Origin of the sequence: Enterobacter sp. JMULE2 (assembly GCF_013337145.1) — a bacterium.
Classification (GTDB): domain Bacteria; phylum Pseudomonadota; class Gammaproteobacteria; order Enterobacterales; family Enterobacteriaceae; genus Enterobacter; species Enterobacter mori.
Genome location: NZ_SGWD01000016.1, coordinates 339,926 through 396,597 on the forward strand (window position 1 = coordinate 339,926; position 56,672 = coordinate 396,597).

The 56,672-nt window shown below is 57.0% G+C and carries 56 protein-coding genes, 5 tRNA genes and 1 pseudogene (2 of these 62 running past the window's edge); 29 read left to right on the top strand and 33 right to left on the bottom strand.

From position 1 onward, the window contains the following. The 6 genes from EXW94_RS21640 to EXW94_RS21665 form a co-directional block, all read right to left on the bottom strand. On the bottom strand, positions 1-30 hold the beginning of the coding sequence (locus tag EXW94_RS21640; protein WP_174340979.1) for an amidohydrolase family protein. The gene continues 1,350 nt to the left of window position 1, outside the view; 30 of the gene's 1,380 nt are visible here — the first part of the coding sequence; the start codon lies at positions 28-30; its stop codon lies beyond the left edge, outside the window. 1 nt (position 31) lies between these two features. Further along, the gene (locus EXW94_RS21645) at positions 32-988 is read right to left on the bottom strand and encodes a carbamate kinase family protein (protein WP_174340980.1); all 957 of its coding nucleotides are present in this window, start codon (positions 986-988) and stop codon (positions 32-34) included. Beyond that, complete coding sequence (locus tag EXW94_RS21650; RefSeq protein ID WP_174340981.1) at positions 985-2,565, bottom strand: xanthine permease; 1,581 nt, start codon at positions 2,563-2,565, stop codon at positions 985-987. The genes EXW94_RS21645 and EXW94_RS21650 overlap by 4 nt, the downstream gene beginning before the upstream one ends. A gap of 11 nt (positions 2,566-2,576) precedes the next feature. After that, positions 2,577-3,992, bottom strand: coding sequence for a DUF1116 domain-containing protein (locus tag EXW94_RS21655; RefSeq protein ID WP_174340982.1), 1,416 nt, complete (start codon positions 3,990-3,992; stop codon positions 2,577-2,579). Beyond that, entirely contained in the window at positions 3,992-5,533 is a 1,542-nt protein-coding gene (gene fdrA, locus EXW94_RS21660; protein ID WP_174340983.1) for an acyl-CoA synthetase FdrA, read from the bottom strand. Before fdrA ends, EXW94_RS21655 begins: the two co-directional genes overlap by 1 nt. 107 nt (positions 5,534-5,640) lie before the next feature. Continuing rightward, positions 5,641-6,246: an ankyrin repeat domain-containing protein gene (locus tag EXW94_RS21665; protein WP_089598173.1), complete on the bottom strand. Its 606-nt coding sequence runs from the start codon at positions 6,244-6,246 to the stop codon at positions 5,641-5,643. A 320-nt stretch (positions 6,247-6,566) separates the two neighbouring features. On the opposite strand from EXW94_RS21665, the gene EXW94_RS21670 reads away from it, so the two are divergent. Further along, positions 6,567-7,496 (top strand): LysR substrate-binding domain-containing protein, encoded by a 930-nt coding sequence (locus tag EXW94_RS21670; RefSeq protein ID WP_100166249.1) that lies wholly within the window; start codon positions 6,567-6,569, stop codon positions 7,494-7,496. On the opposite strand, the gene EXW94_RS21675 is transcribed toward EXW94_RS21670, so the two are convergent. Further along, complete coding sequence (locus EXW94_RS21675) at positions 7,493-7,651, bottom strand: YqaE/Pmp3 family membrane protein (RefSeq protein ID WP_010434321.1); 159 nt, start codon at positions 7,649-7,651, stop codon at positions 7,493-7,495. The genes EXW94_RS21670 and EXW94_RS21675 overlap by 4 nt on opposite strands. 176 nt (positions 7,652-7,827) lie before the next feature. Between EXW94_RS21675 and EXW94_RS21680 the strand changes: the two genes are divergently transcribed. The 3 genes from EXW94_RS21680 to EXW94_RS21690 all read left to right on the top strand — a co-directional run bounded on the left by EXW94_RS21680 (position 7,828) and on the right by EXW94_RS21690 (position 8,916). Continuing rightward, positions 7,828-8,127, top strand: a complete 300-nt coding sequence (locus EXW94_RS21680; protein ID WP_089598175.1) for a helix-turn-helix transcriptional regulator — start codon at positions 7,828-7,830, stop codon at positions 8,125-8,127. A 9-nt stretch (positions 8,128-8,136) separates the two neighbouring features. Continuing rightward, entirely contained in the window at positions 8,137-8,658 is a 522-nt protein-coding gene (locus tag EXW94_RS21685; protein ID WP_174340984.1) for a rhodanese family protein, read from the top strand. Between the two features lie 78 nt (positions 8,659-8,736). Next, positions 8,737-8,916 carry a hypothetical protein gene (locus EXW94_RS21690; protein WP_010434327.1) on the top strand — a complete coding sequence of 60 codons (180 nt, stop codon included), beginning with the start codon at positions 8,737-8,739 and terminating at the stop codon, positions 8,914-8,916. 38 nt (positions 8,917-8,954) lie between these two features. Here the strand turns inward: EXW94_RS21690 and stpA are convergent, their stop codons facing one another. Then, positions 8,955-9,359, bottom strand: coding sequence for a DNA-binding protein StpA (gene stpA / locus EXW94_RS21695; protein ID WP_148400990.1), 405 nt, complete (start codon positions 9,357-9,359; stop codon positions 8,955-8,957). Positions 9,360-9,851: 492 nt separating this feature from the next. Here stpA and alaE point away from each other — a divergent pair, with 492 nt between their 5' ends. Continuing rightward, positions 9,852-10,301: an L-alanine exporter AlaE gene (gene alaE, locus EXW94_RS21700; RefSeq protein WP_148400992.1), complete on the top strand. Its 450-nt coding sequence runs from the start codon at positions 9,852-9,854 to the stop codon at positions 10,299-10,301. 32 nt (positions 10,302-10,333) lie between these two features. On the opposite strand, the gene EXW94_RS21705 is transcribed toward alaE, so the two are convergent. Beyond that, a complete protein-coding gene (locus EXW94_RS21705; protein ID WP_010434335.1) occupies positions 10,334-10,678 on the bottom strand; it encodes a DUF2002 family protein in 345 nt (114 codons plus the stop codon). Positions 10,679-10,905: 227 nt separating this feature from the next. Here EXW94_RS21705 and EXW94_RS21710 point away from each other — a divergent pair, with 227 nt between their 5' ends. The 14 genes from EXW94_RS21710 to leuA all read left to right on the top strand — a co-directional run bounded on the left by EXW94_RS21710 (position 10,906) and on the right by leuA (position 26,822). Beyond that, on the top strand, positions 10,906-11,937 hold the full coding sequence (locus tag EXW94_RS21710) for an IS630 family transposase (RefSeq protein WP_174339222.1): 1,032 nt from the start codon (positions 10,906-10,908) through the stop codon (positions 11,935-11,937). Between the two features lie 56 nt (positions 11,938-11,993). After that, a complete protein-coding gene (locus EXW94_RS21715; RefSeq protein ID WP_010434339.1) occupies positions 11,994-12,320 on the top strand; it encodes a DUF883 domain-containing protein in 327 nt (108 codons plus the stop codon). Positions 12,321-12,562: 242 nt separating this feature from the next. Continuing rightward, a complete protein-coding gene (nrdH, locus tag EXW94_RS21720) occupies positions 12,563-12,802 on the top strand; it encodes a glutaredoxin-like protein NrdH (protein ID WP_010434342.1) in 240 nt (79 codons plus the stop codon). Next, a complete protein-coding gene (gene nrdI / locus EXW94_RS21725; RefSeq protein ID WP_108416425.1) occupies positions 12,799-13,209 on the top strand; it encodes a class Ib ribonucleoside-diphosphate reductase assembly flavoprotein NrdI in 411 nt (136 codons plus the stop codon). The genes nrdH and nrdI overlap by 4 nt, the downstream gene beginning before the upstream one ends. Continuing rightward, complete coding sequence (gene nrdE, locus EXW94_RS21730) at positions 13,182-15,326, top strand: class 1b ribonucleoside-diphosphate reductase subunit alpha (protein ID WP_108416424.1); 2,145 nt, start codon at positions 13,182-13,184, stop codon at positions 15,324-15,326. The genes nrdI and nrdE overlap by 28 nt, the downstream gene beginning before the upstream one ends. Positions 15,327-15,335: 9 nt before the next feature. Continuing rightward, positions 15,336-16,295 (top strand): class 1b ribonucleoside-diphosphate reductase subunit beta, encoded by a 960-nt coding sequence (gene nrdF, locus EXW94_RS21735; RefSeq protein WP_174340985.1) that lies wholly within the window; start codon positions 15,336-15,338, stop codon positions 16,293-16,295. Positions 16,296-16,628: 333 nt separating this feature from the next. Next, complete coding sequence (gene proV, locus EXW94_RS21740; RefSeq protein ID WP_042715648.1) at positions 16,629-17,831, top strand: glycine betaine/L-proline ABC transporter ATP-binding protein ProV; 1,203 nt, start codon at positions 16,629-16,631, stop codon at positions 17,829-17,831. Further along, the gene (gene proW / locus EXW94_RS21745) at positions 17,824-18,894 is read left to right on the top strand and encodes a glycine betaine/L-proline ABC transporter permease ProW (RefSeq protein WP_108416422.1); all 1,071 of its coding nucleotides are present in this window, start codon (positions 17,824-17,826) and stop codon (positions 18,892-18,894) included. Before proV ends, proW begins: the two co-directional genes overlap by 8 nt. Before the next feature lie 9 nt (positions 18,895-18,903). Beyond that, positions 18,904-19,899, top strand: a complete 996-nt coding sequence (proX, locus tag EXW94_RS21750; RefSeq protein WP_174340986.1) for a glycine betaine/L-proline ABC transporter substrate-binding protein ProX — start codon at positions 18,904-18,906, stop codon at positions 19,897-19,899. A 191-nt stretch (positions 19,900-20,090) separates the two neighbouring features. Beyond that, positions 20,091-21,275: an MFS transporter gene (locus EXW94_RS21755; RefSeq protein WP_089601290.1), complete on the top strand. Its 1,185-nt coding sequence runs from the start codon at positions 20,091-20,093 to the stop codon at positions 21,273-21,275. A gap of 314 nt (positions 21,276-21,589) precedes the next feature. Beyond that, the gene (gene mprA / locus EXW94_RS21760) at positions 21,590-22,120 is read left to right on the top strand and encodes a transcriptional repressor MprA (protein ID WP_089601288.1); all 531 of its coding nucleotides are present in this window, start codon (positions 21,590-21,592) and stop codon (positions 22,118-22,120) included. 128 nt (positions 22,121-22,248) lie between these two features. Beyond that, entirely contained in the window at positions 22,249-23,421 is a 1,173-nt protein-coding gene (emrA, locus tag EXW94_RS21765; RefSeq protein WP_042714077.1) for a multidrug efflux MFS transporter periplasmic adaptor subunit EmrA, read from the top strand. A 16-nt stretch (positions 23,422-23,437) separates the two neighbouring features. After that, positions 23,438-24,982 carry a multidrug efflux MFS transporter permease subunit EmrB gene (gene emrB, locus EXW94_RS21770; protein ID WP_174340987.1) on the top strand — a complete coding sequence of 515 codons (1,545 nt, stop codon included), beginning with the start codon at positions 23,438-23,440 and terminating at the stop codon, positions 24,980-24,982. A 184-nt stretch (positions 24,983-25,166) separates the two neighbouring features. After that, a complete protein-coding gene (gene leuA, locus EXW94_RS21775; RefSeq protein ID WP_174340988.1) occupies positions 25,167-26,822 on the top strand; it encodes a 2-isopropylmalate synthase in 1,656 nt (551 codons plus the stop codon). Here leuA and EXW94_RS21780 read toward each other — a convergent pair. The 19 genes and pseudogenes from EXW94_RS21780 to mltB all read right to left on the bottom strand — a co-directional run bounded on the left by EXW94_RS21780 (position 26,809) and on the right by mltB (position 41,262). Then, on the bottom strand, positions 26,809-27,573 hold the full coding sequence (locus EXW94_RS21780; protein ID WP_174340989.1) for a helix-turn-helix domain-containing protein: 765 nt from the start codon (positions 27,571-27,573) through the stop codon (positions 26,809-26,811). The genes leuA and EXW94_RS21780 overlap by 14 nt on opposite strands. A gap of 54 nt (positions 27,574-27,627) precedes the next feature. Next, positions 27,628-28,143 (bottom strand): S-ribosylhomocysteine lyase, encoded by a 516-nt coding sequence (gene luxS, locus EXW94_RS21785; protein ID WP_010434381.1) that lies wholly within the window; start codon positions 28,141-28,143, stop codon positions 27,628-27,630. A 154-nt stretch (positions 28,144-28,297) separates the two neighbouring features. After that, a complete protein-coding gene (gene gshA, locus EXW94_RS21790) occupies positions 28,298-29,842 on the bottom strand; it encodes a glutamate--cysteine ligase (RefSeq protein ID WP_042716438.1) in 1,545 nt (514 codons plus the stop codon). 83 nt (positions 29,843-29,925) lie between these two features. Then, the gene (locus EXW94_RS21795; RefSeq protein WP_008499541.1) at positions 29,926-30,354 is read right to left on the bottom strand and encodes a YqaA family protein; all 429 of its coding nucleotides are present in this window, start codon (positions 30,352-30,354) and stop codon (positions 29,926-29,928) included. Then, positions 30,351-30,917, bottom strand: a complete 567-nt coding sequence (gene yqaB, locus EXW94_RS21800) for a fructose-1-phosphate/6-phosphogluconate phosphatase (protein ID WP_120159325.1) — start codon at positions 30,915-30,917, stop codon at positions 30,351-30,353. Before yqaB ends, EXW94_RS21795 begins: the two co-directional genes overlap by 4 nt. A gap of 126 nt (positions 30,918-31,043) precedes the next feature. Beyond that, positions 31,044-31,120: transfer RNA gene (locus tag EXW94_RS21805), tRNA-Arg, on the bottom strand. Positions 31,121-31,148: 28 nt separating this feature from the next. Continuing rightward, positions 31,149-31,225, bottom strand: a tRNA-Arg gene (locus tag EXW94_RS21810). Positions 31,226-31,254: 29 nt separating this feature from the next. Further along, a tRNA-Arg gene (locus tag EXW94_RS21815) sits at positions 31,255-31,331 on the bottom strand. A 64-nt stretch (positions 31,332-31,395) separates the two neighbouring features. Continuing rightward, positions 31,396-31,472: transfer RNA gene (locus tag EXW94_RS21820), tRNA-Arg, on the bottom strand. A 4-nt stretch (positions 31,473-31,476) separates the two neighbouring features. Then, positions 31,477-31,569, bottom strand: a tRNA-Ser gene (locus tag EXW94_RS21825). A 342-nt stretch (positions 31,570-31,911) separates the two neighbouring features. Next, a complete protein-coding gene (gene csrA / locus EXW94_RS21830; protein WP_000906486.1) occupies positions 31,912-32,097 on the bottom strand; it encodes a carbon storage regulator CsrA in 186 nt (61 codons plus the stop codon). Between the two features lie 241 nt (positions 32,098-32,338). Then, a pseudogene (gene alaS / locus EXW94_RS21835) lies at positions 32,339-34,967 on the bottom strand (alanine--tRNA ligase). 131 nt (positions 34,968-35,098) lie between these two features. Then, complete coding sequence (gene recX / locus EXW94_RS21840) at positions 35,099-35,599, bottom strand: recombination regulator RecX (protein WP_174340990.1); 501 nt, start codon at positions 35,597-35,599, stop codon at positions 35,099-35,101. 70 nt (positions 35,600-35,669) lie between these two features. Beyond that, positions 35,670-36,728, bottom strand: a complete 1,059-nt coding sequence (recA, locus tag EXW94_RS21845) for a recombinase RecA (protein ID WP_028014189.1) — start codon at positions 36,726-36,728, stop codon at positions 35,670-35,672. 89 nt (positions 36,729-36,817) lie between these two features. Continuing rightward, a complete protein-coding gene (pncC, locus tag EXW94_RS21850) occupies positions 36,818-37,315 on the bottom strand; it encodes a nicotinamide-nucleotide amidase (RefSeq protein WP_042713547.1) in 498 nt (165 codons plus the stop codon). A 129-nt stretch (positions 37,316-37,444) separates the two neighbouring features. After that, complete coding sequence (locus EXW94_RS21855; RefSeq protein ID WP_108416416.1) at positions 37,445-38,323, bottom strand: metal ABC transporter substrate-binding protein; 879 nt, start codon at positions 38,321-38,323, stop codon at positions 37,445-37,447. 14 nt (positions 38,324-38,337) lie between these two features. Further along, positions 38,338-39,198 carry a metal ABC transporter permease gene (locus EXW94_RS21860; protein ID WP_108416415.1) on the bottom strand — a complete coding sequence of 287 codons (861 nt, stop codon included), beginning with the start codon at positions 39,196-39,198 and terminating at the stop codon, positions 38,338-38,340. Continuing rightward, positions 39,195-39,848, bottom strand: a complete 654-nt coding sequence (locus EXW94_RS21865) for a metal ABC transporter ATP-binding protein (protein ID WP_174340991.1) — start codon at positions 39,846-39,848, stop codon at positions 39,195-39,197. Before EXW94_RS21865 ends, EXW94_RS21860 begins: the two co-directional genes overlap by 4 nt. A gap of 313 nt (positions 39,849-40,161) precedes the next feature. Continuing rightward, positions 40,162-41,262 (bottom strand): lytic murein transglycosylase B, encoded by a 1,101-nt coding sequence (gene mltB / locus EXW94_RS21870; RefSeq protein WP_174340992.1) that lies wholly within the window; start codon positions 41,260-41,262, stop codon positions 40,162-40,164. A 251-nt stretch (positions 41,263-41,513) separates the two neighbouring features. On the opposite strand from mltB, the gene srlA reads away from it, so the two are divergent. The 7 genes from srlA to gutQ all read left to right on the top strand — a co-directional run bounded on the left by srlA (position 41,514) and on the right by gutQ (position 46,449). Next, positions 41,514-42,077 carry a PTS glucitol/sorbitol transporter subunit IIC gene (srlA, locus tag EXW94_RS21875; protein ID WP_010434421.1) on the top strand — a complete coding sequence of 188 codons (564 nt, stop codon included), beginning with the start codon at positions 41,514-41,516 and terminating at the stop codon, positions 42,075-42,077. After that, positions 42,074-43,033: a PTS glucitol/sorbitol transporter subunit IIB gene (locus EXW94_RS21880; RefSeq protein ID WP_047348068.1), complete on the top strand. Its 960-nt coding sequence runs from the start codon at positions 42,074-42,076 to the stop codon at positions 43,031-43,033. Before srlA ends, EXW94_RS21880 begins: the two co-directional genes overlap by 4 nt. Positions 43,034-43,045: 12 nt before the next feature. After that, positions 43,046-43,408 (top strand): PTS glucitol/sorbitol transporter subunit IIA, encoded by a 363-nt coding sequence (gene srlB, locus EXW94_RS21885; RefSeq protein ID WP_089601265.1) that lies wholly within the window; start codon positions 43,046-43,048, stop codon positions 43,406-43,408. 14 nt (positions 43,409-43,422) lie between these two features. After that, complete coding sequence (gene srlD / locus EXW94_RS21890) at positions 43,423-44,202, top strand: sorbitol-6-phosphate dehydrogenase (protein ID WP_108416411.1); 780 nt, start codon at positions 43,423-43,425, stop codon at positions 44,200-44,202. Between the two features lie 92 nt (positions 44,203-44,294). Then, on the top strand, positions 44,295-44,654 hold the full coding sequence (gene gutM, locus EXW94_RS21895) for a transcriptional regulator GutM (RefSeq protein ID WP_010434428.1): 360 nt from the start codon (positions 44,295-44,297) through the stop codon (positions 44,652-44,654). 63 nt (positions 44,655-44,717) lie between these two features. Next, positions 44,718-45,491 carry a DNA-binding transcriptional repressor gene (locus tag EXW94_RS21900; RefSeq protein ID WP_010434430.1) on the top strand — a complete coding sequence of 258 codons (774 nt, stop codon included), beginning with the start codon at positions 44,718-44,720 and terminating at the stop codon, positions 45,489-45,491. Next, entirely contained in the window at positions 45,484-46,449 is a 966-nt protein-coding gene (gene gutQ, locus EXW94_RS21905) for an arabinose-5-phosphate isomerase GutQ (RefSeq protein WP_029742068.1), read from the top strand. The genes EXW94_RS21900 and gutQ overlap by 8 nt, the downstream gene beginning before the upstream one ends. On the opposite strand, the gene norR is transcribed toward gutQ, so the two are convergent. Then, on the bottom strand, positions 46,446-47,960 hold the full coding sequence (gene norR / locus EXW94_RS21910) for a nitric oxide reductase transcriptional regulator NorR (protein WP_174340993.1): 1,515 nt from the start codon (positions 47,958-47,960) through the stop codon (positions 46,446-46,448). The genes gutQ and norR overlap by 4 nt on opposite strands. 186 nt (positions 47,961-48,146) lie before the next feature. Between norR and norV the strand changes: the two genes are divergently transcribed. Continuing rightward, entirely contained in the window at positions 48,147-49,595 is a 1,449-nt protein-coding gene (gene norV / locus EXW94_RS21915) for an anaerobic nitric oxide reductase flavorubredoxin (RefSeq protein WP_174340994.1), read from the top strand. Further along, complete coding sequence (gene norW / locus EXW94_RS21920) at positions 49,592-50,725, top strand: NADH:flavorubredoxin reductase NorW (protein ID WP_174340995.1); 1,134 nt, start codon at positions 49,592-49,594, stop codon at positions 50,723-50,725. The genes norV and norW overlap by 4 nt, the downstream gene beginning before the upstream one ends. 376 nt (positions 50,726-51,101) lie before the next feature. Here the strand turns inward: norW and EXW94_RS21925 are convergent, their stop codons facing one another. The 4 genes from EXW94_RS21925 to EXW94_RS21940 all read right to left on the bottom strand — a co-directional run bounded on the left by EXW94_RS21925 (position 51,102) and on the right by EXW94_RS21940 (position 56,042). Next, on the bottom strand, positions 51,102-52,124 hold the full coding sequence (locus EXW94_RS21925) for a HoxN/HupN/NixA family nickel/cobalt transporter (protein WP_010434446.1): 1,023 nt from the start codon (positions 52,122-52,124) through the stop codon (positions 51,102-51,104). Position 52,125: 1 nt separating this feature from the next. Beyond that, on the bottom strand, positions 52,126-54,342 hold the full coding sequence (gene hypF, locus EXW94_RS21930) for a carbamoyltransferase HypF (protein ID WP_174340996.1): 2,217 nt from the start codon (positions 54,340-54,342) through the stop codon (positions 52,126-52,128). Between the two features lie 6 nt (positions 54,343-54,348). Continuing rightward, positions 54,349-54,894, bottom strand: coding sequence for an electron transport protein HydN (hydN, locus tag EXW94_RS21935; protein ID WP_174340997.1), 546 nt, complete (start codon positions 54,892-54,894; stop codon positions 54,349-54,351). Between the two features lie 134 nt (positions 54,895-55,028). Next, complete coding sequence (locus EXW94_RS21940; protein WP_174340998.1) at positions 55,029-56,042, bottom strand: LacI family DNA-binding transcriptional regulator; 1,014 nt, start codon at positions 56,040-56,042, stop codon at positions 55,029-55,031. Positions 56,043-56,255: 213 nt separating this feature from the next. Between EXW94_RS21940 and ascF the strand changes: the two genes are divergently transcribed. After that, positions 56,256-56,672, top strand: the 5' portion of a protein-coding gene (gene ascF / locus EXW94_RS21945; protein ID WP_120159338.1) for a PTS cellobiose/arbutin/salicin transporter subunit IIBC. The gene runs 1,035 nt beyond the window's last position; 417 of the gene's 1,452 nt are visible here — the first part of the coding sequence; the start codon lies at positions 56,256-56,258; its stop codon lies beyond the right edge, outside the window.

The following is a 56,672-nucleotide window of genomic DNA, read 5'->3' on the forward strand; positions in this document are numbered from 1 at the left end:
GAATTCGCGGCGGCTTTTATTTTCACTCATCTTATCTTCCTTCATTAACAATATGGGTACCGGTTTCCCCGCGCAGCGCCGCGGGCAGGCAGTCCGGCGAGGTGATAATCACGCGCTTGCCGCCGTGGTGTAAAAACTCCAGCGAGGCGACGATTTTGGGGAGCATGCTGCCCGCCGGGAAGTGGCCCTCTTCCATGTAGCGCGCCATCTGCGCCACGTTTACAGCGTCCAGCGCCTGCTGGTTTGGCTTGCCGAAGTTGACGCACACCTTTTCCACGCCGGTGGTGATCACCAGCACGTCGGCGCGGATCTCGCGCGCCAGTAGCGCGGTGGAAAGATCTTTATCAATCACCGCGTCGACGCTCTGATACTCCCCCTGCTCACTGCGAACAACGGGGATCCCCCCGCCGCCCGCGCCGATCACCACAAAGCCTTTTTGCGTCAGCGTTTTGATGGCGTCGGCCTCAACGATGCGCAGCGGCTGGGGTGAAGCCACCACTCGACGGTAGCCCCGACCGGAGTCCTCAACAAAATGCCAGTCCGGGTGCGCGCGCTGCAGCTCGTCGCGCTGTGCCTCGCTGAAAAACGCACCGATCGGTTTCGTCGGGTGCGTAAAGCCGGGATCGTTTTTATCGACTTCGACCTGCGTGACGACCGTGACCGCTTTTTGCTCGCCGCGCGCGGCAAGCCGGTTGTTTAGCGCCTGCTGGATCAGGTAACCGATGCCACCCTGCGTATCCGCCACGCAGTTTGCCAGCGGGGTCAGCGGCAGCCCTTCCCGCTCGTGGGCGATTTCGGCACGGCGCAGATCCAGCCCCACCTGGGGGCCGTTGCCGTGGGTGAGCACGATGTCATAGTCAGAGGCCAGCATTTCCAGCACCGACTCGGCCACCGCTTTCACCGCCTGCGCCTGATGTTCAACCGACTGGCTGGCGTTGTCTTTGATAATGCTGTTGCCGCCGATGGCGACGACCATAAGCTCTTTCATTTTGTTTCCTTTAGAAGGTGCGTTCTGGTGCCCTCACCCCTGCCCTCTCCCACAGGGAGAGGGGGATTAACAGAGATATCCAGCACATGCTTCACCACAAACATGCCGCCCATCATCAGATACGCGGTGACGAACATCAGCGAACTGCCTTCGGCAAATCCCACCACCGGGGCATGGATCACCCCAAACAGCGCCAGCAGCGCCCCGCCCGCAGCGGCGACAGCCCCGCGCAGCGGTTTGTTGATGATGGCGAAGATGGCGATACAGCCCCACAGCATGCTGGCGAGCGGTGCGCCGTTACCGAGATGCATCAGCCCTTCGTAGTAGATCCCTTTGCTGTGCAGCACGTCGGTGCCGATTTTCCCCGCGCTGGTGCCTGCGGCGCTCATCACGCTGTTCATCATGGTCAGCGCCCAGTTGGCGATCCACGGGAACAGGCAGATGAAGATGACGGGCACCTCCACTTTGGGCGTTTCCCTCACCACCTGGTTGGCCGTCACGACGCCGATAAACACCAGAATCGGCACGATGGCGGTCATCGGTATGATGGCGAGCATAAACGCTCCCAGCCCGAACAGCGGCACGATGAACATGGTCACGCCCGAGGCCAGCGTGTAGCCGATGCTGGCTCCCATCGCTTTCCAGCCGGGATGGCCGACGTAGACCGTGACCGGGAACGGGTTCCCCATCAGGCAGCCGAGCATCGACGCCAGACCGTTCGCCAGCATCACCTTGCGGGTCGGGTATTCATCCCCTGCCGCGTGGGCGCTTTCGATGTTTTCCAGGTCAAAGATGTAGTTCGCCAGCCCCAGCGGAACGGCCGATGCCAGGTACGGCAGCGCGTGCGGCAGCCCCTGCATAAAGCTGTCCACATGCACTTCCGGCGGGTTAAAGCCGAAGGATGACATGGACGCTTTAATCGCTTCCGGGCTTTGCAGACCCGAGAGCCACGCTAGCGCCGTTCCGGCAACCAGCAACAGCAGACCGGTCGGGATTTTGGCGAAAATGGGCTTTTTACCGAACCAGTTAATAAAGATGAGCAGCAGCACGATAAACGACACGGTCGGCGCTTCGAACGCCTGCAGCATCGGGTTCATCGCCAGCAGCAGCAGGCCCAAACCGGAGAGGCACGACAGCAGCACGGTGCGCGGGATCATCTTGCGGATGGTCTCACCCAGGAACGAACCGCCCGCCAGGATCATCGCTTCCACAAAGCACCACACCAGGCCAATCTGAATGGCGAACTCCGCATCGCCCGTTTGCTGATACACCGGCATCAGCACCAGGAAGGTCACGGTAAAAATTGACGGCGCGCTGGGGCCGGACGGCAGCGCGGTGACATCCGTTCGCCCGGTGGCACGCGCCATTTGCATGCCGAACCAGGCGTAGCAAATACTCGCGACCAGCACCGCCAGCCCGAAGGCCGGCGCGATGCGTCCATAAACAATCTCCTTCGGGATGCCGACGACAAAAATGAGCAGCCCCATCATGGTCAGCAAATTGGTCAGGTTGTTGGTCATCAACCCGAAATACGCCGCCCAGTCACCTCTTTTCCACTCCAGTTTCATGTTTTTCATGGATGCTTGCCTTATAAAAAGTAGCGATCGCGGAAGGTCAACAGCGCCTTTTCAAAACAGCTAAACGGCGGGTGAACGATGCCCGCCCCAATCATGCCGATGCCCGCATCTTTATGGGCAATGGCGGTGTTAATCACCGGCAGAATGCCGCTGCCCGCGACTTTAGTGATGTCGATGGCGGTTGGGATGCCCATAAACGAGAGCAGCGGAATGGTGACGTTCGGGTTTTCGCCGAGGGTGATTTCGCGCATCTGGCGGGAGAAGTCGATGGCTTCGTCCACCGTCCCGCCCACCAGCGCGACAATCGCCGGGGCCGTCGCCATCGCAAAGCCGCCAATGCCGTAGGTTTCGGTGATGGCGCTGTCGCCGATGTCCAGCCCGGAGTCTTCCGGCTTATAGCCCGCGAACATCGGACCGATCACCTGCTGCGCCGGGCCGGTGAACCACTGCCCCGGCAGGCCGGAAACGCGCAGGCCGAACTCGTAGCCGTTGCGCGCCATGGTGGTGACGACGGTGCTGTACTCAATGCCGTGAGCGGCGTCCAGCGCGGCCTTACACATCGCCATCCACGTCGGGCCGGAGAAGTAGTCGCTGCTGGCGACAAACTCAAATACCTCGCGCTGCTGCTCCACCGGATAGCCCGCCTGAATCAGCCCCGGCGTCAGCGCCTGGATCAGCAGCGTGGTGCCCGCGTTGTTGCGGTTGTGGCACTCGTCGCCCATGTGCAGCGCCTGCGCCAGCATCAGGCGCAGGTCGATTTCGCCGATAATCTTCATCGCGTCGCGCAGCATCGGGCCGAGCACGTCGCGCATCCAGATCAGGCGGTCGATGACGCTCTGGTCGTTGGCCCCCATGCGCAGGATCTTCGCCATCTGCTCGCTGAGGTTGGTGAACGCGCGGTTGCCGTAGGTTTTGTTTTCAACGATGTGCATAAACATCGACGCGGAGGTGACGCCCGCCATCGAGCCCACGCAGTCGTGCTCGTGGCACGGCGAGAACGTAATATCTCCGGAGGCGGCGAGCCTTGCCGCATCGTCCAGATCTTTCGCCAGCCCTTCAAACACCAGCGCCCCGGTGACCGCACCCTTCATCGCCCCGCACATGTTTTCCCAGGCGACGGGCGGACCGGCGTGCAGAATGGTGGTGCGGGTCATGCCCGGCACAACGTTAATGGCCTGGTCATAGCCCACCAGCACCGGATGGGACTGAATAATGCGCTCAAGCGCAAGCTTGTTGGCGGCGGCGATTTTCTCCGCCAGCGGTTTTTCGGCCAGCTGGTCGAGCGCCTCAACGACCTGCATATTGCCCTGCCCCGGCGGCGTCCAGTCGAGCTGGGTGACGGGAACGTGTTGTTTTTTGAGGTCATCGCTGAACATCGCAATGCCGACGTTAATGACGTTCAGCGGCTGGTTGAATAAGGTCGTCATTATGCTTTCTCCCCTTTGCAGACAAATTCGCGTGCCAGTAATCCGGTGTTGGTACTGCTGCTGGCCCATATAACGCCAGCGTCGGTCAGCAGCTGGCACTGCTGCGCCAGCGACTGCGGATCCTGGTCGGTACCGAGCACGTAGCCGAGAATTTCCAGTGGACGGTTATCCGCCTTCGCGATGGCCTGCGCCTCCTTAATGGCATCAAGCATCACCCCCACCGGATCCTCATGTGCGCCGAAGCCCAGCACGAAGTCCATCACGATGACGCCCACCTCTGGATCGCGCGCCTCCTGCAGCAGGCGGCTGATGCGGTTGGTCGGGTCGATCATCGGGTGCGGCTTGCCGTTGGTGAAGTCGTCGTCGCCAAAGTCGAGGAAGGTGTGGGCTTTACTGACGCTGATGTCACTCAGGCGCCTGGCCGGATCCGGCTGGATGTTGCTGTAGACGTCGTCGAATTTCGCAAGCGCCGCAAACATCGCCTCGTCGCACAGGGTGCCGCCGCAGAACAGGCCGCGAATGTACTTCTGCTGCGGGGTCAGGCGGGCGCGCACCTCTTCAATCAAAGGCCAGTTGAGCGGATGCAGGTCCAGGGACTCTTTTTTGATGCCGGTAAGCAGGACTGCCTTCAGAGCCGCCTCTTTGGTGCCGCGCGCAAACTGCAGGCCATCTTCATCGGCGGGCGGTTCGCTGCGGCCGAGGAAGCAAACAACCACAGGCTTGCGGCAGGCGCGGGCGCGAGCCAGCACTTTCTCCGCCACCGCAGGGGCCGGTGGCTTGGAGATGAGTGCAATTACCTGAGTGCCCTCGTCGGCTTCCAGCATGTCGATGGCGTCGAGCATCATCAGGCCGCCAATTTTCTCGCTGAGATCGCGCCCGCCGGTGCCAATCAACTGCGACACACCGCCGCCGAATTCGTGAATGCGCACGCTCAGCTCCTGGCTGCCGGTGCCGGAAGCGCCGACGATGCCAATCGAGCCGCGGCGCACCGCGTTAGCAAAGCACAGTCCCGCGCCGTTGATGATGGCGGTGCCGCAGTCCGGCCCCATCATCAGCAGCCCTTTCTGGTGCGCGAGCTGCTTCAGCGCCAGCTCGTCGTCGAGCGACACGTTATCGGAAAAGAGCATCACGTTAAGATCGTTTTCCAGCGCCTGGCGCGCTTCGCGGGCGGCGAAGGTACCGTTGACGGAAATCACCGCAAGGTTTGCGTCAGGACGATGGGTTTTGGCGCTGGCAATCGTGGCGTAGCGCGCTTCATGGGAGCCTGCGCTCTCTTTACGGGTGAACAGCGCTTCGATGGCCGCCAGCGTTTCATCATTCGCCGCGTCGCCTTTAATCACGATCATCAGGTCGCCGTTTTTGGCTTCGGCTAATTCTGGCGTTAATAGCCCGAGGTTTTTTAATACGCCTTTGTTCATTTCCGTTGCCATAGCCACAAACGCCTGCTCGACGCCCGGCAATTTATTGGCTTTGGTGGAAACGGACATTAATGATACGGAGTCAAAATAGGTATTCTTTTTAATCACGATTTTCGTTGGCATTATTTTCTCCTGAAAGCGGATAAAAGGGGGCCGCCGTCGTGCAAAATGCACGTCGGTTAAAAATACTTTTGAATTAACGGCCAGCCGGAAAAGGCTGGCCGAATGCGTTATGCGCCTGCCGCCAGCAGCAGCTCGGCTATCGCATCGAAGCCTTTTTCCCGCGCCAGCTCGAGCGGGGTTTTGCCATATTTGTCGGTCATGTGCGGGTTCGCGCCGTGATCCAGCAGCAGCTTGACGATCTCCTGCTGCTTCGCGCCGCCGTCGTTAAGCACGATCGCTTCCAGCAGCGGCGTCCAGCCGACAAAATTGGTGTGGTTGACGTTGATATCCGTTTTTTCCAGCAGCTCGCGCACGATCTCCACGTGCCCTTTTTCACTGGCAGGGGTAATGCCCACGCCGCCAAAGCGCGTCAGGCGGTCAAGATCCGGGTTTGCCGGAAGCACAAGGCGCAGCAAGGTAATATCGTTGGTCAGGCAGCTAATCAGGAAGGGGTTAAAGCAGGTCTGGTCCTGTTTATCAATATCCGCACCGGCGGCAATTAATAGCTCCACGCAGGAATAATGCTTTTTCAGGCTGGCAATAATAACCGCGGTTCTTTTCTGACGGTTGGTGGCGTTAATATCCACGCCTTTCTCCAGACAGGCTTTTAGCGCATCGCTATTGCCCTCTTCTGCCGCCAGCAGAAATTCAGTAACGAGTTCAGTTTCAGACATATTCAGACTCCGATGTTTTTTATTTCTGTTGACCTGAGAATAGCAACAGCCTGGTCATAAAAGAATCCGCTTAAAAATGATTCATCGACAGTCAATTCATTGTTGAGTTAAATTCAATAAACCGGTTAAAACGTGCGTCTGTGCAACCTTTTTCTTATGTTTAACCGCGTTTTAGCGCGCGAAGCTGCATTATGCTTATGCCTGACGAAGCCTTACCGAGTGCGGCCTGCAGCAAATAGTCAGAACTGTGACCGGCTTCAAATGCGTTGTAACATCGTTGTTAAAATATGTTCAAAACTGATGGCTGACGGGAGTGAGATATGAATTCCATCTTTACCGAAGAGAACCTGCTGGCCTTCACCACCGCGGCGCGCTTTGGCAGCTTCAGCAAAGCCGCCGCCGAACTGGGCGTGACGACCTCCGCCATCAGTTACACCATTAAGCGCATGGAGACCGGGCTGGACGTAGTGCTGTTTGTGCGCAACACGCGCAGCATCGAACTGACCGAGTCCGGCTTTTACTTTTACCGCAAGGCCACCGACCTGCTAAACGACTTCCATGCCATCAAGCGCGGGATTGATACCATTTCGCAGGGCATTGAGGCGAGGGTGCGCATCTGTATTAATCAGCTGTTGTATACGCCGCGCCACACCGCCAGGCTGCTGCAGGTGCTGAAAAAACAGTTTCCGACCTGTCAGATCACCGTCACTACCGAGGTCTACAACGGTGTCTGGGATTCTATTATCAACAACCAGGCCAATATCGCGATTGGCGCACCGGACACGCTGCTCGACGGCGGCGGGATCGATTACACCGAAATTGGCGCTATTCGCTGGGTCTTTGCCATCGCGCCGGAACATCCGCTCGCCTTTGTTCCCGAACCGATAGCGGAGAGCCAGCTGCGCCTGTATCCGAACATCATGGTGGAAGATACCGCGCATACCATTAACAAAAAGGTTGGCTGGCTGCTGCACGGTCAGGAGGCGATTCTGGTGCCGGATTTCAACACCAAATGCCAGTGTCAGATCCTGGGGGAAGGGATTGGCTTTTTGCCGGAATACATGGCGAGAGAGGCGGTGGAGGATGGACTCCTGGCGACGCGACGCATTAACAACCCGCGCCAGGATTCGCGCATGCTGCTCGCCACGCAGCATGCCGCGACCGGTCAGGTGACGCGCTGGATCAAACAGCAGTTTGGTCCAGAAGGTGTACTGACCGGGATCTACAGCGATTTACTCTGGCGTGCTTAGCTTTTGGTTTGCACCCAGAACGCGTGGATAAGGCCGGGGAAGTAGCCCAGAATGGTCAGCAGGATATTCAGAATAAATGCCCAGCCAAATCCTTTACCAAGCAGCACCCCCAACGGCGGGAGAATAATCGTAAAAACAACGCGCCAAAAACCCATAATGACTCCGTGCAAGCTAACTAATTGAATAAAAAGAGAACACTCTCTAAGCGTAGCCAGTTTACCCGGCTGTGCCATTACCCCGCCGTTCTTTTACCCTCTTTTACGATTTTGACACTGGCTTAACGCTCACCTTTACTTTAGTATTTACTTAATTAAGTAAACCCTAAAATACCATGACTGAACTTGAACAGCTTCAGGCCAGCGCTGAGCAGGCCGCAGCACTGATGAAAGCGATGAGCAACCCGCACAGGCTACTGATCCTCTGCACACTTTGCGGCTCACCGAATACCAGCGCGGGCGATCTGGCGCGCGCGACGGGGCTGAGCGCGTCCGCCACGTCCCAACATCTTGCACGCATGCGCGAGGAAGGCCTGATCGGCAGTACGCGGGATGCCCAGCGCATTCTCTACGCCATTAAGAATGACGCTGTATACCAGATTATCAGCACCCTCAAACACCTCTATTGCCCGTAAGGAGCCGCCATGCCTCTTCCTCTGATTACGCCACAGCAGGCAACTGCGCTTATTGCTGAGGGCGCTAAACTGATTGATATTCGCGATACCGATGAATATGCCCGCGAGCATATTGCCCTCGCCCACTCCGTCCCGCTGGATTCCTTACCCGGCGCACTTCAGGCTCATGCAGGGGAAACGGTGATTTTCCACTGTCAGTCCGGTGCGAGAACGTCGAACAACGCCGCGCGTCTGGTACAGGCGGCCTCTCCCGCGCGGGCATACGTCATTGAAGGTGGCATTCAGGGCTGGAAACAGGCAGGGCTGCTGACCGTCGAAGATAAATCACAGCCTCTGCCCCTGATGCGGCAGGTACAAATTGCAGCGGGGCTGCTGATCCTGCTCGGCGTGGTGCTGGGCTACACGCTCTCAGGCGGCTTTTTCCTGCTGAGTGGTTTTGTGGGGGCGGGCCTGCTGTTTGCCGGTCTGACCGGTTTTTGCGGCATGGCGCGGCTGCTGAAGATCATGCCGTGGAACCGTCGTACCTCGTAAGCAGTACCAGACCGTTTAATGCTGTACCCTTTGCACGACGTGGGCTAAGGTGAAGATCGCTAAATGAGAGGAGGTACTATGTTTTCTGTTGGTGATTATGTGCAGCCGCGTCAGGGCGGTCCAAAACTGAAAGTGCTCGACGTGAAGGACGACAGCATTGTGGTCGTGCAGGCCAGCAATGAACAGGGCGAGACATTTACCCTGAAAGCCGCAGAGGTGACGTTATATACCGAAGCCGGTGATTTTGGCGTCTGCTGATTGTAAAACCGGGCGGATACGTCCGCCCGGCTCAAAACTTAAATCAGAAAATCATCCAGTGTTTTACCGTTTGCCAGCGCATTGGCAATCGCCTTTGGCGTGCGGCCCTGGCCGGTCCACGTTTTCTCTTCGCCATTCACATCGATAAAGCGATATTTCGCTTCACGCACTTTGCGTTTTTTCGCCGGTTTGCCCGCCTGCACGCGTTCAGTACCGAGCAGATCGGAAGGTGAAATACCGTCGGCTTTCATCCGTTCCAGCAACGCATTAATTTTATCCTGCTGCTCTGCACGTTGCTGCTCGAATTCCGACTGCTCGTGTTGTTTTTCTTCAACAACGATCCTGACCTTCTCCAGCATTTCTTCAAGAATGTCGACGGATAATTCACGTGCCATTGCACGCAGCGTACGGATATTATTAAGATTCTGTAACGTCAAAGACATAATAATTAAAAACCTTTTCTTTGGAGTAAACCGGAAATCAGCCGACAGAATAATTCATTTTAAACGCAATATCTACCCATCAGCGCGACAGAACAATTTTGTAAATATTTTAAAATAAATAATTTATATATCTGCCGAGAAAACCGGATGCGTCTCGGGAATTAATTGCCGCATCAATATATACGGTTACCTTTAAGCCAAATCGCAGAATATCACGCTGCTTTCAAAGACGCGGTAACGACCCCTGAAAGGATTCCATATAACCAATTGATTTATAACAACAAATCTACATCAAGGAGAGAAAATAACGAAGCGAGCAAAAAACAGACAAATTTAGAGCATTTTGTGGAAAAAACGCCAACAAATAAAAATTTATCACTAGTTGTTAGTTTAAAGCCAGAGAGATACGCTATACACGTCAAACAAACCAATCTAAATCACTAAGATTTACCGTTAAAACATCACCTTTTGTGCTTCTCAAGGAGTTCAGACATGTTCTCACCGCAATCACGCCTGCGCCATGCGGTAGCGGATACCTTCGCGATGGTCGTTTACTGTTCCGTCGTCAACATGCTGATTGAAATTTTCCTCTCTGGAATGACCTTTGAGCAGTCACTTTCATCTCGTCTGGTGGCCATCCCGGTCAACATCGTTATTGCCTGGCCTTACGGATTATATCGCGATGCGATTATGCGCTTTGCCCGTCGCATGAGCCCGGCAGGTTGGATTAAAAATCTGGCCGATGTGCTGGCGTATGTCACATTCCAGTCACCGGTTTATGTGGCTATTCTGCTGACCGTGGGCGCAGACTGGCATCAAATCGCGGCGGCGGTCAGCTCAAATATCGTGGTTTCGATGTTAATGGGTGCGGTCTACGGCTACTTTCTCGACTACTGCCGCCGTCTGTTTAAAGTCAGCCAGTACAGCCAGGCAAAAGCATGAGGTGGGGCGACTGGCTCATGCCAGTCGCAGACTTACTGAATGTCGCCAAACAGTCCCTTCAGAAAACGCTCCAGCGCCATCCGTGAACTGAAACCGTGCGGAATACCATAATGCTCATGCGTCTCACCGCCTAAATAGAGCGGAAATTGCTGATAATGATCGCAGGTTTTAATATCCGAGGCAGGCTCAGCAAAGGACAAACTTCTGTCTTTCAGGGTCGGGTGAATAATGAGAGCGGTGCGCCCCATTCTCGCTTCACGGTTTACGTAAACATAATTCTCGCCACGGCGATATCCATACGCTTTAGATGTCACCTCATCCATGGTGAATCCCTCTTTTTCAAGAACGCGCGCCACCTCATCGGGTCGTAAATACATATCTCTTCCTCGTTATCTTTTCCTGCCCGGCAACCTTACAGTATTCAGCATTAGCAGGGCTTTCAGAATATTCCATAAACTGTTCAATAAGCCGTGACTCGCTTCAGATATTAAATTTCTGAACTAAATAGCTGCGCCGAATAGTAGATCACTTAAAGGGAACTCAGCCCGAATTGTGCGATCTGATCAATCGCCAAATCAAAACAAATCACCAACCGGACTGAGCGATGCCGATCATAGCACCAATACCCCGCGACGAACGCCGCCTGATGCAAAAAGCTATCCATAAAACACGCGATAAAAATTATGCCCGCAGACTCACCGCTATGCTGATGCTGCACCGGGGTAACAGTGTTAGTTGCGTTGCCAGAACGCTCTGTTGCGCCCGTTCATCTGTTGGGCGCTGGATTAACTGGTTCACGTTATCGGGTGTGGAAGGCCTCAAATCCTTACCGGCAGGACGCTCCCGACGCTGGCCTTTTGAGCATATTTGCACCTTGTTACGTGAACTGATAAAGCACTCTCCCGGCGATTTTGGTTATCAACGTTCACGCTGGAGCACCGAATTACTGACAATAAAAATCAATGAGATAACCGGGTGTCAGTTGCATGCAGGCACTGTGCGTCGCTGGTTGCCCTCTGCCGGACTGGTATGGCGCAGGGCTGCGCCAACGTTGCGTATCCGCGATCCGCATAAGGACGAAAAGATGGCGGCAATCCATAAAGCACTGGACGAATGCAGCGCAGAACACCCGGTCTTTTATGAGGATGAAGTGGATATCCACCTTAATCCCAAAATCGGTGCAGACTGGCAGTTGCGTGGACAACAGAAACGCGTGATAACGCCGGGGCAGAATGAAAAATACTATCTGGCCGGAGCGCTGCACAGCGGCACGGGCAAAGTCAGCTATGTGGGTGGAAACAGCAAGAGTTCGGCACTCTTCATCAGCCTGCTGAAGCACCTGAAAGGCACATATCGACGGGCAAAAACCATCACGCTCATCGTGGATAACTACATTATCCATAAAAGCCATGAAACACAGCGGTGGCTGAAAGGGAACCCGAAGTTCAGAGTGATTTATCAGCCAGTTTACTCACCGTGGGTAAACCATGTTGAGCGGTTATGGCAGGCGCTGCATGACACGATAACGCGTAATCATCAGTGCCGTTCAATGTGGCAGCTACTGAAAAAGGTTCGTCATTTTATGGAAACCGTCAGTCCCTTCCCGGGAGGACAGCATGGACTGGAAAAAGTGTAGCGGTATTAGGCGCAGCTATTTAGACTAAACGGGAACGCAAAATTATGGAGGATCCTATGTTTAACAGACCGAACCGAAACGATATTAATGATGATGCGCAAGATATTCGTAATGATGTCAGCCAATTAGCGGACACGCTAGAGGAAGTGCTGAAGTCCTGGGGAAGTGACGCGAAGGATGAAGCAGATGCCGCAAAACGTAAGGCTCAGTCTCTGTTGCGTGAAACCCGTGCCCGGATGCATGGTCGTTCTCGCGCTACGCAGGCGGCCTGCGACGCGGTGAGCTGTGCTAATACCTTCGTCCGTGAAAAACCGCTTTGTGCACTGGGTACGGTTGCCGCCGTCGGTATTTTTGTTGGTGCCCTGCTCAGCCTGCGTAAGTAAACACGACTTATCAGCCCCGGTTGCCTCAGGCGCCGGGGCTTTTCTTTGTCCGAACGCCTGTAAAACCCGTACAGCACGCCCTGCCCCGTTGTGCTCATCACCCGGGCATTATCAATCTAAAATTCCCATATCTTGTATGGTTGATAATTATCATAACTACATCTAGTATTCCTTTAGCAGCAGAGACACAACCCGACGCGTTCAATCGCGCCGTTTTCTAATTCTAAATGGAAATACGAATCATGAGCATTATTATTTACACTCGTAACGATTGTGTTCAGTGCCACGCAACTAAACGTGCAATGGAGAGCCGCGGCGTCGCGTTTGAGATGGTGAATATCGACCTGGTGCCCGATGCCGCCGATACCCTGCGCGCGCAAGGTTTCCGGCAGCTTCCGGTGGTCGTTGCCGGAGAGACCAGCTGGTCTGGCTTTCGCCCGGACATGATCAACCGCCTCGCCGCTCAGGCCGCCCGTGCATGAGTGGGCTGGTTTTCTTCTCCAGCAGCTCGGAAAACACGCTCCGCTTTATCGAGCGCCTCGGGCTGCCTGCGACCCGCATCCCGCTTAACGAGCGGGAGCGAATTCAGGTAGACGAACCTTACATTCTGGTGGTGCCCAGCTATGGCGGCGGGGGTACGGCGGGGGCGGTTCCCCGTCAGGTGATCCGCTTTCTCAACGATCCCCATAACCGCGGGCTAATCCGAGGCGTGATCGCGGCGGGGAATCGTAATTTCGGCGATGCCTTTGGCCGCGCCGGGGATGTCATCTCTCAAAAATGCGGCGTGCCGTATCTCTATCGCTTCGAACTGATGGGGACACAGCAGGACGTAGAAAACGTGCGTAAAGGAGTGAACGAATTTTGGCAACGACAACCGCAGAACGCGTAATGCAGGCAACGCCTGATTACCACGCATTAAATGCGATGCTCAACCTCTATGACCGCGAGGGGCGCATCCAGTTTGGTAAAGACCATGAAGCGGTGGACGCCTTTTTTGCCGCCCACGTTCGGCCTAACACGGTGACGTTTGGCAGCCAGCATGAGCGTCTCGACTATCTGGTTAAAGAAGGCTACTACGAAGAACGCGTGCTGACCCGCTACGACCGTACCTTTGTGGTGAAGCTGTTTGAACGCGCGCATGCCAGCGGTTTTCGTTTCCAGACGTTTCTTGGCGCGTGGAAGTACTACACCAGCTATACCCTGAAGACCTTTGACGGCAAACGCTACTTAGAGAGCTTTGAAGATCGCACCGTGATGGTGGCGTTAACCCTGGCGCAAGGGGATGAAGCGCAGGCTGAACGCTTGATGGAGGAGATCCTCTCCGGCCGCTTCCAGCCCGCCACGCCGACCTTCCTCAACTGCGGCAAGGCCCAGCGCGGCGAGCTGGTCTCCTGTTTCCTGCTGCGCATCGAAGACAATATGGAGTCGATTGGCCGAGCGGTGAACTCGGCGCTGCAGCTCTCTAAACGCGGCGGCGGCGTGGCGTTTCTGCTCTCGAACCTGCGCGAAGCGGGCGCGCCGATCAAGCGCATCGAAAACCAGTCCTCCGGGGTTATCCCGGTAATGAAGATGCTGGAAGATGCCTTCTCCTATGCCAACCAGCTCGGCGCGCGTCAGGGCGCGGGCGCGGTTTACCTGCATGCGCACCACCCTGATATTCTGCGCTTTCTGGATACCAAGCGCGAAAACGCCGATGAAAAAATCCGCATCAAAACCCTGTCGCTCGGCGTGACGATCCCGGATATCACTTTCCGGCTCGCCAAAGAGAATGCCGAGATGGCGCTCTTCTCGCCGTATGACATTGAGCGTATTTACGGCAAAGCCTTTGGCGACGTGGCAATAAACGACCTCTACGACGAGCTGGTGGCCGACGATCGCATCCGTAAAAAGTACATCAACGCCCGTGATTTCTTCCAGCGGCTTGCGGAAATCCAGTTTGAGTCCGGCTATCCCTACATCATGTACGAGGACACGGTGAACCGCGCGAACCCGATTGCCGGGCGCATCAACATGAGCAACCTGTGCTCGGAGATTTTGCAGGTCAACAGCGCCTCCACCTACGACGAAAATCTGGACTACGCGGACATCGGGAAAGATATCTCCTGCAACCTCGGCTCGCTGAATATTGCCCACACCATGGATTCCCCAGACTTTGGCCGCACGGTGGAGACCGCCATTCGCGGGCTGACGGCGGTGTCCGACATGAGCCACATCCGTAGCGTGCCGTCTATTGAAGCGGGCAACGCCGCGTCCCACGCCATCGGCCTGGGGCAGATGAACCTGCACGGGTATCTGGCGCGGGAAGGCATCGCCTACGGCAGTCCGGAGGGGCTGGATTTCACCAACCTCTATTTCTACACCGTCACCTGGCACGCGCTGCACACCTCGATGATGCTGGCGCGCGAGCGCGACCAGCGCTTCGCGGGCTTTGAGCAGTCGCGCTACGCGAGCGGAGAGTATTTCAGCCAATACCTTGAAGGCGACTGGCAGCCGAAAACCGAAAAAGTGCGCGAATTGTTTGCCCGTGCGGGGATCGTTCTGCCGACGCGCGAGATGTGGCAGCAGCTGCGTGACGAGGTGATGCGCTACGGCATTTATAACCAGAACCTGCAGGCGGTGCCGCCGACCGGATCGATTTCCTACATCAACCACGCCACGTCGAGCATTCATCCCATCGTGTCGAAAATTGAAATTCGTAAAGAAGGCAAAACCGGGCGCGTTTACTACCCTGCCCCGTTTATGACCAACGAGAACCTGGCGCTCTATCAGGACGCGTATGAGATCGGCCCGGAAAAAATCATCGATACCTACGCCGAGGCGACGAAGCACGTGGATCAGGGGCTGTCGCTGACGCTGTTCTTCCCGGACACCGCCACCACGCGGGATATCAACAGGGCGCAGATCTATGCCTGGAAGAAAGGCATCAAAACGCTCTACTACATTCGCCTGCGCCAGCTTGCGCTGGAAGGCACCGAAATCGAAGGCTGCGTGTCCTGCGCGCTGTAAGGAGAAAGGATGAAACTGTCACGCGTGAGTGCCGTTAACTGGAACAAAATCCAGGACGATAAAGACCTGGAGGTATGGAACCGCCTGACCAGCAACTTCTGGCTGCCGGAAAAGGTGCCGCTTTCGAACGATATTCCGGCCTGGCAAACGCTGAGCCACGCCGAGCAGCAGCTGACGATCCGCGTCTTTACCGGCCTGACGCTGCTGGACACCATTCAGAATACCGTCGGTGCGCCAGCGCTGATGAGCGACGCGCTGACGCCGCACGAGGAGGCGGTGATGTCGAACATCAGCTTTATGGAAGCGGTACATGCCCGCTCCTACAGCTCGATTTTCTCCACCCTGTGCCAGACCAAAGACGTGGACGCGGCCTATACCTGGAGCGAAGAGAGCGCGTCATTGCAGCGCAAGGCGGAGCTGGTGCTGGAGTATTACCGCGCCGACGAGCCGCTGAAGAAGAAGATCGCCAGCGTGTTCCTGGAATCTTTCCTCTTCTATTCCGGCTTCTGGCTGCCGATGTACTGGTCGAGCCGGGGCAAGCTCACCAACACCGCCGACCTGATCCGCCTCATCATTCGTGATGAAGCGGTGCACGGGTATTACATCGGCTATAAGTATCAGAAAGGGCTGGAGAAAGTCAGTCCGGAGAAACGCGAGGAACTCAACGATTTTGCCCTCGATTTGCTGATGGATCTGTACGACAACGAGTTGAGCTATACCGAAGAGCTGTACGCCGGAACGGGCTGGGAGGACGACGTGAAGGCGTTCCTCTGCTACAACGCCAACAAAGCGCTGATGAACCTGGGCTACGAGGCGCTGTTCCCGCCGGAAATGGCGGAGGTGAACCCGGCGATTCTGGCAGCGCTATCGCCTAACGCCGACGAAAACCACGACTTCTTCTCCGGGTCTGGCTCGTCGTACGTGATGGGCAAAGCGGTGGAGACGAAAGATGAGGACTGGGATTTTTAATGTACGAATTAACGTTCATTAAATAAATATAAATCTCATTATTTCCATACCAATATTTCACCAGGCACTACACTGTAATTTCCCCGTCATATTCGCCTGAATCACACCGATTCAGGCGAAATTTCCCGACGCAGCAGCAAAAAATTGAGAAAAATTCAAAAAGCCCTCAGCCCTTTACTCATGGGAAATTCAGCCGTTTCGCTTGCGTCAAAATTCCGACTTCAGGCCACCTCAGGGTTGTCTCAGATTCTCAGTATGTTAGGGTTATGCCCGTTAACAATTTACCATGGTAATCATATCGACATAAACTAATAACAGGACACTCTCTATTGCATGGCAATTAAATTAGAAGTGAAAAATCTTTATAAAGTATTTGGCGAGCATCCGCAGCGCGCATTCAAATATATTGAGAAAGGCCTTTCGAAAGAGCAAATTCTGGAAAAAACCGGGCTATCGCTTGGCGTTAAAAACGCCAGTCTGGCCATTGAAGAAGGCGAGATTTTTGTCATCATGGGGTTATCCGGTTCGGGTAAATCCACTATGGTTCGCCTTCTCAATCGCCTGATTGAACCCACCCGCGGGCAGGTGCTGATTGACGGCGTGGATATCGCCAGAATATCAGACGCAGAGCTTCGCGAGGTGCGCAGAAAGAAGATTGCGATGGTGTTTCAGTCATTCGCGCTAATGCCGCATTTGACGGTGCTGGATAATGCCGCCTTCGGCATGGAATTAGCCGGTACGCCCGCTCAGGAACGGCAGGAAAAAGCCCTTGATGCACTGCGTCAGGTTGGGCTGGAAAATTATGCCCACGCGTATCCGGATGAACTTTCCGGCGGTATGCGTCAGCGTGTAGGATTAGCCCGCGCGTTAGCCATTAATCCAGACATATTATTAATGGATGAAGCCTTCTCGGCGCTCGATCCGTTAATTCGCACCGAGATGCAGGATGAGCTGGTAAAATTACAGGCTAAACATCAACGTACCATCGTCTTTATTTCCCACGACCTCGATGAAGCCATGCGTATTGGCGACCGTATTGCCATTATGCAAAACGGTGAAGTCGTGCAGGTGGGAACACCGGATGAAATTCTCAATAATCCGGCGAATGATTATGTCCGCACCTTCTTCCGCGGCGTGGATATTAGCCAGGTGTTTAGCGCCAAAGATATTGCCCGTCGAACCCCGAACGGCATTATCCGTAAAACGCCAGGCTTCGGCCCGCGCTCGGCGCTGAAGCTGCTGCAGGATGAAGACCGTGAATACGGTTATCTGGTTGAACGCGGCAATAAATTTGTCGGCGTTGTCTCCATCGACTCCCTGAAAACGGCTCTCACTGAGAACCAGGGGATCGATGCGGCGTTAATTGACGCTCCGCTCGCCGTGGACGCAGAAACACCGCTCAGCGAGTTGCTCTCTCACGTGGGTCAGGCGCCATGCGCCGTACCGGTCGTGGGTGAGGAACAACAGTACGTCGGCATCATCTCAAAACGGATGCTGCTGCAGGCTTTAGATCGCGAGGGGGCAAACAATGGCTGATCAATCTAACCCGTGGGGTACCACTGAAGCAGCGGACAGCGCTGCGCAATCTGCCGACGCGTGGGGTTCCACGCCAGCCCCGACCGATGGCGGCGGTGCGGCAGACTGGCTGAACAGCGCACCCGCGCCTGCGCCAGAACACTTCAATATTATGGATCCGTTCCACAAAACGCTGATCCCGCTGGACAGCTGGGTTACGGAGGGGATCGACTGGGTGGTCACCCACTTCCGTCCGGTCTTCCAGGGGATCCGCGTCCCGGTGGATTACATCCTGAACGGCTTCCAGCAGCTGATGCTGGGCATGCCAGCACCGGTGGCGATTATCCTGTTCTCCCTGATCGCCTGGCAGTTCGGTAGCGCGGGCATGGGGGTCGCCACGCTGATCTCGCTGATTGCCATTGGCGCGATTGGCGCGTGGTCGCAGGCGATGATCACCCTGGCACTGGTACTGACCGCCCTGCTCTTCTGCGTTGTCATCGGCTTACCGATGGGGATCTGGCTGGCGCGCAGCCCGCGGGCCGCGAAGATTATTCGTCCGCTGCTGGATGCGATGCAGACCACGCCGGCGTTCGTCTATCTGGTGCCGATCGTGATGCTGTTCGGCATCGGCAACGTGCCGGGGGTGGTGGTGACCATTATCTTCGCCCTGCCGCCGATTATCCGTCTGACCATTCTGGGGATTAACCAGGTGCCAGCGGATCTGATCGAAGCCTCACGTTCCTTCGGCGCCAGCCCGCGTCAGATGCTGTTTAAGGTTCAGCTTCCGCTGGCGATGCCGACCATCATGGCAGGTGTTAACCAGACGCTGATGCTGGCCCTGTCGATGGTGGTGATCGCCTCCATGATCGCCGTTGGCGGACTGGGCCAGATGGTGCTGCGCGGTATTGGCCGTCTCGATATGGGGCTGGCGACCGTCGGCGGCGTCGGCATTGTGATCCTCGCCATTATTCTTGACCGCCTGACTCAGGCCGTCGGTCGTGATTCACGCAGTCGCGGCAACCGTCGCTGGTATACCACCGGCCCCGTCGGGTTATTCACCCGCCCTTTCACGAAGTCAAAATAAGGAACAACGATGCGACATAACGTCCTTTTTGCCACAGCGTTAGCCACTCTTGTCTCCACCAGCACGTTTGCGGCTGAGCTGCCTGGTAAAGGCATTACCGTACAGCCGGTGCAGAGCACCATTTCGGAAGAGAGCTTCCAGACGCAGATCGTCAGCCGCGCGCTGGAGAAGCTGGGCTACACGGTCAACACGCCGAGTGAAGTGGATTACAACGTGGGCTACACCTCGATTGCCTCCGGTGACGCCACCTTTACCGCGGTGAACTGGCAGCCGCTGCACGACGACATGTATGCCGCCGCCGGTGGCGACAAGAAATTCTATCGCGACGGTACCTTCGTGACGGGCGCAGCGCAGGGGTATCTGATCGACAAGAAAACCGCCGATCAGTACCACATCACCAATATTGAACAGCTGAAAGATCCGAAGATCGCCAAACTGTTCGACACCAACGGTGACGGCAAGGCCGACATGATGGGCTGCTCGCCGGGCTGGGGCTGTGAAGCGGTGATTAACCACCAGAACAAAGCCTTCGATCTGGCGAAAACCGTCGACGTGAGCCACGGCAACTACTCCGCGATGATGGCCGACACCATTGCCCGCTTCAAAGAGGGTAAACCGGTGATCTACTACACCTGGACGCCGTACTGGGTGAGCGACGTGCTGAAGCCGGGTAAAGACGTGGTGTGGCTGCAGGTGCCGTTCTCCTCCCTGCCGGGCGAGCAGAAAGATATCGACACCAAACTGCCGAACGGCATGAACTACGGCTTCCCGGTGAACACCATGCATATCGTCGCCAACAAAGCCTGGGCAGAGAAAAACCCGGCGGCGGCGAAGCTGTTCTCGGTGATGAAGCTGCCGCTGGCAGACATCAATGCCCAGAACGCCATGATGCATGCGGGTAAATCGTCAGAAGCGGATGTGAAAGGCCACGTGGACGGTTGGCTCAAAGCCCACCAGCAGCAGTTCGACGGCTGGGTGAAAGAGGCGCTTGACGCGCAGAAGTAAAACATTTTCCCTCACCCCGGCCCTCTGTTAACGTTCCCTCTCCCCGTGGGAGAGGGTTAGGGTGAGGGCACCAGACCGCACCATTCACCTAAAACGCACAATACATCACCCAACAATCCCCCAACATTCACCATCATTGGTTATTATGGTTTCCGGAAATATAATCACTCAACTAACGATTCCTGAAACTAATGACAAAAACAACTCAGGGGCTTAGCCCCGCACTCATCCTTTTAATGTCCGTGGCAACGGGTCTGGCAGTCGCCAGCAACTACTACGCGCAACCTCTTCTCGACACCATCGCACGCGCGTTCAATCTCTCTGCCAGCTCCGCAGGCTTTATCGTCACCGCCGCCCAGCTTGGCTATGCCGCCGGGCTGCTGTTCCTGGTGCCGCTCGGCGATATGTTTGAACGCCGAATGCTGATCGTCTCCATGACCCTGCTGGCGGCCGGTGGGATGTTGATCACCGCCAGCAGCCAGTCGCTGACGATGATGATTATCGGTACCGCCCTGACGGGGCTGTTTTCCGTGGTGGCGCAAATTCTGGTGCCGCTGGCGGCAACGCTCGCTTCACCGGAAAAGCGCGGCAAAGTGGTAGGCACCATCATGAGCGGCCTGCTGCTGGGGATTTTACTGGCGCGAACCGTCGCCGGGCTGCTGGCTAGCCTCGGCGGCTGGCGCACCGTTTACTGGGTGGCGAGCGTGCTGATGGTAGTGATGGCACTGGCGCTGTGGCGCGGGCTGCCGAAAGTTAAGCAAGAGAACCATCTTAACTACCCTCAGCTTCTGGCCTCCGTGTTCAGCCTGTTCACGCAGGATAAACTGCTGCGCACCCGCGCTCTGCTGGGGTGTTTCACCTTCGCCAACTTCAGCATTCTCTGGACGTCGATGGCCTTTCTGTTGGCCGCACCGCCGTTTAACTATTCCGAAGGGGTGATTGGTCTGTTTGGTCTGGCCGGTGCGGCGGGCGCGCTGGGCGCACGACCGGCGGGTGGGCTGGCTGACAAAGGCAAGTCGCACATGACCACGACTGCCGGGCTGGTTTTACTTCTGCTCTCCTGGGCGGCTATCTGGTATGGGCACGTCTCCGTGCTGGCGCTGATCGTCGGTATTCTGGTGCTCGACCTGACCGTTCAGGGCGTGCATATCACCAACCAGACCGTCATTTACCGCGTGAAGCCAGAAGCGCGAAACCGCCTCACGGCTGGGTACATGACCAGCTACTTTATCGGTGGTGCTGCAGGTTCGTTGATTTCTGCTTCCGCATGGCAACATGCGGGCTGGACAGGCGTGTGCGCCATCGGCGCCATCATGGCGGTGCTGAATCTGCTGGTCTGGTGGCGCGGCTATCACCGCCAGGAGGCAATTCACTAAGATTTACACTGCTTTAGGCCTCCTGGGGTGTAAAGGGGGCCTGCATCTGTTAATGTTAACGCAATTATTTATTCCAGAAATTTTAATGTGGGTGACATATTTAGTATACGCATGAATAGCTCAGATCCCCATCCTCACATCCCCTCTTCAACGGGTTCATACCCTACGCTTTCTGTGCTCACCGGGTCACGGACTTACCCGGCGCTTTCTGATGGTGACATACGTTTGGCGGATATAACCGCACAAATAATTCATTTACATTATTTGTCACTGTCGTTACTATATCGGCTGTAATTAATGAGGTTATGCCCAAAATGGATAGTTCGTTTACGCCCATTGAACAAATGCTTAAATTCCGCGCCAGTCGTCATGAGGACTTCCCTTATCAGGAAATCCTGCTGACTCGCCTGTGCATGCACATGCAGGGTAAGTTGCTGGAAAACCGTAATAAAATGCTGAAAGCTCAAGGGATTAACGAGACGTTGTTTATGGCGTTAATTACGCTGCAGTCTCAGGAAAACCACAGCATTCAGCCGTCTGAGCTGAGCTGCGCGCTGGGTTCATCCCGCACCAATGCGACCCGTATCGCTGATGAGCTGGAAAAACGCGGCTGGATTGAGCGCCGTGAAAGCGACAACGACCGCCGCTGTCTGCATCTGCAACTGACCGATAAAGGTCACGAATTCCTGCGTGAGGTGCTGCCACCTCAGCACAATTGCCTGCACAAACTCTGGTCTGTCCTCAGCACCGCCGAGCGCGACCAGCTTGAGCACATCACTCGCAAGCTGCTCACCCGTCTGGACCAGATGGATGAAGACGGCGCCATCCTTGAGGCGCTGCGCTAACGCGACGACACGCTCGAATATCCTGATTTAAAAAAGAAAACTGACAGGCCAGCACGTCAAACTGCTGGCCTTTCTGACAACAGGTCGGCTCAGCCGATGTGAAAATAAGAAGATCGTGGAGAACAACAATGAGCGCAAATGCGGAGAATACCAACCCGCAGCAACCGGCCAACAAGAAAGGCAAACGTAAGAGCGCCCTTCTTCTGCTGACCTTGCTCTTTATTATTATTGCCGTGGCATATGGGATCTATTGGTTTTTAGTATTGCGTCATGCTGAAGAGACTGACGATGCATACGTGGCAGGGAACCAGGTTCAAATTATGGCGCAGGTGTCGGGCAGCGTGACGAAAGTCTGGGCTGACAATACCGACTTTGTGCAAAAAGGGGATGTGCTGGTCACGCTCGATCCGACCGACGCCCAACAGGCATTCGAAAAAGCACAGACAGAGCTGGCCTCCAGCGTCCGTCAAACTCGCCAGCTGATGATCAACAGCAAACAGCTTCAGGCCAGCATCGACGTGCAGAAAACCGCACTGGCGCAGGCGCAGAGCGACCTCAATCGTCGTGTTCCTCTCGGCACCGCCAACCTGATTGGCCGTGAAGAGCTGCAGCACGCCCGCGACGCCGTTGCCAGCGCGCAGGCTCAGCTGGACGTGGCGATCCAACAGTACAACGCCAACCAGGCGATGGTGCTGGGCACCAGTCTGGAAAACCAGCCAGCCGTTAAGCAGGCGGCGACCGAAGTGCGTAACGCATGGCTTGCCCTGCAGCGTACCAAAATCGTCAGCCCGATGACCGGCTACGTCTCCCGTCGTTCCGTGCAGCCAGGCGCGCAGATTGGCACCACGACGCCACTGATGGCGGTCGTTCCCGCGAACAATCTGTGGGTGGATGCGAACTTCAAAGAGACGCAGCTTGCGCATATGCGTATCGGCCAGACCGCGACCGTTATCAGCGACATCTACGGCGATGACGTGAAGTACACCGGTAAAGTGGTCGGTCTGGACATGGGGACCGGCAGCGCCTTCTCCCTGCTGCCTGCGCAGAACGCCACCGGTAACTGGATCAAAGTGGTTCAGCGTCTGCCGGTGCGTATTGAGCTGGATGCCAAACAGCTGGCGGATCACCCGCTGCGTATCGGTCTTTCCACGCTGGTGACGGTCGACACCGCCAACCGCGACGGTCAGATCCTCGCAAGCCAGGTGCGCAGCAGCCCGGCTTATGAAAGTAACGCCCGTGAAATTAGCCTCGATCCGGTCAACAAGCTGATCGATGACATCGTGAAGGCAAACGCCGGTTAATCCGAAGGTGAGCGTTATGCAACAGCAAAAGCCGCAAAAACCGCTGGAAGGCGCGCAGCTGGTCATTATGACCATTGCGCTGTCTCTGGCGACATTCATGCAGGTGCTGGACTCCACCATCGCAAACGTGGCGATCCCGACTATCGCCGGGAACCTTGGCTCATCGCTGAGCCAGGGAACCTGGGTCATTACCTCGTTCGGGGTGGCAAACGCCATCTCCATTCCGATCACCGGCTGGCTGGCGAAGCGCGTCGGTGAAGTGAAACTGTTCCTGTGGTCAACGGTATTGTTCGTTCTCGCCTCCTGGGCGTGCGGCATGTCCAACAGCCTGACGATGCTGATTTTCTTCCGCGTCATTCAGGGGATTGTGGCCGGGCCGTTGATTCCGCTGTCGCAGAGTTTATTGCTGAACAACTACCCGCCCGCCAAACGCTCCATTGCGCTGGCACTGTGGTCAATGACCGTAATTGTCGCGCCGATTTGCGGACCGATTCTCGGTGGCTACATCAGCGATAACTACCACTGGGGCTGGATCTTCTTTATCAACGTACCGATTGGTGCGCTGGTCGTGTTGATGACCCTGCAGTCTCTGCGCGGTCGCGAAACGCGTACCGAGCAGCGGCGAATTGATGGCGTGGGGCTGGCGCTGCTGGTCGTCGGCATTGGTAGCCTGCAGATCATGCTCGACCGGGGTAAAGAGCTGGACTGGTTTGCCTCGTCGGAAATCATCGTCCTCACGGTCGTTGCCGTGGTCGCTATCAGCTTCCTGATTGTGTGGGAACTGACGGACGACAACCCGATAGTCGACCTGTCGCTGTTTAAGTCGCGAAACTTCACCATCGGCTGTCTGTGTATCAGCCTCGCCTATATGCTCTACTTTGGCGCGATCGTTCTGCTGCCGCAGCTATTGCAGGAGGTATATGGCTATACCGCGACCTGGGCGGGGCTGGCCTCTGCGCCTGTGGGGTTAATACCGGTTCTGCTGTCGCCGATTATTGGTCGTTTCGCCCATAAGCTCGACATGCGCAGGCTGGTGACGTTCAGCTTCATCATGTACGCCGTCTGCTTCTACTGGCGCGCGTATACGTTCGAACCGGGAATGGACTTTGGCGCGTCCGCGTGGCCGCAGTTTATTCAGGGCTTTGCCGTGGCGTGCTTCTTTATGCCACTGACCACCATTACGCTTTCCGGCTTACCGCCTGAGCGCATGGCGGCGGCATCGAGCCTGTCGAACTTTACCCGAACGCTGGCGGGCTCCATCGGGACGTCGATCACCACGACGCTGTGGACCAACCGGGAATCATTGCACCATGCGCAGTTGACCGAAGCGGTTAACCCGTTCAATCCGAATGCGCAGCAGATGTATAGCCAGCTGGAGGGAATGGGGATGACGGAGCAACAGGCGTCCGGCTGGATTGCTCAGCAGATCACCAACCAGGGGCTGATTATCTCCGCAAACGAGATTTTCTGGATATCAGCGGGGATCTTTATCGTCCTGCTGGGGCTGGTGTGGTTTGCTAAACCCCCGTTTGGTGCCGGTAGCGGCGGCGGTGCGCACTAGTCCTGTGCAACGGTTGCCCGGTGGCGCTACGCTTACAGGGCCTACGAACGTAGGCCGGATAAGGCGTAGCCGCCATCCGGCAAAAAACCGGACCGCGTCCAGTACGCAACAGCGATTGTCAGTTTCGATAAAGCAGCGCGCCTGAAATCGATTCACGATAGTGAAAAGACAACAGGAGCGCATCATGCTGAACACACCCGCCGACAAGTACCAACCTTATCCCACGCTTTCCCTGCCCGACCGCCGCTGGCCGGAGCAGCGCATCACCCGCGCGCCGCGCTGGCTCTCAACCGACTTACGCGACGGCAACCAGGCGCTTGCCGAGCCGATGGACAGCGCACGCAAGCTGCAGTTCTGGAACCTGCTGCTGGGCTGCGGATTCAAAGAGATTGAGGTGGCCTTCCCATCCGCCTCCCAGACCGACTTTAACTTTGTGCGCCAGCTGATTGAAGAAAAGCGCATTCCGGATGACGTCACGATTCAGGTGTTAACCCAGGCGCGGGAAGATCTCATCCGTCGCACCGTTGAATCCCTGCGCGGTGCGAAACAGGCCACCGTCCATCTGTATAACGCCACCGCCCCGCTGTTCCGCCGCCTGGTGTTCGGCATGGAGAAAGCGCAAGTCGTCGAGCTGGCAACGCGCGCCACGCGCCTTATTCGTCAGCTGTGTGAAGAGAACCCGGATACCCGCTGGCAGTATGAGTATTCCCCGGAAACTTTCTGCTTTACCGAGCCGGCGTTTGCGCTGGAGATTTGTGAAGCGGTGGCGGAGATCTGGCAGCCGTGCGATGCGCGGCCAATGGTGATTAATTTACCCGCAACCGTCGAAGTGAGCACCCCGAACGTCTACGCCGATCAGATCGAGTATTTCTGCCGCCACTTCAGCCGCCGCCGCGATGTCTGCATCAGCGTGCATCCGCATAACGACCGCGGCACAGGCGTCGCCAGCGCGGAGCTGGCCATGATGGCAGGCGCAGACCGCGTGGAGGGCTGCCTGTTTGGCAACGGCGAGCGCACGGGCAACGTCTGCCTGGTGACGCTGGCGATGAATCTCTACAGCCAGGGCGTTAGTCCGAATCTGGACTTTAGCGACATGAACCGCGTAGTGGAAGTGGTGGAAGCCTGTAACCAGCTGCCTGTGCATCCGCGCCATCCGTGGGCGGGGCGGCTGGCCTATACCGCCTTCTCCGGCTCGCACCAGGACGCGATCAAAAAAGGCTTTGATGCCCGTCAGCCTGGCGAGCGCTGGGAGATGCCCTATCTGCCCGTCGATCCGCAGGATATCGGCTGTACCTATGAAGCGGTGATCCGCGTGAACAGCCAGTCGGGCAAAAGCGGCAGCGCGTGGCTTATCGAACAGAACCATGGCCTGAAATTACCCCGCGCCCTGCAGCAGGATTTCAGCCAGCACGTGCAGCAGGAAACCGATCGCCACGGAAAAGAGATGACGCAAAATGCGCTGTGGCAGCTGTTCCGCACCCGCTACGGCCTGATAGCGACACCGCAGTATGCGCTGCAATCCTACCGCAGCGACAGCCAGCAGGACGGCCAGCTGCACTTAACGGCCAGCGTCGCCACGCAGGGAGGAACGCGCCAGCTTGAGGGTCAGGGTAACGGTCTGCTTTCTGCCGCCGCTCAGGGCTTAAGCCGCTGGGTCAACGCCCCGTTCGTGATTAAGGATTACCACGAGCATACGTTAGGCGAACGCAGCGACAGCCGCTCGGTGGCCTACATCCGATGCCTGTTCCAGGACGGCAGCAGCCGCTGGGGCGTGGGCATTGACAGCGACGTGGCGCGCGCGTCGCTTCAGGCGCTGTTCAACGCCGTCAGTCGTTCTTAAAGTAATCGCTGGGTGAAGTTCCCATCACCCGGCGAAACATCGCCGTAAAGGCGCTGTGACTGCCGTAACCCAGATCCAGCGCCACACGCAGCACCGGCTGGCCCTGCGCCAGCCGCACTAAGGCTTCCAGCAGGCGCGCCCTTCTCACCCACTCACCGTAGCTTAATCCCGTCTGCTGCTGAAAATGGCGGTTCAGGGTACGCTCGCTCATCCCTGCCATGCTCGCGGCCTGCGCGCCGCTCCAGCTTTCCCCCGCGTTTTGCCGGATTTGCAGACACAGATGGCGTAATGCCTCACTTTCTGGCTCCGGCAGATAAAACGGCAATGCCGGCATCATGCGGATTTCATCGAGGATCAGCTCATAGACACGTTCATCCCGACTTCCGGGTGAGTACGATTCAGGTAAAGCAAGGGAGACAAGGATCAGCTCGCGCAACAGCGGCGTGATCTGCACGATCTGGCAGGTGGCCGGGAGATCGGCGCGCGCCAGCGGATCGATAAACAGCGTGCGGGCTGCGACATTACCGGTGATTCGAAGAGAGTGCTGTGTCCCGGCAGGGAGCCAGACGCCGCGACCGGGCGGCACCACCCAGCAGCCGGATGCGGTATCGACCCGCACCACGCCAGTCAGGCTGTGCAACAGCTGAGCGCAGTCGTGCTGGTGCCACGGCTCGCTGTCGCCGTGAACGTAATCATGGGCAAACGGAACGAGGGGGCGATGGGTAAAGGAGAATGTTGCGGTTGTGGTCATGGGGTTAAACCACCCTCACCCTACCCTCTCCCTGAGGGAGAGGGAAAAGGTGCACTAGATGTGCAGTTCCTGCAGTTTTTCTTTTGGCAGGGCCAGCTCGTCGTTGCTGTTCACGCGAACGTCACGTTCAATGATGTGGCGTGCGATTTCCTGCGCTTCTTCCAGAGAGTGCATCTGGTAAGTCCCGCACTGGTAAACGTTCAGCTCAGGGATCTGGTTCTGCTCTTTCACCTTCAGCACGTCTTCCATCGCCGCTTTCCACGCATCTGCAACGCGCGTCTCGTCAGGCACACCAATCAGGCTCATGTAGAAACCGGTACGGCAGCCCATCGGAGAGATATCGATGATCTCAACGCCGTTGCCGTTCAGGTGGTCGCGCATAAAACCTGCGAACAGGTGCTCCAGCGTGTGAATGCCTTTCTCTGGCATCACTTCTTTATTTGGCACGCAGAAACGCAGATCGAAAACGGTGATCGTGTCGCCGTGCGGGGTGTGCATGGTCTTCGCCACGCGGACTGCAGGTGCTTCCATACGGGTATGGTCGACAGTAAAGCTATCTAATAACGGCATACGTCACCTCCGATAGTGATTTTTTTTAAAATAAACTGAACTCTTCTACAGAATGCGCGTCTGAGTATATGAAAGACGCGCATTTGTTATCATCATCCCTGAATTCAGAGATGTATATTTTGGCCACAGCGATGTGGCCTTTTTCTTTTTCAGCTCAAGCCTGCTTCGCCAGAAACGCCTCAAACGACTCGGTATCCGCCGCCTCGACCTCTTTCTGACGCACAACGGACGCATCGCGTTCCGCCACAAAATCCGCTTCGCTCAGCACTTCTAACGGCTCCTGCATCAGCATCTCACGGTACTCCGCTGAGAGTGAACGCCCCGTGCCGCCAATGCCCTGATCAATCATAGAACGCAGAATGCGTGCTGAGAACGTCAGTTCAGGATTATCAAAGCTTTCAACCAGCTGGTCGCAAACGGCCTGATACGCTTCACCGCCGTATACGCTGTCCATCGTCTGGGCCACGCGCTTCAGGTCGTGGAACAGATCTTTACCCACCTTAGCGAGCGGGAACTGTGCCGTTTCACAGCCGATGCCTAACGTCAGGCCAGGCTTGCGCCCTTCCAGAATCACGCGATTCCAGTTGGTGCGGGTACAAAGCAGTTCGTCTGAACTCATTTCCGGCGCATCCGCCAGCACGCACCAGACCATAAACAGATCGAGGAAGCGAACCTGCTGCTCGTCCACGCCAATCGGCGAGAACGGGTTGATATCCAGCGAGCGTACTTCAATGTATTCAATCCCGCCGCGCTGCAGCGCGTCCGACGGCGTTTCACCACTGCGGGTAACGCGTTTCGGACGAATCGGTGCATACAGCTCGTTTTCAATCTGCAGCACGTTACTGTTGATTTGCAGGCGCTTGCCGTCTTTTTCGAGGCCGATTTTCTCGTACTCTTCGGACGGGGTTTTGATCGCCCGCTTCAATCCTGCCACATACTCGTGCAAATCGTTAAACGTAATACCGAGATTGCTTTGCGATTTATTGGTATAGCCAAGGTCGCTCAGGCGCAGAGAGGTCGCATAGGGCAGGTAATACATCCCGCACTCGGTTTTCTCGAACGGCAGCGTGGTCGGTTTTCCCTGCAGGAAGGAAGAACAGATCGCCGGAGAAGCACCAAACAGATACGGAATGATCCAGCCAAAACGATAGTAGTTGCGGATCAGGCGGAAGTAGCCCGCTGAGATCGCGTCTTTATCGGTTTCGCCGCATTTTGCCTGCCAGAACGCCATTGGCAGTGAGAAGTTGTAATGCACGCCTGAAATCGTCTGCATCAACGCGCCGTAGCGGTTTTTCAACCCTTCGCGATAAAGCGTCTTCAGTTGACCGATATTGGACGTGCCGTATTGTGCCAGCTCAATCTCCTGCCCCTGCTCGATATAGCACGGCATGCTGAGCGGCCACATGCGCTCATCGCCCATGTTACGGGCAGTAAAGCGATGAATGTCACGCAAAATGGAAAGCATATGATCAACATCACCTTCCACCGGCGTGATGAATTCCAGCAGCGCCTCAGCAAAATCGGTTGTGATCCATTTATGTGTCAGCGCCGAGCCTAACGCCTTCGGGTGACCCGTCGTCGCTAAGCTACCGTCCGCGTTAACGCGCAGCGTTTCACGCTCAAGACCACGCTGAATACCCTTCAGAGCCTGAGGGTGGTTTTCCAGCCAGGCCAGCGCCTGAGATACGTCCGGGATCAAATTGACCTCCCGCCTGTCAAAGTAATGTTACTCAGCATAATTGTAATGGTTGACGATTGAAGGTCGCGTATTCATTCCACCAATTAGTGCCACCACGTCATACCCTGTAGTGTTGCCCACGCCACGAGAACATAGCGCAACGCCTTGCCAAGGCACAAAAAAAAGAGCACCGGTCCCCAGGAGATGCGCATCCATCCCGCCAGCAGACACAGTAAATCGCCTATTACAGGCATCCAGCTTAATAACAGCGTGGCAGCGCCATAGCGTTTTAGCCAGCCGACTGCCTTTTCCTGCCAGCGCGACTTTTCGCGCAGCGGAAAGAAACGCCCAAGAATAACGTTAGTCAGCCCCCCAAGGCTATTACCCATTGTTGCTATTAATACGAGCAACCAGGGCTGACTCACGCCGGACAACAGCATCGCCACCAGTACCACTTCCGAATTTCCCGGTAACAGCGTGGCGCTTAAAAAACTGCTGGCAAATAATGAGGCGAGTGACAGCGCGTCACTCACAGTAAGCGCACATCCACCGCGTCCATTCCGGCATCACGCGCGGCCTGGATACCGAAATCGGCATCTTCAAACACAACGCATTTTGCCGCCGGGACGCCCATTAACTCTGCGCAGAGCAGGAAGGTGTCCGGTGCGGGCTTGTGATGTTTAACATGATCGGCGGCAACCACGGCAGAAAAATAGTGGCGAAGGCCAAGATGGTTGAGTAATGCCTCAGCAATCGCACTTTCGCTACCCGTTCCTACCGACATCGGACGACGCCCGTGCCACTCTTTTACCACGTCAATCAGCGGCAGAGGGCGTACGGTATCTAAAAGCATGGCTTTTACCGCATCGGTTTTTTCACGTGCGAGCAGGTGCGGGTCGAGATCGGCCTGATTCAGTTCAATCACGGCCTGCGCAATACGCCAGGTGGGGGATCCGTTGAGGGCAATCATCGCCTGAAGGTCGAAACGCATACCGTAGCGGCCCAGAACGTCAGTCCAGGCTTTACGATGCGTAGGTTCGGTATCCAGGAGAGTGCCGTCCATGTCGAAGATCAAACCGTCATACTGTGCGTACATCGTGCTCTCGCTAACCGATTAACAAAGCATTACTTTATCGTAAAAGGGGATTTTTGTCGCTGATTGCGAAGTGATAACAATGAGAGTGATTAAGAACTAAACATCGAAGGGGATCAAAAGAAGAGATGGTGCATCCGGGAGGATTCGAACCTCCGACCGCTCGGTTCGTAGCCGAGTACTCTATCCAGCTGAGCTACGGATGCATCAGGGAAATGCTTTAGAAACAGTAAATGGTGCATCCGGGAGGATTCGAACCTCCGACCGCTCGGTTCGTAGCCGAGTACTCTATCCAGCTGAGCTACGGATGCATCAGGGAACTGCTTTCAGAAATAGTAAATGGTGCATCCGGGAGGATTCGAACCTCCGACCGCTCGGTTCGTAGCCGAGTACTCTATCCAGCTGAGCTACGGATGCATCGGGATTTACTACTGTACTGCTCGATATTCATATCACTTCTAAAGCAATATGAAGTAATAGATGGTGCATCCGGGAGGATTCGAACCTCCGACCGCTCGGTTCGTAGCCGAGTACTCTATCCAGCTGAGCTACGGATGCAAAATGGCGGTGAGGCGGGGATTCGAACCCCGGATGCAGCTTTTGACCGCATACTCCCTTAGCAGGGGAGCGCCTTCAGCCTCTCGGCCACCTCACCACACAACGCCTCTTTCGAGTGCTTCGAGTAACTCGTTAAGAGCTTCTCGTCGCTGCGTGGCGCATATATTACTTTCTGGGACTTATAAGTCAAACAATTTTCCACAACCTTTTATCGTTTGCACAAATCGCACGCAATTCGCATGTAAAAGCCGCAAAGAGGGTGTTTTATAAGCGGATTTTGCAGACATCTTCACAGAAAACTCTTGTGAGAAACACGCAGTCAGGACGAGATAAGAGTGAGGGAGTGGTTAAAAACAGAGCGATTGAAATAGAACGGTAACTTTATGCAGGAAAAATGGCAGGAGGGTTGCGTCTCGCCCGACAGCGAGACGCGACAATATCAGTAACTGGACTGCTGGGATTTTTCAGCCTGGATACGCTGGTAGATCTCTTCACGGTGGACAGATACTTCTTTAGGAGCGTTAACACCAATACGTACCTGGTTACCCTTTACCCCTAAAACTGTCACGGTGACCTCATCCCCAATCATGAGGGTCTCACCAACTCGACGAGTCAGAATCAGCATTCTTTGCTCCTTGAAAGATTAAAAGAGTCGGGTCTCTTGTATCCCGGCATTATCCATCATATAACGCCAAAAAGTAAGCGATGACAAACACGTAAAGTGTAAGCAGTCACGGCATCACATTCTGTTAAACGTAAGTTTAGCCGATATACACAAACTCAACCTGACTTTATCGTTATCGATAGCGCAGTGAACAAGACGCCATAACGTTACCGCTATGGCGTCTGCTTGTGCTTTGTAGTTATTACAGTTTCGCGCTTACCCAGCTTTCAACGCTGGCCAATGCCGCAGGAAGTGCCGCCGCATCCGTACCACCGGCTTGCGCCATGTCCGGACGACCGCCACCTTTGCCACCCACCTGCTGGGCGACCATACCAATCAGTTCCCCTGCTTTGACGCGGTCGGTCACATCCTTAGAGACGCCCGCAATCAGAGAAACCTTACCTTCTGCCACTGTCGCCAGCACGATAACGGTAGAACCAAGCTGGTTCTTGAGATCGTCGACCATAGTGCGCAGCATCTTAGGCTCAACGCCAGCCAGATCGCTGACCAGCAGTTTGACGCCCTTAATGTCTACAGCCTTGCTGGAGAGGTTTGCACTCTCCTGCGCCGCAGCCTGCTCTTTCAGCTGCTGCAGCTCTTTTTCCAGCTGACGCGTGCGATCCAGCGCAACACGAACTTTCTCGCCCAGGTTCTGGCTATCGCCTTTCAGTAGCTGCGCGATGTCGTGCAGCTGATCGCTCTGCGCATGCAGGCTGGCGATTGCGCCTTCACCGGTCACCGCTTCAATACGACGCACACCTGCCGCCGTACCTGATTCGGAAACAATGCGGAACAGGCCGATGTCGCCGGTGCGCGATGCGTGCGTACCGCCACACAGCTCGGTAGAGAAGTCGCCCATGCTCAGCACGCGAACGCGGTCGTCATATTTCTCGCCAAACAGCGCCATCGCACCTTTTTTCTTCGCGTCCTCGAGCTCCATGATGTGGGTCTCGATTGGCAGGTTACGACGGATCTGCGCGTTCACCAGATCTTCCACTGCGCGGATTTCAGACGGTTTCATCGCTTCAAAATGCGAGAAGTCGAAACGCAGCACTTTGTCGTTAACCAGAGAACCTTTCTGTGCAACGTGGGTGCCCAGCACGTCGCGCAGGGCAGCGTGCATCAGGTGGGTTGCAGAGTGGTTCAGACGAATGCGCGCGCGGCGTGCTTCATCAACGTTAGCCTGTACGCCCTCGCCCACTTTCAGAGAACCGGAAACCAGTTTGCCCTGGTGACCAATCGCCTGACCGTATTTCTGGGTGTCGCTGACGCTGAAGCTAAAGCCGTTGCCTTTCAGTTCGCCCTTATCGCCAACCTGGCCGCCGGATTCCGCGTAGAACGGCGTTTTGTCCAGAATGACAACCGCATCCTGACCCGCGCTGATGCTGTCCACGGCTTTACCGTCAACAAACAGGGCGGTCACTTTGCCGGTCAGTTCCAGTGCTTCATAGCCTTTGAATTCGGACGCACCATCAACGCGGATCATCGCGTTATAGTCTGCGCCGAAACCGCTGGATTCACGCGCACGACGACGCTGTTCTTCCATCGCGGCTTCGAAGCCCGCTTCGTCAACTTTGATGTTGCGCTCGCGGCAGACGTCTGCCGTCAGGTCAACCGGGAAGCCGTAGGTGTCGTACAGGCGGAAAGCGGTTTCGCCATCCAGCGTATCGCCTTTAAGCTTCGCCAGCTCTTCGTCCAGCAGCGCCAGACCGCGCTCAAGCGTACGCGCAAACTGCTCTTCTTCGGTTTTCAGTACCTGTTCGACCTGCGCCTGCTGGCGTTTCAGCTCATCACCGGCAGCACCCATCACGCCAATCAGTGGCTCAACGAGTTTATAGAAGAAGGTGTCCTTCGCGCCCAGCATGTTGCCGTGACGGATGGCACGACGAATGATACGACGCAGCACGTAGCCACGGTTTTCATTCGACGGGATAACGCCATCGGCAATCAGGAACGCGCAGGAACGAATGTGGTCTGCGATAACGCGCAGCGATTTGTTGCTGAGGTCGGTCGCACCGGTCACTTCTGCGACGGACTTGATCAGCGTGCTGAACAGGTCGATGTCATAGTTGGAGTTAACGTGCTGCAGCACTGCGGCAATACGTTCCAGACCCATACCGGTATCAACGGACGGCTTCGGCAGCGGCTCCATGGTACCGTCAGCCTGACGGTTGAACTGCATGAAGACGATGTTCCAGATCTCAATGTAGCGGTCGCCATCTTCTTCAGCGCTTCCCGGAGGGGCCGCCCCAGATGTGGTCGCCGTGATCGTAGAAGATCTCGGTGCACGGACCGCAAGGACCGGTATCACCCATCTGCCAGAAGTTGTCAGACGCATAAGGTGCGCCTTTATTATCGCCGATGCGAATAATACGTTCGCGTGGGATACCGACTTCTTTTTCCCAGATTTCGAACGCTTCGTCATCGGTTTCATAAACGGTAACCCACAGACGCTCTTTCGGCAGGTTGAACCAGTTTTCACCGGTCAGCAGTTCCCATGCGTACTGGATAGCATCGTGTTTGAAGTAGTCGCCGAAGCTGAAGTTACCCAGCATTTCGAAGAAAGTATGGTGACGCGCGGTGTAACCGACGTTTTCCAGGTCGTTGTGTTTACCGCCCGCACGCACGCAACGCTGTGAGGTTGTGGCGCGGGAATAATTACGCTTGTCGAGACCAAGGAAAACATCCTTGAACTGGTTCATCCCGGCGTTGGTAAACAGCAGAGTCGGATCATTGTTCGGTACCAGGGAGCTGCTGGCAACAACCTGGTGTCCCTTACTATGGAAAAAGTCGAGAAACGCCTGACGGATCTCAGCGGTGCTCTTGCTCATAATTATCCTGAAATCAAGCTAACGAAATGTCGCAGCAGGTCTGTATCGGTAAACCGTTGGACAGACCAGCTACTGGAAAAAGTGGGAATAAGATAAGTTTTCTTGGGTGGGAAGTAAAATCCCGCATGCGTTCAATCGGCAAAATTACGCCAGATATCCTGAATATCTTCCATCAGAAAGCCGCGGTAGAGCAAAAAGCGTTGGATTTTGACTTTTTCTGAAAATTCACGCGGCAGCGGTTCGCCGTATTTCCGAATCGCCTGTTCTTTTGCCAATTCGCACCAGTCGGTATCGCATTCGCGCATCGCTTTTTCAATCGATTCACGGGCAACCCCTTTCTGGTTCAGCTCCTGCCGAATGCGCGCGGGCCCGTATCCTTTGCGGCCACGGCTGGCAAGAAAGCGGGAAGCAAAGCGCTCGTCGTCAAGATAGTGATGCTCATAGCACCAGGCGATCACGCGGTCGTAATCTTCTGCTGTGGCATCGATTTCTTCCGGTCCGTTTTTGCTCATCACGGGTGCAGACAGTTTTCGCCGTAGCTCTTGTTCGCTGTGGTCACGCACGGCAAGGATGCGCACCGCACGGTCCAGTAAGCGTGCATACGCGGGTCGACGTGATGTGGATTCACTCATAAAAAAAACCTGCAGATTCAGAAATGCAAAAAGGGCCGCATCAGCAGCCCTTCATCTTTACACGAGAGACTTAAAAGTCTTCGTTGGTTTCTTCAGCATCCGCAGCATCCACCACGAAATCAGGTTTGGAGTCCTGGTTATTCAGCAGAAGCTCACGCACCTTCTTCTCAATCTCTTTCGCTGCAGCCGGGTTCTCTTTCAGCCAGGAGATAGCATTCGCTTTACCCTGACCAATCTTGTCGCCGTTGTAGCTGTACCAGGCGCCCGCTTTTTCAATCAGCTTCTCTTTCACGCCCAGGTCAACCAGCTCGCCGAGGAAGTTAATGCCTTCGCCGTAGAGGATCTGGAACTCAGCCTGTTTAAACGGCGCGGCGATTTTGTTCTTCACAACCTTCACGCGGGTTTCGCTACCGACCACGTTCTCGCCCTCTTTCACCGCGCCGATACGGCGGATATCAAGACGGACAGACGCGTAGAATTTCAGGGCGTTACCACCGGTAGTGGTTTCCGGGTTACCGAACATCACACCAATTTTCATACGGATCTGGTTGATGAAGATCAGCAGCGTGTTGGACTGCTTCAGGTTACCGGCCAGCTTACGCATCGCCTGGCTCATCATACGTGCCGCAAGGCCCATGTGAGAGTCACCGATTTCACCTTCGATTTCCGCTTTTGGCGTCAGTGCCGCAACGGAGTCGACGATGATCACGTCAACCGCACCAGAACGCGCCAGCGCGTCACAAATTTCAAGGGCCTGCTCGCCGGTATCCGGCTGGGAACACAGCAGGTTGTCGATATCAACACCCAGTTTACGGGCATAGACAGGGTCCAGCGCGTGCTCAGCATCGATAAACGCACAGGTTTTACCTTCGCGCTGCGCCGCTGCAACAACCTGCAGGGTCAGGGTGGTTTTACCCGAGGATTCCGGTCCGTAGATTTCTACGATACGGCCCATTGGCAAACCGCCAGCGCCCAGTGCGATATCCAGAGAAAGCGAACCGGTGGAGATAGTTTCCACGTCCATGGAACGGTCTTCACCCAGGCGCATGATGGAGCCTTTACCGAATTGCTTTTCGATCTGGCCCAGTGCTGCCGCCAACGCTTTCTGTTTGTTCTCGTCGATAGCCATTATTACTCCTGTCATGCCGGGAGAAGCGACTGCGCTTCACCGTGGATTTCTGTTCTGTTGGTGCAATTATACTGTATGGTCATACAGTATCAAGTATTTTGTAGAAATTGTTGCCAGAGCGTTTTCAATGCGTATTCCGTTGCCTGGCGACGTACGCTTTCGCGGTCGCCGCTGAAGCACTCCCGGCGGGTGATCCCCTCGCCTTTGGCGGTGGCAAACCCAAACCAGACGGTGCCGACAGGCTTCACGTCGCTGCCGCCGTCCGGGCCCGCAATGCCGCTAATGGAAATCGCGTAATCTGCCCGCGCCTCTTTCAGCGCGCCAATGGCCATCTCAATCACCACCGGTTCGCTCACCGCGCCATGCTGTTCGAGCGTCGATTCACGCACGCCAATCATCTGTGCTTTAGCTTCGTTACTGTAGGTCACAAAACCGCGTTCAAACCAGGCGGAACTCCCGGCAATGTCGGTAATCACTTTGGCAACCCAACCGCCAGTACAGGACTCTGCCGTTGTGAGGGTCGCACCACGCTGTTTCAGCGCCAACCCTACCACTTCGCTAAGCTGCATCAATTCATGGTCAGTCATTCTCGCTCCAGGCTTCGGAAAAACGTGCTGCACAAGATAGCACTTTCTCGTTGGATATGGGGATGAGCTTGCGGTTTTACGAGGGGGCTTCAGAAAAAAGCCGATGCAGGCGCACCGGCTCTGGGCATGTTATTTCATGCTGTTCGCAATCGTATCGACATTGTGACGAAACGCCTTAACGTAGGTGTCTGCTACGCCGCCTTTTGACGACAGCGCTTCCGGGTAGAGTTCGCCGCCCGGCTGCGCCCCCGTAGCGCTGGCAATCTGTTTCACCAGTCGCGGGTCAAGCTGGTTTTCCATAAACCAGGTTTTTACGCCGTCGGCTTTAATCTGATTAATGATCTCAGCCACCTGCGCCGCACTGGCCTCGCTCTCTGACGACAGCCCCTGCGGGGCCATAAACGTTACGCCGTAGGCGCGACTGAAATAGCCGAACGCATCATGGCTGGTCAGCACCTTGCGCTTATCCTTCGGGATCGCGCTAAAACGCGTTTTGGTCCAGCTATCCAGCTGGTTAAGCTGTGCGATATAGGGTTTTCCGGAAGCTTCCAGCGCAGCTTTATCTTCCGGGTCAGCTTTCACCAGCCCGTCCAGAATATTTTGTGCATACAGCGCCCCGTTCGCCGCGCTATTCCACGCGTGCGGATCGGTCACGGTTTTTCCCTCTTCCTCAAGCGTGTGGGTTTTCACCCCGGTCGACGCCACCACCAGTTGGCCTTTAAACCCTGAGGCCTTCACCAGCCGGTCGAGCCAGCCCTCCAGCCCCAGGCCGTTGACCACCACCACATCGGCTTTATTCAGCGCCGCGCTGTCTTTCGGTGACGGTTCGAAGGTATGCGGGTCGCCGTCCGGCCCTACCAGCGTCGTCACTTTCACGTGGTCTCCTCCCACTTCCTGAGTCATGTCACCCAATATTGAAAAACTGGTCACCACGTTGAGCGTTTTCGCCATCACACCGTGCGACATCATCCCCAGCGCGAGCGCCACAGCTAACCCTGTACGTTTCATCATTTCCCCTTGCGTTAAAAAAGCGCCCGCAGGCTGCCAGCCAGCCTGCTGCGCGTACCAAATAAAACAGAGATAAAGAACAGCGCGCTGGCGGTGAGCACGATGGATGGCCCCGCAGGCAACCTCGCCGCCCAGGAAAGGCTGAGCCCGAGCCACGCACAGAAAATACCGCTGATGCCCGCCATCAATAACAACCCAGGTAACGTGCGTACCCAGCAGCGTGCTGCCACCGCGGGAAGCATCATCAGCCCGACGGCCATCAGCGTGCCAAGCACCTGAAACCCGGCCACCAGATTAAGCACCAGCAGCGCCAGAAACAGTCCATGCAATAAGCCAGGTAACCCGCGAGCATTCACCTGCAGCCAGGCGGTATCAAAGGCCTCTGTCACCAGCCCGCGATAGAAAATCGCCAGCGTGATAAGCGTGACGATGCATACGCCGGTGACGAACAGCGCGGCGTCGTTGTCCACCGCAAGAATGGAGCCAAACAGCAGATGCAGCAGATCGACATTCGAGCCGCGCAGCGAGACCAGCGTGACGCCCAGCGCCAGCGAGCCAAGATAAAATCCGGCAAAGCTGGCATCTTCTTTGAGCGGCGTGCGGCGGCTGACCAGACCGGCCACCAGCGCCACGGTAATTCCCGCGATAAAACCGCCAATACTCATTGCGAGCAGCGACATCCCGCTGAGCAAATACCCCACGGCGACACCCGGCAAAATCGCGTGAGAAAGCGCATCCCCCATCAGGCTCATCCGACGCAGCTGAAGAAACACGCCGAGCGCGGTGGTGCTGACCGAGAGCGCCAGGCAAACCACCAGCGCGCGGCGCATAAACCCGTATTCGATAAACGGCTGGAAAAATGTATGCCAGATCATGCCACCCTCACCCGTTCGGTTTTCCACTGGGGAACGTCAGCATCCAGCCGTAAGGTTTGCGGGAAGTGGCGCGACACGCGCTCGCTGTCGTGTAAAACCGCGAGCAGCGTTTGCCCCTGCATATACATCTCCAGCATCAGGTCCATCAGCACGTTGCAGGTGGCTTCATCGACCCCGGTAAAGGGTTCATCCAGCATCACCAGCGGCGCCTGCTGCACCAGGACGCGTGCAAACAGCATGCGCTGAAACTGTCCGCCGGAGAGTTCATCGATGGTGGATAACGCCATGGATCCCAGCCCGACGCGCTCAAGCGCGCTGGCAATCCGCAACCGCGTCTCGCGACGAAAACCGGAAAAAAGCGAAATGCCCGGCCAGCAGCCCATGCTTACCACGTCCTGTACGGTCAGCGGAAACTGTGCCTCCAGCGCGTGACGCTGTGCCAGCCAGCCGATTACCGGGCGCTTACCCTGCCAGCGGAAGCCGCCGCTGACGGGAGGAATAAACCCCGCCAGCGTTTTCAGCAGCGTCGATTTCCCGCAGCCGTTAGCGCCGATAATGGCGGTCATGCTCCCCCGTTCGATCACCCCCGAAAAAGGACGCGTAACGGGCTGGCGGTCATAGCCCGCGACCAGTTCGTTCATTACGATCATGGCAATGCCACCGCCCAGCGCACGGCCAGCCCGATAAAGACAACCAGCACCAGCGCCAGCAACAGCCGAACCAGAGCAGACAGAGAAAAAAGGGACGTTGACATTTTGATACCGAATTAAATGTTATAACATAACAATAATGAAAGGCGGTTAAGATGTAAATGGCGGGTTTGAAAAGGGAGTGTGGCGAAATGTTTCTGCAAAATTCCCCTCTCCCGTGGGAGAGGGTCAGGTTGAGGGCATCAGGCCGCACCGTGCATGCAGCCATGCCGGGTGGCGGCGTTGCCTTACCCGGCCTACCCGTCAGAATGACTTACTGACTAAACGGTGACGCCGCCGGGACGCGGGCCTGAGACACCGCCAGCCCCAGCTGCCACACCGCCATTGCGTAGTGGGTACTGTGGTTATAACGGGTAATGGTGTAGAAGTTCGGCATGCCGTACCAGTACTGATACCCGGTTCCCACGTCCAGACGCAGCAGGCTCACCTGCTCGACATTGCCCAGCGGCTGCGTTGGCGTTAAGCCTGCCGCCGTCAGCTGTGCAACGCTGTATTTAGTTTTGAAGCCGTTTTCCAGGCCAAACGCCTCGCCGTTTGCCTGCACCGCAACTTGCCCACCCGGCGTCCAGCCGTGCGCTTTGAAGTAGTTCGCCACGCTGCCGATGGCATCCACCGGATCCCACAGGTTGATGTGACCATCCCCGTTAAAGTCGACGGCATATTGCTTATAGGAAGACGGCATAAACTGGCCGTAGCCCATCGCACCGGCAAACGACCCTTTCAGATCCAGCGGGTCGTCCTGTTCGCTGCGCGCCATCAGCAGGAAGGTTTCCAGCTCGGAAGAGAAGTACTCCGCGCGGCGCGGGTAGTTAAAGGAGAGCGTCGCCAGCGCGTCCAGGATGCGGGTTTTACCCATCACGCGGCCCCAGCGGGTTTCCACGCCGATAATCCCGACGATGATTTCAGGCGGTACGCCGTACACCTGCCACGCGCGGTTGAGCGCATCTTCATACTGATTCCAGAACACCACGCCGTTTTGCACGTTGTCCGGGGTAATAAACTGTTTGCGATAGCGCAGCCACGCGCCGTTTGGCCCGGTCGGCACCTGTGCCGTCGGTGCCTGGCGGTCCATCAGGCGCAGCACGTAGTCCAGACGCTTGGCCTGCGACAAAATTTCGTGCAACTGCTGTCTGTCAAAGCCGTGTTTGCTCACCATTTTATCGATGAACTGTTCGGCCGCCGGGTTATTGGCGAAGTCGCCGCCCATCTGCATCATATTATGCTGCGGCTCCAGCAGGAATCCTCCGGAAGGCGCACCCGCCGTTTGCTGAACGGCTTCGGTCTTAGGTTTGCTACTACAGGCAGACAGCAGAATAAGCGCAGGCAACAGCGCTGCATAACGACGCTTGAACATGAGACATCCATTTAACGGGTTCGATAAGAACCCAGTATGGTAAAGCATCCGCAACACCTCAAGGAAGCGGTACGCACTCCCCCAACGCAAATCCGCGTTTTTTTCCACCGAAAACCATTGACCTCATCAACAAACTTTCAAAATAATCTATTTTTCTTTCATTGTGAGATCTAACTAACACTTTAAAACCTTTCAAAGTGATTATTATTAGCCTGTCAGACAAAAACAAAAAAGCCCCACAGGAGAGAAGAATGATAGAAACCATCACCCACGGCGCCGAGTGGTTCATCGGGCTGTTTCAGAAAGGCGGAGAAGTGTTCACCGGTATGGTGACCGGGATCCTGCCCCTGCTGATCAGCCTGCTGGTGATCATGAACGCGTTGATCAACTTTATCGGCCAGCAGCGCATTGAACGCTTCGCCCAGCGCTGTGCCGGGAATCCGCTGTCCCGCTATCTGGTATTACCGTTCATCGGCACCTTCGTGTTCTGTAACCCGATGACCTTAAGCCTCGGCCGCTTCATGCCGGAAAAGTACAAGCCGAGCTATTACGCCGCCGCCTCCTACAGCTGCCACTCCATGAACGGCCTGTTCCCGCACATTAACCCCGGAGAGCTGTTTGTCTATCTCGGGATCGCCAGCGGTCTCACCACCCTTGGCCTGCCGCTCGGCCCGCTGGCGGTGAGCTATCTGCTGGTCGGCCTGGTCACCAACTTCTTCCGCGGCTGGGTGACGGACCTCACCACCACCATTTTTGAGAAAAAAATGGGCATCCAGCTTGAACAGAAAGTCCATCTTTCAGGAGCCACAGCATGAACCGGATCCGCATTGAGAAAGGCACGGGCGGCTGGGGCGGCCCGCTGGAGTTCGACGCCACCGAAGGCAAAAAGATCGTTTACATCACCGCGGGCACGCGCCCGGCGATCGTCGATAAGCTGCGTGAGCTGACCGGCTGGGAAGCGGTCGACGGCTTCAAAGAGGGCGAGCCGCCGGAAGCAGAAATCGGCGTGGCGGTCATCGACTGCGGCGGGACGCTGCGCTGCGGCATCTATCCGAAGCGTCGCATTCCGACGGTGAATATTCACTCCACCGGAAAATCAGGCCCGCTGGCGCAGTACATCCTTGAAGACATTTATGTCTCGGGCGTGAAGGAGGACAACATCACTCTGGTGAATGGAACTGCCGCGCCGCAAAAAGCGGCACCGCGCGAGTACGACACCAGCAAGAAAATCACCGAGCAGAGCGACGGCCTGCTGGCGAAGGTCGGGATGGGCATGGGTTCCGCTGTGGCGGTGCTGTTCCAGTCCGGGCGCGACACCATCGACACGGTACTGAAAACCATCCTGCCCTTTATGGCGTTCGTCTCGGCGCTGATCGGCATCATCATGGCGTCCGGCCTGGGCGACTGGATTGCCCACGGCCTCGCCCCGCTCGCCAGCCACCCGCTCGGGCTGGTCACGCTGGCGCTGATCTGCTCCTTCCCGCTGCTGTCGCCGTTCCTCGGCCCGGGCGCGGTGATTGCCCAGGTCATCGGCGTGCTGATTGGCGTGCAGATTGGTCTGGGGAACATTCCTCCGCACCTCGCCCTGCCCGCCCTGTTTGCCATTAACGCCCAGGCAGCGTGCGACTTTATCCCCGTTGGGCTGTCGCTGGCCGAAGCGCGCCAGGACACCGTGCGCGTAGGCGTGCCGTCCGTGCTGGTGAGCCGCTTCCTGACGGGCGCACCGACGGTGCTGATTGCCTGGTTTGTCTCCGGCTTTATTTATCAATAAGAGGTTCCTGCGATGACCGTGATTTACCAGACCACCATTACCCGCATCGGCCAGAGCGCAGCCGACGCGCTGAACGACCAGATGCTGATCACCTTCCGCGAAGGCGCCCCGGCAGATATCGAAGAGTTTTGTTTTATCCACTGCCACGGCGAGCTGAACGGTGAGCTGAAGGCAGGAAGCCAGCTGGAGCTGGGCGAAGCGCGCTATGCCGTCACCGCCGTTGGCGACGTGGCCGAGCAAAACCTGCGCGAGCTGGGCCACATCACTCTGCGTTTCGACGGCCAGCCGCAGGCGGAGTATCCCGGTACGGTTCACGTCGCGGGCCCGGTTCCGCAGGCTGTCACCCCAGGCTGCACGTTAAAATTTGTTGCGTAATTAAGGAGATACACATGAGTCAGGTTGCCGTTGTCATTGGTGGGGGACAAACCTTAGGCGAGTTCCTCTGCCGTGGGCTTGCCGCAGAAGGTTACCGCGTGGCGGTAGTGGACATTCAGAGTGAAAAAGCCGCCCGCGTAGCGGATACCATCAACACCGAGTTTGGCGAAGGGATGGCGTACGGGTTTGGTGCCGACGCCACCAGCGAGCAAAGCGTAATGGCGCTAGCCCGCGGCGTGGACGAGATTTTTGGACGTACCGATCTGCTGGTCTACAGCGCGGGGATTGCGAAAGCGGCCTTTATCAGCGATTTCGCGCTGGGGGATTTTGACCGCTCGCTGCAGGTAAACCTGGTGGGCTATTTCCTCTGCGCCCGCGAGTTTTCCCGCCTGATGATCCGCGACGGCATTCAGGGGCGCATCATTCAGATCAACTCAAAATCAGGGAAGGTGGGCAGCAAGCACAACTCCGGCTACAGCGCGGCGAAGTTTGGCGGCGTGGGGCTGACGCAGTCTCTGGCGCTGGATCTGGCCGAGTACGGCATTACCGTGCATTCGCTGATGCTGGGCAACCTGTTGAAATCGCCGATGTTCCAGTCCCTGCTGCCGCAGTACGCCACCAAGCTCGGCATCAAGGCTGAGGAAGTGGAGCAGCACTACATCGATAAAGTGCCGCTGAAGCGCGGGTGCGATTATCAGGACGTGCTGAACATGCTGCTGTTTTACGCCAGCCCGAAAGCCTCGTACTGCACCGGGCAGTCGATTAACGTCACCGGTGGGCAGGTCATGTTCTAAGTCCCTTCCCGGGTGGCGCTGCGCTTACCGGGGCTACAATACCCGTAGGCCGGGTAAGGCGCAGCCGCCACCCGGCATTTAAGGAGTGAAATATGGTAACCGCACTCATCACCGTCGCCGCCCTCGCCTGGCTGTGCCAGATGGCGTTTGGCGGCTGGCAAATCCACCAGTTTAACCGCGCGTTTGATGCCCTGTGCCAGAAAGGTCGCGTCGGGGTCGGGCGTTCCGGCGGACGCTTCAAACCGCGCGTGGTCGTCGCCGTTGCGCTGGATGAAAACAATAACGTCTGCGATTCCCTCATCATGCGCGGTATGACCGTCTTCGCCCGTCCGGTGAAAATCCAGGCAATCAACGGCATTTCGCTGCAGGAATTACGGCCTGATGTGATCTTTCCCCATGATCCACTCTGTCAGAATGCACTATCATTAGCGCTTAATCTGAAACATGGATAATTTCGTTGTGAAAGCTATAGACTTGCGAAATTATCATTTCGCAACCTAAGGAACGAAGCGCCTATGAAACCTCGTCAGCGGCAGGCGGCCATTCTCGAACATCTGCAAAAGCAGGGAAAATGTTCGGTAGAGGATCTGGCCCACTACTTTGACACCACCGGCACGACAATACGCAAGGACCTGGTATTGCTCGAAAACTCTGGCGCCGTCATTCGAACCTACGGCGGCGTGGTGCTCAATAAGGACGAAGCGGACCCGCCTATCGATCACAAAACGCTGATCAATACCCACCAGAAAGCGCTAATTGCCGAAGCTGCCGTAAAATTTATCCAGGACGGTGATTCCATCATTCTGGATGCAGGCAGTACCGTCCTGCAGATGATCCCGCTGCTCAGCCGCTTTAACAACATCACGGTGATGACTAACAGCCTGCACATCGTCAACGCCCTGTCGGAGTTCGACAGCGAGCAGACCATCCTGATGCCCGGCGGCACCTTCCGCAAAAAATCGGCGTCGTTTCACGGCCAGCTGGCGGAGAATGCCTTCGACCACTTCAGCTTTGATAAACTCTTTATGGGCACCGACGGCATCGACCTGAACGCGGGGGTGACGACGTTCAACGAGGTGTTCAGCGTCAGTAAAGCGATGTGCAACGCCGCGCGGGAAGTGATTTTAATGGCAGACTCGTCGAAGTTTGGCCGCAAAAGCCCCAACATTGTCTGTAGCCTTGAAAGCGTTGATAAGCTGATTACCGACGCGGGTATCGACCCGGCGTTCAAGAAAGCGCTGGAAGAGAAAGGAATCGACGTGATCGTAACCGGAGAAAGAGATGAGTGATTTTCTGTTAGAAACGGGCCGCCAGACGCTGATGCTGGAACTGCAGGAAGCCAGCCGCCTGCCGGAACGTCTGGGCGAGGATTTTGTCCGCGCGGCCAACACCATTATCCACTGCGAAGGCAAAGTGATCGTGGCGGGTATCGGTAAATCTGGCCATATCGGCAAAAAGATTGCCGCGACGCTCGCCAGCACCGGCACCCCGGCGTTCTTTGTGCATCCGGCAGAAGCGCTGCATGGCGATCTCGGGATGATTGAAAGCCGCGACGTGATGCTGTTTATCTCCTACTCCGGTTCGGCCAAAGAGCTGGACCTGATTATTCCACGCCTGCAGGAAAAATCGGTCGCCTTGCTGGCGATGACCGGGAAATCCCGTTCGCCGCTGGCGCTGGCCGCCAAAGCGACGCTGGATATTTCCGTTGAGCGTGAAGCCTGTCCGATGCACCTCGCCCCGACCTCCAGCACCGTTAACACCCTGATGATGGGCGACGCGCTGGCAATGGCGGTGATGCAGGCGCGCGGCTTTAACGAAGAAGATTTCGCCCGTTCGCATCCGGCAGGTGCGCTCGGCGCACGCCTGCTCAATAAGGTTCACCACCTGATGCGCACCGACGATGCCATTCCGCAGGTCAAACTCGATACCAGCGTCATGGACGCGATGCTGGAGCTCAGCCGCACCGGTCTGGGGCTGGTTGCGGTCTGCGATGACAACGGGAGCGTCAAGGGCGTGTTCACCGACGGCGACCTGCGCCGCTGGCTGGTGGGCGGCGGCAGGCTGGAAACAAACGTGTCGGACGCCATGACCAAAGGCGGACTGACGCTCAACGCCGAGAGCCGCGCCATTGAAGCCAAAGAGGTGCTGATGAAGCGCAAAATCACCGCCGCTCCGGTGGTGGATGATGCCGGCAGGCTGTGCGGTGCTATCAACCTGCAGGATTTTTATCAGGCCGGAATTATCTAGCCCTTCAGTCCCAGACGCTTCGCCAGCCTGTGCAGGTTGGCGACGTCCATCTCCAGCGCCCGCGCGCACGCCGCCCAGCTGCGGTTGTTCTGCTCCAGCGCGCGGGTAATCATCTGACGCTGAAACGCCTCCGTGGCTTCACGCAGATTTTCATTCGCTATCTCTGGTGCCGCCTGCGCGACAGCCGGTGCGGTTTCATCCTGAAGCGCAAAATGCCGCGCGTGGATCACTACCTCGTCACCCGAGCGCGTCGCCCGCGCCAGCACCACCGCGCGGTGGATCGCATGCTCCAGCTCGCGCACGTTGCCTGGCCAGCCGTAGCTCAGCAGATGCGACCTCGCCCCTGGGCTCAGCACCACGCGGGAAAGCCCCATCCTGAGACGGCACTGCTCGCAGAAAAAGCCCGCCAGCAGCAACACGTCGTCCCCGCGCTCGCGCAGCGGCGGCACGGTAAGCGGGAACACGCTCAGGCGGTGGAACAGGTCGGCGCGGAACTGCCCTGCCAGCACCGCTTCGCGCAGGTCCCGGTTGGTTGCCGCCAGCACGCGCACGTTCACTCTGTGACTGCGGTCATCCCCTACGCGTTGAATGTCGCCGTACTGCAACACGCGCAGCAGCTTGGCCTGCAGCGACAGGGAAAGCTCGCCGATTTCATCCAGAAACAGCGTGCCGTTATCCGCCATTTCAAACTTGCCGCTGCGGTTGCTGATGGCCCCGGTAAACGCCCCTTTAACGTGACCAAACAGCTCGCTTTCCGCCACGCTCTCCGGCAGCGCGGCGCAGTTGAGGTACACCAGCGGGTTCACCGCGCGCGGCGAGGCTTCGTGAATGGACTTCGCGACCAGCTCCTTGCCGGTGCCGGTTTCCCCGAAGATCAGCACGTTCAGGTCGGAGGCGGCAACAATCTCAATCTCTTTTTTGAGCTGCGCCATGCCCGGAGAAAGGCCGATCATCTCCGTGTGCGTTACCTGCTCAAACGCCGCCGGGCTGCCGGGAAGAATGTTCTGGCTCTCCAGCTGTTCAATCAGCAGGGCATTGTTCAGCGCCCCGGCGGCCAAGGCGGCAATCAGGCGCAGCTCTTCATCGCTAAAGGTGTCGAACTGGTCCGGCGACAGGCCGTCGAGGGTCAGTGCGCCAATCAGGTTTTGTCCGGCAAACAGCGGCAGGCCGATACAGGCGTGCACCTTCAGGCTCTCCTGTCCGGGAATAAGCCCGTCGTACGGGTCAGGCAAATCGCTGTCCGCCGGGAAGCGCACCACGTCACCCGCGCGGGCGATAGTTTCCAGACGCGGATGGCCTTCAAGGGTAAAACGCCGCCCGAGCACGTCCTTCGCCAGCCCGTCGATAGCCAGAGGAATAAACTGCCGCCCTTCATAGCGCAGCAGCGCCGAGGCGTCACACGCCAGCACGTGGCGCAGCGTGGAGATCAGCCGCTGAAAGCGGTCCTGATGGCCGATACCGGTTTGCAGCTCAATGGCGATCTTCGCCAGTACGTCGACGGAAAAGCTCATAGTGACCTCGCTGTCATTTTGACAATGCATGTTGTCATATTGACACTGATTTTAATAGTCATAATGACTACCCATTACGGATCATAAAAATTTTTATCAAACAAAATCAACACATTAAAAGTTGGCACGCAACTTGATATAGGCAAACCATCTTATTTGAAAATGCTGTATTACGTAGAGGTTGCTATGTCTATACTGGTTAAAAATAACATTCATTGGGTCGGTCAACGTGACTGGGAAGTGCGCGATTTCCACGGGACGGAATACAAAACGCTGCGCGGCAGCAGCTACAACAGCTATCTCATCCGCGAAGGAAAAAACGTGCTGATCGATACCGTCGATCACAAGTTCAGCCGCGAGTTCGTGCAGAACCTGCGCAGTGAAATCGACCTGGACGCCATCGACTACATCATCATCAATCATGCGGAAGAAGATCACGCCGGCGCGCTGACCGAGCTGATGTCTTACATTCCGAACACGCCGATCTACTGCACCACCAACGCCATCGACTCGATCAACGGCCACCATCACCATCCGGAGTGGAACTTCCATACCGTGAAAACCGGCGACGCGCTGGATATCGGCAACGGCAAACAGCTGATCTTCGTGGAAACCCCGATGCTGCACTGGCCGGACAGCATGATGACCTACATGACCGGCGACGCGGTGCTGTTCAGCAACGACGCCTTCGGCCAGCACTACTGCGACGAGCGCCTGTTCAACGACGAAGTGGACCAGACCGAGCTGTTCGAGCAGTGCCAACGCTACTACGCCAACATCCTGACGCCGTTCAGCCGCCTGGTGACGCCAAAAATTACCGAAATCCTCGGATTTAACCTGCCGGTGGACATGATTGCCACCTCCCACGGCGTGGTGTGGCGTGAGAACCCGACCCAGATCGTCGAGCTGTACCTGAAGTGGGCGGCGGACTATCAGGAAGACCGCATCACGATCTTCTACGACACCATGTCCAACAACACCCGCATGATGGCGGACGCCATTGCCCAGGGCATCAACGAAGTTGACCCGAACGTGGCGGTGAAAATCTTCAACGTGGCGCGCAGCGATAAGAACGAGGTATTGACCAACGTGTTCCGCTCTAAGGGCGTGCTGGTGGGCACTTCCACCATGAATAACGTAATGATGCCGAAAATTGCCGGCCTGGTGGAAGAGATGACCGGCCTGCGTTTTCGCAACAAGCGCGCCAGCGCCTTTGGCTCCCACGGCTGGAGCGGCGGCGCGGTAGACCGTCTCTCCACCCGTTTACAGGATGCCGGTTTTGAAATGTCCCTGAGCCTGAAGGCGAAATGGCGTCCGGATATCGACGCGCTTGAGATCTGCCGCCAGCACGGTCGCGACATTGCCCGTCAGTGGGCGCTCGCTCCGCTGCCGGAAGTGACGGCAAAACCAACCAAACAGCAGGAAGCCTGCGCCTGTGCCGCCGCGGCGGCCGCCGATCTCGGCCCGCGCATGCAGTGCAGCGTCTGCCAGTGGATTTACGATCCTGAACTGGGCGAACCGCTGCAGGATGTTGCCCCGGGCACGCCGTGGCGCGACGTGCCGGACAACTTCCTCTGCCCGGAATGTTCACTCGGTAAGGACGTCTTTGACGAACTGGGTACGGAGGCAAAATGAGCAACGGTATCGTCATCATCGGCTCGGGCTTTGCCGCCCGCCAGCTGGTGAAAAACATCCGCAAGCAGGATGCCAGCGTGCCGCTGACGGTGATTGCCGCCGACAGCATGGACGAGTACAACAAGCCTGATTTAAGCCACGTCATTAGCCAGAATCAGCGCGCCGAAGACCTCACCCGCCAGACGGCGGGGGAGTTCGCAGAGCAGTTTAACCTGCGTCTGTTCCCGTACACCTGGGTCACCGATATCGACGCCGATGCCCGCGTAGTGAAAGCGAAAGAGAAAACCTGGCAGTACGACAAGCTGGTGCTGGCCACGGGTGCCTCTGCGTTTGTGCCGCCGATTGAAGGCCGCGAGCTGATGATCACGCTCAACAGCCAGCAGGAGTACCAGGCCAGCGAAACGGGGCTTCGCGACGCTCAGCGGGTAATGATTGTCGGCGGCGGGCTGATCGGCACCGAGCTGGCGATGGATTTCTGCCGGGCGGGCAAATCCGTCACCCTGGTTGACCACGCGGCGAGCATTCTGTCGGCGCTGATGCCCGCAGAAGTAAGCAGTCGCTTACAGCATCGCCTGACCGACATGGGCGTGCATCTGCTGTTGAAATCGCAGCTGCACAGCCTGAGCAAAACCGAAGGCGGCATTCGTGCCACGCTCGACCGCAACCGCAGCGTTGAGGTGGATGTGGTTATTGCGGCGACGGGCCTGCGCCCGGAAACCGCGCTGGCGCATCGCGCAGGTGCCGAAACAGGCCGTGGCGTGAAGGTAAATAGCGACCTGCAAACCACGCAGCCGGATATTTACGCCCTGGGCGACTGCGCTGAAATTAACGGTCAGGTGCTGCCCTTTTTACAGCCAATTCAATTAAGCGCGATGTATCTGGCGAAAAACCTGCTCGGCGGCAGCGCGCCGCTGAAATTACCCGCCATGCTGGTTAAAGTAAAAACGCCGGAATTACCGCTGCACCTTGCCGGTGAAACGCAGCGTCAGGATCTGAACTGGCAAATTACCCTCGGACCGCAGGGAATGGTCGCGCGCGGTGCCGATAATGAGGGTCAACTACGCGCTTTTGTCGTCAGTGAAGACCGGATGAAGGAGGCTTTCGCCCTGCTGAAATCGCTACCTGCTTAACCCTCGTATTGCCGGGTGGCGCTCCGCTTACCCGGCCTACAGCACGACCACGCTTACTTAACCTTTGGATTTAATTATCCACCGCCCCGATGTCCCGGGGCTTTTTTTTACGCACCCTATTCATCAAATAAATACAAAACAGGTATATCATCGCTATCAATCCCTTATTTATTATTTCCATTAATACTTAACTGCGAAATAGCTTAAAAGCATCTCCTTTTTTATTATTCGCATCCGGTTCAGCCGGAGACAAATCATGGCGACTTTTCATAAAGAACTCAATTATCTTTCTCGCTATTTCAAAGAGGCGGCATGCTGAGCACATTTTATTTCGCTGACTTTAATTAATTCCGGAGGCGCGAAAAGCCGCGCCTGCTCAGGAACGCACCACCAGCGCGTCGTAGCCGCGCCAGCGGTAGTTGACCATGGAGATCAGCCAGCAGGCAACGAACAACCCGACCACCACAAACCCGGCGTTGCCAAGATTATCGTTTACCGCACCAATCAGATCCCAGACGCCGCCGCTGAGGGCGAATTTGTCCATCAGCAGGCCCAGCGCTTCCAGCCCGCCGATAAACAGCGCCACCACCACGGAGGTGCCGGTGATGGTCATGTTGTAGTAGAGCTTGCGCTGCGGCTTGTTAAACGCCCAGCCGTAGGCACCGACCATCAGCAGGTTGTCGAGGGTATCCACCAGCGCCATGCCGCTGGCGAAGAGCGCCGGGAAGATCATGATTGACCACACCGACATCCCGCTGGAGGCGCTGGCAGCAGAGATCCCCAGCACGCCAATCTCGGTGGCCGTGTCAAAGCCGAGGCCAAATAGGAAACCAACCAGGTACATCTGCCAGCTTTTATTCACCAGGCGGAAGGTTTTGCCGAACAGCCAGTTCATAACGCCGCCCTGGGCAGGTAGCGTGATGTCGCCCTGCACGGGCCTGCCGTGTTTCAACGCCTGAAAACTGCGCCAGACGCCGCGCAGGATCACCATGTTCACCAGCGCCATCGCCAGCAGGAAGGTCGCCGACACCGCCGTGCCAATCAGGCTGCCAGTTTCGTGGAACCATTCCATGTTTTTCTGAAACGCCGTCGCGGTAGCGGCGATAGCAATCGAGGCCAGCACCACGATGGTGGAGTGCCCCAGCGAGAACCACGCCCCCACGCCGGACGGGCGTTTGCCCTGCTGCATCATCTTACGCGTCACGGTATCAATCGCGGCGATGTGGTCGGCGTCCACCGCGTGACGCAGCCCGTAGCACCACGCCAGCAGGCTGGCGGCCATCAGCGCCGTGCTGCCGCTAAAGGCGTGCCATGCCCATCCCCAGGCCAGCAGGTTTGCCATTACCAGGGCCAGCAGCAGAAGCGCGGCGCGAGGTTCATTGCGTAAGAGTCGTAACATTTTAAGTCCTTTGTGAACATGACCGGGCGGCGGCGACCACCGCCTGCCCGAAGGAGATCGCTCCGTCACCTGCGGGCAGGTGCGAAGGAAAAAGAAGCGTAAAGTCAGAAAGATAATGACGCAGGCGCGCGCGCAGCAGACGGTTGTGCACCACGCCGCCGCTGAGGCAGATTGTCGACAGCGATAAGCGTCGGGCATGGAACGCGGCGAGTTCTGCCAACCCTTTTGCCAGCGCGTCGTGAAACGCCCACGCGCGCTCGCAGGGCTCAGCCTGCCAGGCCAGCCACTGCCGCCAGAAAAGCGCGAGGTTGTCGACAGACAGCATCACCGGATGGTCGACGCCCGCGCACTGCGAGGCCAGCGCTTCCAGCCTGCATGCGGCTTCCCCCTCCCAGGACTGCGCGTCGATACCGAGCGCGCAGGCGACCGCATCAAACAGGCGACCACATGACGAGGCCTGCGGCGCGTTGATGCCGCGCCCGATCGCCGTTGCCAGCAGCGGCCAGTTCTGGCGCTGTACCGCGCGCGTTTCCGGATACTGCTGCCAGTCAGGGACAAATGCCAGACAGTGGGCGAGCAGATTGCGCCACGACTGCCGCGCCGCCAGATCGCCGCCCGGCAGCGCAACGGCAGGCAGCCCGCCCAGATGCTCGCACGAGAGATAGTTCACCCGCAGGCACTCCCCGCCCCACAGCGCGCCGTTCTCGCCCATGCCGATCCCGTCCAGCGTGAGGGCGATAACGTCTCCGCCCTCACGCGGCCAGCCGTTTTCCGCCAGGCACGCCGCCGCGTGGGCGTGATGGTGCAGTACGGTTTCGACCGGCAGCGCCTGCGCTTGCGCCCATTGTTGCGTGTGATAGCCCGGATGGGCGTCGCACACCACGCGCTCCGGCTGGAAGGCGTAGATGTCCTGCATCGTCGAGAGCGCGCCGCGCCACTGCGCTTCGACACCCTCGTCGCCGAGATCGCCAAAATGCTGGCTCAGCACCGCCTGGCTGCCACGCACCAGGCAGAAGGTGTTTTTCATCTCCGCACCGGTGCATAACATGGCGGGGATATTCTCGAAACCCGCAGGCAACGTGATGGCATCTGGCACAAAACCGCGCGCGCGGCGCAGCATCGCGCCGTCCCGATCCATCACCGAATCGTCCATCCGCTGAAGAATATCGCGATTGTGCAGCAGGAATCCGTCCGCGATGTTGCCCAGTTCATCCATCGCCTGTTGATTACTGATGGCAGGCGGCCTGCCGCTGAGGTTGCCGGAGGTCATCACCAGCGGGCGCTGGCAGTCCATCATCAGCAAATGTTGCAGCGGGTTTGCGGGAAGCATGATGCCCACGCTATCCAGACCCGGCGCGATTGCCTCGGGGAACACCGGCAGCCAGGCTTTTGGCGTGAGCACGATGGGTGCAGCGGGTGAGCCGAGCAGCGTCTGAATCGCCTCCGGCATGCCGTCCGCATTTGGGATCATCACCGCCAGCGGCTTCGATGGACGCTGCTTGCGTGACCGCAATGTCAGTATCGCCTGCGGGTTGAGCGCGTCGCAGACGAGGTGAAAACCGCCCAGCCCTTTAACCGCGACGATACCGCCGTCCTTGAGCATCGTCACCGCCGCACGCAGTGCCGTTTCGCGGGTGGCAACAACGTCACCGGCACGCCATTCCAGCGCTGGCCCGCAGTCCGGGCACGCCACCGGCTGGGCGTGAAAACGTCGGTCGGCAGGATTGCGGTACTCCGTCTCACAGGGTGCGCACAGGGGAAATGCGGCCATCGACGTGGCCGGACGGTCATAGGGCATGGCGCGAATAATGGTAAACCGCGGCCCGCAGTGGGTGCAGTTGATAAACGGGTAGCAATAACGGCGCTCGCCGGGGTCGCGCATTTCAGCCAGACACGCCGGACAGGTGGCGGCATCCGGCACAATCTGGGTGTCCATGGCGCTACCCGCACTGTGGCGGATAACAAACGCGTCCGGCAGGTTCGTCCAGGTGAACGGCTGCGTTTCAACGTGGTCAATGCGTGCCAGCGGTGGGCAGTCCTGATGCAGCCTCGCGGTAAAGGCCCCCCCATTACCCGCGAGGCGCACCAGCACGCCCTCTCCGTCGTTGCAGACATCGCCCGTTAGCTGAAGCTGATGCGCAAGCTGCCAGACGAAGGGCCGAAACCCCACGCCCTGCACCTTGCCGCGCACGCGCAGCTGTACGCCGTTACTGCTCATGGCGGATCAGAACAGCAGTGATGCTGAAGTATCGAACGCCGCACGACGGCGCTTTTCGGCGCTCATCTGCTCAAGCTTGTCGCGATCCACGCAGACCAGCGCGTGCGTCGGGCAGGCTTCCATGCAGGCCGGACCGGCGTCACGGTGGTAGCAAAGATCGCATTTGTTGGCTTCGGCTTTCTCCGCCCGAACGCTCAGCCCCATGCCGCTGTTGCGGACCACCGGACGGACCACCACCTCCATCGCGCCGTACGGGCAGGCGACCACGCAGGTTTTGCAGCCAATGCAGCGCTCCTGCATGACGTGCACAAAGCCTTTCTCGCGTTTAATCGCCCCGTTCGGACAGACGTTCGCGCACGGCGCGTCTTCGCACTGGCGACAGATGGCGGCGGTAGAAATATTCACGCCTTTAATGACGTGGATGCGCGGCAGGAACGTGTCAGGCGTCAGCGACGCGCAGTCCTGCTCCGCCTGATGGGAAACCACGCACGCCACTTCACAGGTACGGCAACCTATGCACTTACTGGCATCGGCCATAATAAAACGGTTCATCTGCTTCTCCAGCATTACAGTTATGCGCGGAGATATTCATAAACCGTGCCAATTATTAACACTATGATTTTTAATGATTTTAAAAATGAGCGTGGTGCTGTCATCGTCACTTATGACGATGACAGCTGTCGACGTCACCGATGCGGACCGTCGATCACGGAGTCGCGCAGGATAAGCTCACCGGAGAAGGTTTGCTGGTATTTGAACTCACCGCCGTCAAGCATGAAGATCAGGCGGCTGATGGTCTCCTTGATCATCTCCGTCACCGGAATGCGCACACTGGACAGAGACGGCACCATGTACGGCGCGATAGCCACATCGTCGAAACCAATCACCGACACCGCGTCCGGCGTGGCGACACCGCTATCGTGCAGCTGCTTCATGGCACCAATCGCCATATCGTCATTACTCGCCACCAGCGCCGTAAAGCGTTCGCCCCGGGATAACAGCTCCGCCACTGCCGCCGCACCGCTGGCCGGGTTCCATTTCCCCTGCGCAATCAGCTCCTGGCGCAGTGGAATGCCGTGCTGCATCAGTGCTGCCCGGTAACCGGAAAGACGCTCAACGCCGGTCGGGGAATCGAGTGAGCCGGTGATAAACGCAATATCCCGGTGGCCTTTCGCAATCAGCTTCGACACCGCATCCTGGCAGGAGGCGTTATGATCGGACCAGACGCTGTGGCTGCTGTTTTTCCGCAGTCGTCGGTTGAGCACCATAATCGGCTGCTCGCACTTTTCGACGATCTCGTCCATCTCCTCCACGCTCAAAAAGCGCGGATAGATGATCACCGCATCGCAGCGCATATCCAGCAGATACTGAATGGCCTCGCGCTCCTCGTCGGCGCTGTGCTTGCCGTCCGCAAGGATCAGCTGGCGCCCCTTCTCTTCGGTCATGCGCGCGGCGTGGAACAGCAGTTCGCTAAAGTAAACGCCGTGGTAAAGGGTGTTCGTCACCACCAGCCCCAGCGTCTGGGTACGCTTGGTCGCCAGGTTGCGCGCCAGCAAATTCGGGCGATAGCCGCTCTCTTCAATGGCCTGAAACACCCGGTCTTTGGTCTCCTGGCTGACGTAGCCATTTCCCGACAGCACCCGGGAGACCGTCGCTTTCGATACGCCTGCCCGCTTCGCCACTTCCAGCATCGTGGTCATGTTGTTATTCCGTTTGAAACTGATGAGCGCAGTGTACTGCACTGCAAAAAAATTGTCGCAGCGGCGAAATCACGCTTTGACTGACGATAGGTGATCGTCATCACGAATGTGAAAAATGTACAAAAAGCGATCTTGTTTCATTCAAAGAAACTCATGATGATTATGTGAAACCGGTTTCCTACATTTCTCACAACGATAACAGGATCACATCCGATGGCCAAAAATTACGCCGCGCTGGCGAACGACGTTGTCAGCGCGCTGGGCGGCAAAGAGAACATTGTCGCCGTCACCCACTGCATGACGCGTCTGCGCTTCGTCCTTAAAGACGAAAGCCTTACCGATGCCGCGCGCCTGAAAAGCATCAGCGGCGTGCTCGGCGTGGTACGCAATGACAACCAGTGTCAGGTCATTATTGGCAACACCGTTTCTCAGGCGTACCGCGAAGTGGTGAGCCTGCTGCCAACCAGCCTGCAGCCTGCCGTACCGGAAGGCCCGCAGAAACTGACATTACGCCGCATCGGCGCCGGGATCCTCGACGCGCTGATCGGTACCATGTCCCCGCTGATCCCGGCGATCATTGGCGGCTCGATGGTCAAGCTGCTGGCAATGATCCTCGAGATGACCGGCGTG

Bases quoted from the DNA above. Each gene is read 5' to 3' on its own strand.
- EXW94_RS21645 (WP_174340980.1), bottom strand. From the start codon at position 988: ATGAAAGAGCTTATGGTCGTCGCCATCGGCGGCAACAGCATTATCAAA.
- EXW94_RS21650 (WP_174340981.1), bottom strand. From the start codon at position 2,565: ATGAAAAACATGAAACTGGAGTGGAAAAGAGGTGACTGGGCGGCGTAT.
- EXW94_RS21655 (WP_174340982.1), bottom strand. From the start codon at position 3,992: ATGACGACCTTATTCAACCAGCCGCTGAACGTCATTAACGTCGGCATT.
- fdrA (WP_174340983.1), bottom strand. From the start codon at position 5,533: ATGCCAACGAAAATCGTGATTAAAAAGAATACCTATTTTGACTCCGTA.
- EXW94_RS21665 (WP_089598173.1), bottom strand. From the start codon at position 6,246: ATGTCTGAAACTGAACTCGTTACTGAATTTCTGCTGGCGGCAGAAGAG.
- EXW94_RS21670 (WP_100166249.1), top strand. From the start codon at position 6,567: ATGAATTCCATCTTTACCGAAGAGAACCTGCTGGCCTTCACCACCGCG.
- EXW94_RS21675 (WP_010434321.1), bottom strand. From the start codon at position 7,651: ATGGGTTTTTGGCGCGTTGTTTTTACGATTATTCTCCCGCCGTTGGGG.
- EXW94_RS21680 (WP_089598175.1), top strand. From the start codon at position 7,828: ATGACTGAACTTGAACAGCTTCAGGCCAGCGCTGAGCAGGCCGCAGCA.
- EXW94_RS21685 (WP_174340984.1), top strand. From the start codon at position 8,137: ATGCCTCTTCCTCTGATTACGCCACAGCAGGCAACTGCGCTTATTGCT.
- EXW94_RS21690 (WP_010434327.1), top strand. From the start codon at position 8,737: ATGTTTTCTGTTGGTGATTATGTGCAGCCGCGTCAGGGCGGTCCAAAA.
- stpA (WP_148400990.1), bottom strand. From the start codon at position 9,359: ATGTCTTTGACGTTACAGAATCTTAATAATATCCGTACGCTGCGTGCA.
- alaE (WP_148400992.1), top strand. From the start codon at position 9,852: ATGTTCTCACCGCAATCACGCCTGCGCCATGCGGTAGCGGATACCTTC.
- EXW94_RS21705 (WP_010434335.1), bottom strand. From the start codon at position 10,678: ATGTATTTACGACCCGATGAGGTGGCGCGCGTTCTTGAAAAAGAGGGA.
- EXW94_RS21710 (WP_174339222.1), top strand. From the start codon at position 10,906: ATGCCGATCATAGCACCAATACCCCGCGACGAACGCCGCCTGATGCAA.
- EXW94_RS21715 (WP_010434339.1), top strand. From the start codon at position 11,994: ATGTTTAACAGACCGAACCGAAACGATATTAATGATGATGCGCAAGAT.
- nrdH (WP_010434342.1), top strand. From the start codon at position 12,563: ATGAGCATTATTATTTACACTCGTAACGATTGTGTTCAGTGCCACGCA.
- nrdI (WP_108416425.1), top strand. From the start codon at position 12,799: ATGAGTGGGCTGGTTTTCTTCTCCAGCAGCTCGGAAAACACGCTCCGC.
- nrdF (WP_174340985.1), top strand. From the start codon at position 15,336: ATGAAACTGTCACGCGTGAGTGCCGTTAACTGGAACAAAATCCAGGAC.
- proV (WP_042715648.1), top strand. From the start codon at position 16,629: ATGGCAATTAAATTAGAAGTGAAAAATCTTTATAAAGTATTTGGCGAG.
- proW (WP_108416422.1), top strand. From the start codon at position 17,824: ATGGCTGATCAATCTAACCCGTGGGGTACCACTGAAGCAGCGGACAGC.
- proX (WP_174340986.1), top strand. From the start codon at position 18,904: ATGCGACATAACGTCCTTTTTGCCACAGCGTTAGCCACTCTTGTCTCC.
- EXW94_RS21755 (WP_089601290.1), top strand. From the start codon at position 20,091: ATGACAAAAACAACTCAGGGGCTTAGCCCCGCACTCATCCTTTTAATG.
- mprA (WP_089601288.1), top strand. From the start codon at position 21,590: ATGGATAGTTCGTTTACGCCCATTGAACAAATGCTTAAATTCCGCGCC.
- emrA (WP_042714077.1), top strand. From the start codon at position 22,249: ATGAGCGCAAATGCGGAGAATACCAACCCGCAGCAACCGGCCAACAAG.
- emrB (WP_174340987.1), top strand. From the start codon at position 23,438: ATGCAACAGCAAAAGCCGCAAAAACCGCTGGAAGGCGCGCAGCTGGTC.
- leuA (WP_174340988.1), top strand. From the start codon at position 25,167: ATGCTGAACACACCCGCCGACAAGTACCAACCTTATCCCACGCTTTCC.
- EXW94_RS21780 (WP_174340989.1), bottom strand. From the start codon at position 27,573: ATGACCACAACCGCAACATTCTCCTTTACCCATCGCCCCCTCGTTCCG.
- luxS (WP_010434381.1), bottom strand. From the start codon at position 28,143: ATGCCGTTATTAGATAGCTTTACTGTCGACCATACCCGTATGGAAGCA.
- yqaB (WP_120159325.1), bottom strand. From the start codon at position 30,917: ATGTACGCACAGTATGACGGTTTGATCTTCGACATGGACGGCACTCTC.
- csrA (WP_000906486.1), bottom strand. From the start codon at position 32,097: ATGCTGATTCTGACTCGTCGAGTTGGTGAGACCCTCATGATTGGGGAT.
- recX (WP_174340990.1), bottom strand. From the start codon at position 35,599: ATGAGTGAATCCACATCACGTCGACCCGCGTATGCACGCTTACTGGAC.
- recA (WP_028014189.1), bottom strand. From the start codon at position 36,728: ATGGCTATCGACGAGAACAAACAGAAAGCGTTGGCGGCAGCACTGGGC.
- pncC (WP_042713547.1), bottom strand. From the start codon at position 37,315: ATGACTGACCATGAATTGATGCAGCTTAGCGAAGTGGTAGGGTTGGCG.
- EXW94_RS21855 (WP_108416416.1), bottom strand. From the start codon at position 38,323: ATGAAACGTACAGGGTTAGCTGTGGCGCTCGCGCTGGGGATGATGTCG.
- EXW94_RS21860 (WP_108416415.1), bottom strand. From the start codon at position 39,198: ATGATCTGGCATACATTTTTCCAGCCGTTTATCGAATACGGGTTTATG.
- EXW94_RS21865 (WP_174340991.1), bottom strand. From the start codon at position 39,848: ATGATCGTAATGAACGAACTGGTCGCGGGCTATGACCGCCAGCCCGTT.
- mltB (WP_174340992.1), bottom strand. From the start codon at position 41,262: ATGTTCAAGCGTCGTTATGCAGCGCTGTTGCCTGCGCTTATTCTGCTG.
- srlA (WP_010434421.1), top strand. From the start codon at position 41,514: ATGATAGAAACCATCACCCACGGCGCCGAGTGGTTCATCGGGCTGTTT.
- EXW94_RS21880 (WP_047348068.1), top strand. From the start codon at position 42,074: ATGAACCGGATCCGCATTGAGAAAGGCACGGGCGGCTGGGGCGGCCCG.
- srlB (WP_089601265.1), top strand. From the start codon at position 43,046: ATGACCGTGATTTACCAGACCACCATTACCCGCATCGGCCAGAGCGCA.
- srlD (WP_108416411.1), top strand. From the start codon at position 43,423: ATGAGTCAGGTTGCCGTTGTCATTGGTGGGGGACAAACCTTAGGCGAG.
- gutM (WP_010434428.1), top strand. From the start codon at position 44,295: ATGGTAACCGCACTCATCACCGTCGCCGCCCTCGCCTGGCTGTGCCAG.
- EXW94_RS21900 (WP_010434430.1), top strand. From the start codon at position 44,718: ATGAAACCTCGTCAGCGGCAGGCGGCCATTCTCGAACATCTGCAAAAG.
- gutQ (WP_029742068.1), top strand. From the start codon at position 45,484: ATGAGTGATTTTCTGTTAGAAACGGGCCGCCAGACGCTGATGCTGGAA.
- norR (WP_174340993.1), bottom strand. From the start codon at position 47,960: ATGAGCTTTTCCGTCGACGTACTGGCGAAGATCGCCATTGAGCTGCAA.
- norV (WP_174340994.1), top strand. From the start codon at position 48,147: ATGTCTATACTGGTTAAAAATAACATTCATTGGGTCGGTCAACGTGAC.
- norW (WP_174340995.1), top strand. From the start codon at position 49,592: ATGAGCAACGGTATCGTCATCATCGGCTCGGGCTTTGCCGCCCGCCAG.
- EXW94_RS21925 (WP_010434446.1), bottom strand. From the start codon at position 52,124: ATGTTACGACTCTTACGCAATGAACCTCGCGCCGCGCTTCTGCTGCTG.
- hypF (WP_174340996.1), bottom strand. From the start codon at position 54,342: ATGAGCAGTAACGGCGTACAGCTGCGCGTGCGCGGCAAGGTGCAGGGC.
- hydN (WP_174340997.1), bottom strand. From the start codon at position 54,894: ATGAACCGTTTTATTATGGCCGATGCCAGTAAGTGCATAGGTTGCCGT.
- EXW94_RS21940 (WP_174340998.1), bottom strand. From the start codon at position 56,042: ATGACCACGATGCTGGAAGTGGCGAAGCGGGCAGGCGTATCGAAAGCG.